We start from the raw sequence: 43,794 nt of genomic DNA, 5'->3' as shown, positions 1-43,794 counted from the left end.
GTTTGGCCCTGTTTCGCGACCGAAACAGGGCCAAACGCCCGCTCACAACGCTCAGGGGGTGCGACGGCGGCGAGCGACGAGCGACGCGACGGCGCGCCAGCCCAGCATCGTCGCGCCGAGGAACAGCGTGGTGACGATCGCGAAGGACACCTCGACGCCGCCGACGCCCGTCAGTGGGCGCAGCAGCAGCCCGAGCGCCACGGTCGCGAACCACACGGCCACGCCGGTGGGCCACACCCGCGCCGGGGCGCGCCACGCGCGGGACGCGAGCCAGCCGACGGCGAGGCCCACGAGGAACGGCAGCCCCACCATCGCGACGTGTCCGAGGTCGCCGGACGTCGCGTGGCTCATCGTGCCCACCACGGTGAACACCACCACGCACACGAGGTCGCAGACGGCGGCGGGCCACGCGGCGCGGCTCGCGGGCACGGCGGGTCCGGCCGGGGCGGGGGTGCTGGGGGCGCTCACGGGCCCGAGGCTACCCGTCACAGCTCGTGCACCCCGCCGGCCACCGCGACCTCGACGGGGCCGTCGTAGGCGGAGCGCGCCTCGGCGACCGCGACGTCCGGCGCGTTCCACACCGGCAGGTGCGTGAGGAGCAGGCGGCGCACGCCTGCGGCCGCCGCGGCCTCCCCGGCGCGCCGGCCGGTGAGGTGGATGCCGCGCTCGACGCCGTCGTCCCGACCCTCCTGGAACGCCGCCTCGACGAGGAACAGGTCCGCGCCGCGCGCGCCGGCGACGAGGCCGTCGCAGGCGTCGGTGTCGCCCGAGTAGGCCAGCGTGACCCGCTCCCCCGGCCGCACGGACGACGGCCCGGTCACCCGGATCCCGTACGCCTCCACGGGGTGGTAGACGGCGAACGGCTCCAGCTCGAACGGACCCACGCGCACCGCGGACCCGGGCCGCCAGGTCCGCACGTCGTACTCGCCGTCCATCGACTCGCCCGGCTGGAGGCCGTACATCGCGGCCGCGCGCTCGGCGGTGCCGGCCGGGCCGAGCACGGGCAGCCGGCGCCCGACGCCCGTGCGCACGCCGCCCCGCTCCGGGTGGTACCGCAGGTACACGTACAGGCCGGACAGGTCGGCGCAGTGGTCGGGGTGCAGGTGCGACAGCGCGACGGCGTCCAGGTCGAGCGGGTCGACGTGCCGCTGCAGCGCGCCCAGGCCCCCGTTGCCGAGGTCGAGCAGCACGTTCCACTCCCGCTCGCCGTCGTGCGCCTGCAGCAGGTAGGTCGACGCCGGCGACCCGGGGCCGGGGAAGGAGCCGGAGACCCCGACGGTCACGAGCCTCATGCGGCCTCCACGAGGGCCACCTCGGGTCCCAGGAAGCGGCGCGCGAGCTTCTCGAACGGCTCGGGGTCGCCGGTGGACAGAAAGCGGTGCACGGGCGGCGGGGCGTCCGGCGAGCGCTCGAGGTCGTGCTGCACGAGGTTGCGGTACACGTCCTTCGCTGTCTCCTCGGCGCTGGAGACGAGCGTGACGTCCTCGCCCATCACGTACGACACGGCGCCCGCCAGCAGCGGGTAGTGCGTGCAGCCCAGCACGAGGGTGTCGACGCCCGCGGCGCGCACGGGGTCGAGGTAGCGGTGGGCGACCTCGAGCACCTCGGGGCCGGACGTCTGCCCGCGCTCCACCAGCGGCACGAAGTCCGGGCACGCCTGGGTGGTGATCTCCAGCCCGGGAGCCACGTGGAACGCGTCCTCGTAGGCGCGCGAGTCGACGGTCGCCTTCGTGCCGATGACGCCGATGCGCCCCGTCTTCGACGCGAGGACCGCGCGCCGGGCCGCGGGGCGGATCACCTCGACGACGGGGATGCCCCGACGCACGGTGTAGCGCTCCCGCGCGTCGGGCAGCGCGACGGCCGTGGCGGAGTTGCAGGCGATGACCAGCATCTTGACGCCCTCGTCGACAAGCCGGTCCATCACGGCGAGCGCCATCGCGCGCACGGCCGCGAGCGGCTTCGGCCCGTAGGGGCTGTTGGCCGTGTCGCCCAGGTAGAGCACCTGCTCGTGGGGCAGCTGGTCGAGGATGGAGCGTGCGACGGTGAGCCCGCCGACGCCGCTGTCGAAGATCCCGATGGGGGCGTCGTTCACGCCTGGCAGCCTAGTCGTGACGGACGGTCAGAACGGCGGGGAGTGAGCGGCGACACGGCGTGGCGCCCGCCACAGCGGCGCCCCGACCTGCGGTCACGCCGTGGGGCGGCCGGCCCGCAGGTCCGCGAGCATCTCCTCCACCAGCGACTCCTGGGCGAAGCCCGCGGCGACGAAGACGCCGCCCCAGTACCGCCGCTCCGCGCCGGACAGTCCGACGCGCTCCCAGCCGGCGACCTCGTCGTCGGCGCTCTCCCCCGCCGCGTCCGCGTCATCGGCGTCCGCCCAGCCCTCGTCGTCGTCCTCGACGCCGGCGAAGACCTCGTCGTGCAGCGACTCGACGTCGTCGTCGTCGACCAGGCCGAGGCGCTCGGCGAGGACGAGGCGCAGGTCGGTCAACGCCCCGGCGAACTCCTGCGCCCCCTCGCGCGGCACGACGATCTCGGCGCCCACCCGCGGGTCGTCCGGCAGCTCCTCCGGGGAGTCGACGGCGTCCGCGAAGGCGACGAGGCGCGCGACCTTCCCCGCGGCGAGGTCGGTCTGGGTGAGGTGCCGGAACTCGGTGGCGACGTCGGCGTCGTCCTCGTGCGCGTCGGGGAGCAGCCGCTGCACGGCCGGGTCCTGCGGCACGCGCGCCACGCCCGTGAACGCGACGCCGTCGCCGACCTCGATCCCCGGCTCCAGACCCGCCTCGGCGCGCAGCAGCTCCGCGACGTCCCGCGCGACCCGCGCGAGCACCTCCCGCTCGACGTCGTCCCAGCGCGCGACGTACCCCGCCGGCGCGGACCGGAACGGCGTCATGCCCCGCCCCCCTCGGCGTCGCCGTCCGACGAGCCCGACCGGCGCAGCGTGGCCCACAGCCCGAACCCGTGCATCGCCTGCACGTCCACCTCCATGCGCTCCCGCGGCCCCGACGACACCACGGCCCGGCCGTCCTGGTGCACCTGCATCATCAGCTTCTGCGCCTGCGCGGCCGGGTAGCCGAAGTAGCTCTCGAAGACGTAGCTCACGTAGGACATGAGGTTGACCGGGTCGTTCCACACGATCGTGATCCAGGGGTCGGCGACGGCCGTCGTGGCGTCCGCCTCCGTCTCGCGCTGCACCTGCGTCGCGACCGCCGCCGCGCGCGTCCTCGTCCGTCCGTCCACCGTCCCACCCTAGGCACAGCCGGGTGGCGGTCGTCGACCGTCCGCCTGGCGGGCCTCACCCTGCCGGACCAGCGCGCGCGCCCTACCGTGTCCCCATGACCGACGAGCCCCGGGGCGGCGCCGCCCCGTCGCTGCAGGCCGTCCCGGCCGCCCCGCTCCCGTCCGTCCGCTCGTCGGTCGCGCTCCTCACGGACCGCTACGAGCTGACGATGCTGCAGGCGGCGCTCGCGGACGGCACCGCGCACCGGCACTGCGTCTTCGAGGTGTTCACGCGGCGCCTGCCGGCCGGCCGCCGCTACGGCGTGCTCGCGGGCACCGGGCGCATCCTCGAGGCCCTCGCCCACTTCCGCTTCGGCGACGCGGACCTCGCATACCTCGAGCGGGCGGGCGTCGTGGACGACCGCACCCTCGACTTCCTGCGCGGCTACCGGTTCACCGGCACCATCCAGGGGTACGCCGAGGGCGAGGTGTTCTTCCCCGGCTCGCCCGTGCTGCAGGTCGAGGGCACCTTCGCCGAGGCCGTGCTGCTGGAGACGCTCGTCCTGTCGATCCTCAACTACGACTCGGCCATCGCGTCCGCCGCGTCGCGCATGACCAGCGCCGCCGTCGACCGGCCCGTGCTGGAGATGGGGTCGCGACGCGCGCACGAGCAGGCCGCGGTCGCGGCCGCGCGGTCCGCCGTCGTGGGCGGGTTCGCCGGCACGTCGAACCTCGAGGCGGGCATGCGGTACGGGCTCGACACGATCGGCACGGCCGCGCACGCGTTCACCCTGCTGCACGACGACGAGCGGTCGGCCTTCGACTCGCAGATCGCCTCGCTGGGCCCGGGCACCACCCTCCTGGTCGACACGTACGACGTGCGACGGGGCGTCGAGAACGCGATCGCCGCCGGCGGCCCGTCCCTGGGTGCGGTGCGCCTCGACTCCGGCGACCTGGGCGTGCTCGCGGTCGAGGTGCGGCGCCAGCTCGACGAGCTCGGCGCCACGGGCACGAAGATCGTGGTGACGTCGGACCTCGACGAGCACGCGATCGCGGGCCTCGCGGCGATGCCGGTCGACGTCTACGGCGTGGGCACGTCGCTGGTGACCGGATCGGGCGCGCCCACCTGCGGCATGGTCTACAAGCTCGTGGCCCGCGCCGACGCGTCGGGCGTGCTGCAGCCGGTGGCGAAGGCCTCCACCCACAAGACCAGCCAGGGCGGCCGCAAGGGCGCCGCCCGGCGCTACGGGCCCGACGGCCGCGCCGTCGAGGAGGTGCTCGTGACCGGGCCCGACGACCTCGTGGTCGCCTGGTCGCCCGAGGACGGCGCGACGGCCGACGCCGGACGGGACGCGGAGGACGGCGCCGGAGACGGCGGGCGCGCCGACCTGCGCAACCTGCTGGTCCCGCTGGTCGTGGACGGCGCCGTCGACTCCCGGTGGGTGGGCGCCTACGGCGTGCAGAACGCCGCCCGGCACCACCTGCAGGCCCGCGCGGAGCTGCCGCGCGGCGGCCGCCGGCTCTCCGCCGGCGACCCCGCCATCCCCACCGTGGACCTCGTCCTGGCCTGACCGGCGGGTCGCCTAGCGCTTCCCCACGAACCAGCCGCGCACCATCTCGACGCGGGCGGTGAGCTGCTCGGCCGTGGCCAGCGGCACCTCGGGGCCGCCGCAGCGGCGCCGGAGCTCGTTGTGCACCGACCCGTGCGGCGTGCTGCTCTTGCGCGCCCAGGCGGACACCAGCTTAGACAGCTCCTTGCGCAGGTCGGCGGCGCGCCGGTGCTCGGCCTCCGACTGCTCCAGCGCCGCCTCGGACGCCGTCGCGCCGCCCCGGCCGCGCACCTGCTGCGCCTGCCGCTGGCGCAGCAGCGTGGTCACCTGGTCGGCCTCGAGCAGGCCCGGCAGCCCGAGGAAGTCGAGCTCCTCCGCGGAGCCGACGTCCGCGCCGGTGCCGAACTCGCCGCCGTCGAACAGCACCCGGTCGAAGGAGGCCTGCGCCTCGAGTGCCTCGAACGAGCCCAGGAGCTCTCCCGACGCCTTCTCCTCCCGGTTGGCCGCCGCGAGCAGCTCCGCCTCGGGGTCGTACTCGATCCCCTGCTCCTCGGCCGTCTTCGGGCGGTCCAGCGCGTGGTCCCGCTCGATCTCCATGCCGTTGGCCAGCTCCAGCAGCAGCGGCACGCTCGGCAGGAACACCGACGCCGTCTCGCCGCGCTTGCGGGCGCGCACGAAGCGGCCGACGGCCTGCGCGAAGAACAGGGGCGTGGAGGTGCTCGTGGCGTAGACGCCGACGGCGAGCCGCGGCACGTCCACCCCCTCGGACACCATCCGCACGGCGACCATCCATCGCGAGGTCCCCTGAGCGAACTCGTCGATGCGGGCGCTCGCGCCGTCGTCGTCCGACAGCACCACCGTGGGGCTCTGCCCCGTGAGGCGCGCGAGGTGACCGGCGTACGCGCGCGCGTCGGTCTGGTCCGTCGCGATGACCAGGCCGCCCGCGTCCGGGACGGCGCGGCGCATCTCGGTGAGCCGCTTGTCCGCCCCCGCGAGGACCGACGGGATCCACTCGCCGTTCGGGTCCAGCGCGGTGCGCCACGCCTGGGCGTGCATGTCCTTGGTCATCGCCTCGCCGAGGCGGGCGCTGACCTCGTCGCCCGCCTTGGTGCGCCAGCGCATGTTGCCCGAGTACGTCATGAACAGCACCGGCCGCACGACGTGGTCGCGCAGCGCGTCGCCGTAGCCGTACGTGTAGTCCGCCTTGGACCGGCGGATGCCGTCCCGGTCCTCCTCGTACGTGACGAACGGGATCGGCGCGGTGTCCGACCGGAACGGCGTGCCCGTCAGCGCGAGGCGCCGCGTGGCGTCCTCGAACGCCTCGCGCACCGCGTCGCCCCAGCTCAGGGCGTCGCCGCCGTGGTGCACCTCGTCGAGGATGACGAGCGTGCGGGCCGCCTCCGTGCGGGCGCGGTGCAGCGCCGGCTTGGCCGCCACCTGCGCGTACGTGAGGGCGACGCCGTCGTAGTGCGAGCCGTGCCGGCCCTGGCTGTTCTTGAACGACGGGTCGATCCGGATGCCGACGCGCGCGGCGGCGTCCGCCCACTGGTGCTTGAGGTGCTCGGTGGGCGCGACGACCGTCACGCGACGCACGAGACCCGCCTCGAGCAGCTCGGTGGCGATGCGCAGCGCGAACGTCGTCTTGCCGGCGCCCGGCGTCGCGACCGCGAGGAAGTCGCGCGGGTCACGCTGCCGGTACAGCTCCAGCGCCTCCGCCTGCCAGGCGCGGAGGTTGGACGCGGTGCCCCACGGGGCGCGGCGCGGGAACGCCGGGCTCAGGTGGGACGCCGCGGCCGACGACGGCGACTGCGGCAGCGGCTTCGCGGCGGGCTCCGCCGCAGCGGCGAACAGGTCGAAGCCGTCGGGGTCGGGGGTGGGCTCGGGCTCGTTCAGCGGCTGCGCGCTCACTTGCCGGAGTCGCCCTCGCCGCCCTCGCCGTCCTGCGGGTCGCGGAGACCGTCGTAGATCTCCTTGCAGACCGGGCAGACCGGGAACTTCGCCGGGTCGCGGCCCGGCACCCACACCTTGCCGCAGAGCGCGATCACAGGCTTGCCCGACAGGGCCGACTCCATGATCTTCTCCTTGCGCACGTAGTGCGCGAAGCGCTCGTGGTCGCCCGGCTCCGCCGCCTGCTCGCGGGTGTCCGGGCGCTCCAGCACGCTGGTGCCGGCCCCGGTGTCCTGCGAGGGGTCGGCGGGCGGGGTGGAGAGGGGATCGCTCATGCCGGGAAGTCTACGACGCACCCCCCGACGCTCCCGGGCCACCCCCGCCCCCGTGCCCCGGATCCGGGTACGGATCACAGACCCTGCCAGTCCGGCTTGGACGCGAAGGTCTGGCGGTAGTAGTCGCCGAGCTGCAGGCGGGAGGCCGCCGCGTCGTCGACCAGCACCGTGGCGTGCGGGTGCATCTGCATGACCGTGCCCGGCCACATCGCGGAGATCGGGCCCTCGACGAGCTGGTGCACCGCCTCGGCCTTGCCGCGCCCCGTGGCCAGCAGCACCAGGTGGCGCGCGGACATGATCGTGCCCAGGCCCTGCGTGAGGCAGTGGGTGGGCACCTGGTCCACGTCGTCGTCGAAGAACCGCGCGTTGTCCACGCGCGTCTGGTGCGTCAGGGTCTTGATCCGCGTGCGCGACGCGAGCGAGGAGCCCGGCTCGTTGAACGCGATGTGCCCGTCCGTGCCGATCCCGAGGATCTGCAGGTCGACGCCGCCGGCGTCGGTGATCGCCTGCTCGTAGGCGGCGCACGCCGCCGGCAGGTCCTCGGCCAGGCCGTCCGGCCCGGACACCTGGTCCGCGGGCCACTCGACCCGCGAGGCGATCTCGGTCTCGATGACGTTGCGGTACCGCTGCGGGTGGTCCGCGGGCAGCCCCACGTACTCGTCGAGCATGAAGCCGCGGGCACGCGCGAACGACAGCCCCTCCTCGCGGTGGCGGCGCGCCAGCTCGTCGTACACCTTCAGCGGGCTCGACCCGGTCGCCAGGCCCAGCACGGTGGCGGGGTCGCGGCGCAGCAGCGTCTCGATCGCGTCGGCCGCGAGCACGGCCAGCTCCTCGGCGGGGGCGATCACGACTTCCATGCGGCTCTCCAAGTATCTCGTGCGGGTCTCTCGTGCGGCCCGGCAGGCGGGCCGTCGTCACGTCCGTGGGCGCCAGGGTCGCCCACGGCATCACATCATGGCGGGCGCCCGGCCGTCGCCGGGCGCCCCTCAGTCCTCGGGCTCGGCGACCGGCGCGTTGAGCATCGGCGTGATGCGGGCGTCGAACTCCCGCGCCAGCGCCTCGACGTCGCCGCCGTCCGCGATCCGGCCGAAGAGGTCCTCGTACACGCCCTCCTCCTCGATCGACGCCCAGCCGGGCGCCGCGGGGGTGAGCTTCGAGGCGAGCGCCGTCCGCACCAGGGCGCGGCCGTACTTGTCGCCCTTCATGGCCTCCTGCGCGTCGGAGTTGGCCGGCCCCAGCCCGCTCTTCGCGAGGCGGGTCTGGAACTCGTCCGAGAAGACGACGCGCAGCACGTCCTCGGCCAGCTCGGGCCGGGGCGACGTCGCGGAGATCGCGATGTTGGACCCGCCGGCGAACACCGGCGCGAGGCCGCCGTCCACCCCGGGCAGGGCGAAGATGTCGAACTTCGACGTGTCCTTCATCCCGTCGCGCACGAGCTTTCCCTCGTCGTTGCGCACCAGGTCGCCGATCGACCACCGCGCCCAGGCGGGCGCCATGATCGTGGCGGCCGCGGGCGGCGTCTCCTCGACGCCGTCGTTGAGGAAGTCCCAGTACGAGACGTCCTTCTCCGTCGACGGCAGGTACGACGCGTTGCGGTACACGTCCTGCCACATCTCGAGGCCCTTGACGGTCTTCGGGTCGGACAGGGTCGAGACCCAGTCGTCGCCCTTCTTGACGGCGAGCTCGCCGCCGGTCGCGAACGCCCAGGAGATGCCGTTGCGCCAGTCCTGGCCGCCCATCGCGAAGCCCGCGTGGTCGTCGTCCGTGAGCGCCTTGACGGTCTCGCCGAACTCGGCGAGCGTCGACGGCTTCTCGAAGCCCGCGGCCTGCCAGACGTCCTTGCGGTAGAACACGTAGCGCGAGCCGAAGTAGTACGGGAGCGCGTAGTGCGTGCCGTCGACCGAGCCGGCGTCGACGAAGGACTGCAGCAGCTTCTCGCCGCCGAGCTCCTCGTACAGGTCCGGCGAGATCTCGCGGAACGCGCCGGACGTGGTGAACGTGGGCGACTGGGTGTTGCCGATCTCGACGACGTCCGGCGTGGTCGCCGGGTCGTCCAGAGCCTCGGTGAGGTCGTCGACGAGCGTCGACCACTCCTGCTGCTCGATCGTCAGCGTGGCCCCGGGGTGCTCGTCCTCGAACGTGGTCACCAGGTACTCGCGCAGCTCCGGCGTGGTGTCCGTGCCGACCAGCCACATCGTGACGTCGGAGTCCGAGGCCTCCGCCTCGGGCTCGCCGCCCAGCGCGGAGCATCCGGCGAGGGCGAGCGTGGCCAGCCCGGCCGCGGCGGCCGTGAGCGCGGTGCGCCTCATGACGCCACCTTTCCCGAGACGGAGGGGGCCGCCACGGACCGGCCCACGACGGCCGCGCCCACGGCGCCCACGGGCACGTGGCTCGGGGCGAGCGTGACTCGGTCGGCGAGCCGGAGCGAGGACAGGAAGCCGGACGCCTGCGACTCGCGGGCGAGGGCGGCGCGCACGACCTCGAGCAACGGCTGGCCGAGCTGGGCCACCCCGCCGCCGAGCACCACCTGCGGCACGTCGACGGTCAGCACGAGCATCCGGACCGCCGCAGCGACCGCCGACGCGTACGCCTCGCGGGCCTCGACGGCCGCGGGGACGCCGCGCTCGGCCGCCTCGAAGAGCTCGACGGGCGCCGGGCGCCCGGTCCGGGCCGGCCACAGCCGGGCCACGGCGGTGCCGGAGGCGTAGAGCTCCAGGCAGCCCCGCTGCCCGCAGGGGCAGACCGGGCCCGCCGGGTCGACGGGCACGTGCCCGATCTCGCCCGCGGCCCCGCCGGCGCCGCGCCGCAGCCGCCCGTCGAGGACGAGCCCCGCCGCGAGCCCGGTGCCGAGCGCGAGGAACGCGAGGTCGATCGTCGAGCGGGACCGCCCGGTCGCGGCGGCCTCGAGGTGGGCGGCGCCGAGGGCCGCCACGTTGAGGTCGTTCTCCAGGCCGACAGGGAGGCCGCCCAGCTCGGCGCCGAGCAGCTGCGCGAGCGCGAGGGGCGCGGCGTCCACGCCGACGTTCACGGCGTGCCGGACGGTGCCCGCGCCGGGGTCGACGAGGCCGGGCATGCCCACGCCCACGCCGACGAGGTCGGCGACGTCGAGCCCGGCCTGCTCCGCGACCTGCCGGGCGGCGCGGGCCGCGCCGGCCACGACGCCGCGCGGGCCGCGCTCGGTGGCCAGGCGCGCCTGCGCCACGGCGTTGCCGTCGGCGTCCAGCAGGACGGCGAGCGTCTTCGTGCCGCCGATGTCGAGCCCGACGGTGGGCCCGCCGATCAGGGTGTTGTCCACGTCAGCCCTTCACCGCCCCGGACACCAGGCCGGACGTCATCCGGCCCTGCACGAAGAGGAAGAAGACGATCACCGGGACCGCGATGAGGGTGGAGGCCGCCATGACCTCGCCCCAGTCGATCCCGCGGTTGGCCGACGCCGACAGGAAGCTGCGCAGCCAGATCGGCAGGGTCTGCGCGCTCTCCGCGGGCAGGATCACCAGCGCCGTCGTGAACTCGTTCCACGCCTGGAGGAACGCGTACACGCCCGACGCGACGAGGCCGGGTGCGAGCAGCGGGAACGTGATCCGCAGGAAGGCCTTGGTGCGGGAGAGCCCGTCGACCATGGCCGCCTCCTCCAGCTCGGCGGGGACGCCGGCGACGAAGCCGCGCAGCATCCAGATCGTGAAGGGCACCAGGGTCGCCGTGTAGAGGATCGAGATGCCGAGCACGGAATTGAGGCCGAACATCGGCGCGCTCTCCCCCACCGACGAGAGCATCTTGTACTGCGCGATGAACAGGCCCTCGGCCGGCAGCATCTGGATGAACAGCACGGCCAGCACGAAGCTGGTGCGCCCACGGAAGCGCCAGCGGCTGATGGCCAGCGCCGCGAGGAACGCGAACGCCAGGACCAGCACGATGGTCACGCCCGTGATCATGAGGCTCATCCGCAGGGCGCCGCCGAACCCGGAGCCCGTCAGGACGCTCGAGAAGTTGGCGAGGGTGAAGTGCGAGGGCAGGAAGCTCGGCGTGCTCGCCTTGAGGCGGGCGGCCGGCGTGACCGCCGACAGCAGCATCCAGTAGACGGGGAACGCCCACACCAGCGACAGCGCGATCCCCAGGACGCCGAGCAGGACCTTGCCCAGGCGCGGACGGGGGCGGCGGGCCACGGGCCGGCTTCCCCGGTCCGCGGCCGCGACGGTGCGCGGGGCGGTCTCGGTCGCGGCGGTCATGCGGCGTCCTCCTTCATGAGGCTGCGCACGTACGGCGCGGCGAGCAGCACCGTGAGCAGCAGGACGAAGATCGAGACGGCGGCGGCGCCGGAGAAGTCCTGGCTGCCGATGCCGAGCTCGTAGATGAAGTTGCCCAGCAGGTTCGTCTCGGAGATCGGGGCACCGGCGTCCTGCAGCAGGCGGATCTGCGCGAAGACGCGCAGGTCCCAGATGATCTGCAGCAGCAGCACGATGGCGAGGACCGGGCGGACCAGCGGCAGCAGGATGTGGCGCAGGATCTGCGCCGGGCGAGCGCCGTCGAGCCGCGCGGCCTCGAGGACCTCCTCGGAGACCTGCGTGAGGCCGGCGTACAGGGACATCGCGACGAACGGCACGGACATCCAGACGATGACCATCGTCGCGACGACGAAGAACGTGCTCGGCTGCGCGAACCAGGCGTACCCCTGGAACTGGTCCATGCCGAGCTGCACCAGCACCCAGTTGACGACGCCCGTGCGGTAGTCGAAGAGCCACCGGAAGACGGTCACCGCGGCCACGAGCGGGGTGGCCCAGGCCAGCAGGAGCACCACCTGCATGATGATGCGCACCGCGCCGTGCACGGCCTTCATCAGCAGCGCGAGGCCGAGGCCGATCGCCACCGTGAGGAACGCGTTCACCAGGCAGAAGAGGACCGAGCGCCACACGACGGTCCAGAGGCGGTCGTCGGTGAAGATGCGGGCGTAGTTGTCGAGGCCCGCGAAGGTCGGGGGCGCGCCGAACTGCTGCATCATCCCGTATTCCTGCAGCGAGGTCACGACCTGCCAGTACACGGGGTACCCGAGGCCGACCAGGAGGATCAGCACGGCGGGGATCAGCAGGAGGTAGGGGGTGGCCGGCTGGCGCCGACGGCGGATCGCGATGGGGGACGCGGGCGGCGTCGTGGTGGTCATGCGGTCCTCCTTCCCGGGGTCGTGGGTGACGGGCGGAGCGGCACCGGTTCGGTGGCACCGCTCCGCCCGTCGGGGGTGGGGGCTGAGGAGGTCAGCCCGCCTGGCCGTTGAGCATCGGCGTGAGCTTCGCGTCGTACTCCTTGGCGATGGCGGTCACGTCGCCGCCCTCGGCGATCTTCTGGAAGATCTCCTCGTAGACGGAGGCGCCCTCGACGGCGGCCCAGCCCGGCGCGGCAGGGGTCAGCTTGGAGGCCTGCGCGGACTCCACGGCGGCCTCGCCGAACTTGTTCGGGTTGCCGTCGGCGTCGACCGTCATGAACTTGTCGAAGTCCGAGTTGGCCGGGCCGAGGCCCGCCTTCGCGAGCATCGTCTGGTACTCGTCCGAGTAGATGATCTTCAGCAGGTTGTCGGCGAGCTCCGGGTGCTGCGACTTCGCCGAGACGGCGAGGTTCGAGCCACCGGCGAAGACGGGGGCGACGCCGCCGTCCACGCCCGGGAGCGTGAAGATGTCGTACGTGGAGTCGTCCGCCATGCCGTCGCGGACCTCCTTGCCGTCGTCACCCTTGGTCATGTCGCCGATGGACCAGCGGGCCCAGCCCGGCGCCATGATCGTCGCGCCCGAGGGGGCCTCGCCGTCGGTGCCGTCGTTGATGAAGTCCCAGTACGCCTCGTCCTTGGCAGTGGCGGGGAGGTTGGACGCGTTCTCGTACACGTCCTGCCACTGCTCCAGGCCCTTGACGGTCTTCGGGTCGGACAGCGTGGAGGTCCACTGGTCGCCGTCCTTGACCGCGAGCTCGCCGCCGTTCGCGAAGACCCAGGAGATGCCGTTGCGCCAGTCCTGGCCGCCGATCGCGAAGCCGGACTGCTTCTTGGTCGTCAGCTCCTTGACGGACTTGTCGAACTCCTCGAGCGTCGTGGGGACCTCGAGCCCGGCCTTCTTCCAGATGTCCTTGCGGTAGAACATGAAGCGCGAGCCGTAGTAGTAGGGCAGCGCGTACTTCGTGTCGTCGATCGAACCGGCGTCGACGAAGGACTGCAGCAGCTTGTCGCCGCCCAGCTCCTCGTACAGCTCGGGGGAGATCTCGCGGAACGCGCCCGCGTACGTGAACGTCGGGGCCTGCGTGTTGCCGATCTCGACGACGTCCGGCGTGTTGGTGGCGTCCGGCAGCGCGGTCGTGAGCTTGGTGACCAGGTCGGTCCAGTCCTGCTCCTCGATCGTCAGCGTCGAGCCGGGGTTCTCCTCGGCGAACGTGTCGACGAGGTACTTGCGCAGGTCGTCGTTCGTGTCCGCGCCGGCGAGCCACAGGGTGATGTTGCCGGCCTCGGGGGTGCCGGCGGCCTCGCCACCGTTGCCCTCCTCGTCGGCGGGCGCGCACGCGGCGAGCGCGAGCGCCAGGGTCAGGCTCGTCGCCACGCCGGTGGCGACGACACGGGTCCTCTTCACTGGGGATTCCTCTCGATCTGTGCAGGACGGCGCCAGGAACGGCGCCTTCGGTGCGGACGTCCGTCGGGGGTCAGGAGACCCCGAGCTGGGCGGCGAGCACCAGGACGGCTGCGCCGGCGAGGACGACGTCCTCGTCGAGGGTGGCCATCCGGAGCCGCAGTCCGGCCGCGGTGGCCGGCATCGTGCGGTCGGTCAGCGTCTGCAGGGCGGCGGTGCGCAGCGCGCCGTCGAGCAGGTCGGCCGGGCCGCTGAGCAGCACCTCGGCCAGGTTCAGGGCGCCCACGACGGGGGCGAGGGCGACGCCGAGCGTGCGCCCGACGCCCGCGAGCGCCTCGTCGGCCTCGGCGGGGTCCAGCCCGGCGACGGCGCGGCGCAGGGCCGGCACGCCGAGCACGGTCTCGAGGCAGCCGCGGCGCCCGCAGGCGCACAGCTCGCCGTCGTCGACGACCGTGACGTGGCCGAGCTCGCCGGCGGCGTCGGCCGAGCCGTGCACGCGGGAGCCGTCGACCATCACGCCGGCACCCACGCCCTGCCCGACCGTGAGGACGAGCATGGAGTCGGCGGCGCCGCCGTAGGTGTACTCCCCCAGCGCGGCGGAGTTGGCGTCGTTGGCGACGTGCACGGGCAGGGCCAGCCGGTCGGTGAGCAGCGCGCCGAGCGGCAGGTCGACCCACTGTCGGTTCGGGGCCTCGACGATCCGGCCCTCGTCGTCGACGACACCGGGAGAGCCGACGCCGACCCCGATGACGGGGCGCGTGGCCGCGGAGATGAGGGTGCGCGCGAAGCGCGTCAGGAGGTCCACGAGCTCGTCGCCCACGTGCCCGGCGACGGGCAGGGAGCGGCGCACCACGGCCTCGCCGGTGAGGGTCATGACGGCGCCGCGCATCACCGCGTCGTCCGACAGGTCGACGGCCACGATCTGGTAGGCGTCCGTGCGCATCCCGACGAGGATCGCGGGCTTGCCGACCCGGCGGCCCGGCTGCACGCCGAGCTCCTCGACGAGCCCCTCGGCGAGGAGCACGTTGACCAGGTCGGAGATCGTCACGCGCGTCAGCGACGTCGCACGGGCGAGGTCGGCGCGGGAGGTGGGCCCCTCGTGGAACAGGTGCTGGAGCACGAGCGAACGGTTGTGCGCCCGGGCGTGCTCGGGGAGCACCTTGGAGGTGGCTCGCAGGCCGGCACCCAGACCTCGTCGTGCTGTGCGCGTCGTCGGCGTGGACATGTTTGTTAGTACAGCGTCTTAACAAGGGTCCTGTCAATCCGCGCCCGCCCCGCCCGTGCGCGCGTTACCGGATCGTGACGGATGCCGCCACCGGGACGCGGTCGGCGGCGGCGAGTCCCGGCGCGCTTACCACGGGCGGGCCCTCGCGTGGCCCGTGGAGCGGGTGAAGATCACGGTCTCGCCACGGTCCGGTCACGATCCCGCGGTCCGGACCAGCGGCGACGCACGCCCGCCCTACGCTCGGAGCCATGCCTGCCTCCCCCCGACCTGCCCGGGGCCGACGCGCGCCCGCCGCCGTCGTCGCCCTGGCGGCGACGCTGCTGCTCCTCGTCGCAGGCTGCTCGTCAGGATCCGGGGGCGACGCCTCCTCCGTGCCCGACCAGGGGGCCGGCTCCGCGGCGGGCTCGGAGGACGGCACGGCGGACGTGTCCGCGGCGGGCGCGAGCGAGAGCCTCGCGGAGGCCGACCCCGCCGCCGCGGCGGACCGCGAGATCGTCACCACCGGCAGCGCCACCGTCGTCGCCGACGACCCCGCCGCCGCGGCGAGCAGGCTCGCCCGGCTCGTGGAGGAGGCCGGCGGGCGGGTGGAGCGGCGCACCGAGACGGCCACGACGGCCGACTCCCCCGGCACCGCCTCGATGACCGTGCGGCTGCCGGCGAACCGGATGACGGGCGCCGTGGAGGCGCTGGACAAGCTCGGTGCGGTCGAGGACGTCGACGTGCAGACCGAGGACGTCACCGGCCAGGGGCAGGACCTGGACGCCCGCATCGCCGCGCTGAGCACCTCGACCGACCGGCTCCGCGACCTCATGAAGACGGCCGGCACCACCGAGGACCTGCTCCAGGTGGAACAGGAGCTGTCCACCCGGCAGGCGGACCTCGACGCGCTCACGGCGCAGCGACAGCGCCTCTCCGACCAGGTCGCGATGTCGACGCTCGACGTGCAGATCGTCCCCGAGCCGCTGACCGCGGCGGCGACGCGGGGCGGCTTCGTCGGCGGGCTGACGTCCGGGTGGCACGCGCTGGTCACGACCCTGCAGACGATCGTCCTCGTGCTCGGGGTCCTGCTCCCCTGGCTCGTCCTCGCGGCGCTCGGCTACCTGGGGTTCCGGTGGCTGCGTCGGCGCACCCGGCCGGCGGCCGACGCGGGCGGCAGCGCGCCGCACGGACCCCACGGCGGCCCCGAGGACGGCCCGCGCGACCCCGGCGCACCCGTCCCCCCGGCTCCGGACGAGGCACCCGACGACGCGCCCGAGCCGGTGCCGGCCGGCCGCTGAGCCGTCGCCGGCCCGCCGGCGACGCGTCCGGCGCCTACGCGTCCGGCTCGGCCCCGCCGCGGCCCTCGACCCAGCCCCCCATCCCGGTCCACCCGGCCGCGGCACGCTCGGTCGCCAGGTCGCGCGGGTAGCCGACCACGCCGGGCCGCTGCTGCCACGGGTGCGGGCCGTCGAGCGGCCGGTACTCGACGCCCGCCGCGTCCAGGCGCGCCAGGTGCGCGCCGCGCAGCCGCTCGTCGAAGCCCTCCGCCGCGGGGTTCCAGACGGCCTCGGCGAAGGCGACGAGGCGCGGGAACGCTGCGTAGTCGACGCGCCGCACGGAGTCGAGGTGCTCGCTCCACACCTGCGCCTGGGCGCCCAGCAGCGTGCCGGGCAGGTCGCCCGCCAGCTCGGGACGCGCGGCCAGCAGGCCGGCCGGGAACGGCTCGAACGCGCGCACGTCGTCGACCGTCCGGACGAAGCCGACCGGCACGGGCTCGTCGTCGCCGGCGCCGGCGCGGTGGTCGAGGTAGACCTCCTGCTCGGGCGCCAGCACGACGTCGTGCCCCGCGGCGAGGGCGTCGGCCGCCACCGCGTGGCCGCGCCAGCAGGTGACCACGACGTCGCGCGGCAGGTCGGGCCCGAACGCCTCGTCCCACACGACGGCGCGGCGGCCCCGGGACCGCAGGTGGTCCGCGAGCCGCGCGAGGAACCAGCCGTGCAGCCGGGCCACGTCCCCCTCGCCGTCGGGCCCGAGGAGGCCGAGGTCGGCGGCGCGCGCCACGATCTCGGGGCGCTCCCGCCACGCCACCACCGGCACCTCGTCGCCGCCCAGCGCGACGAACGGGGAGTCGAAGACCTCGCACACCTCGTCGAGCACGCCGGCGAAGAACTCGACGGCCGCGGGAGACGGGTCGATCACGTCCTCGCTGATGCCCCAGGTGGTGCGCACCTCGTGCGCACCGGGGCGCGCGGCCAACTCCGGGTAGGCGGTCAGCAGGGCCTGCACGTGACCGGGCGAGCCGATCTCGGGCACCACGGTCACGCCGCGCTCGCGCGCGTACACGACGATCTCGCGCAGGTCGTCGCGGGTGTAGAACCCGCCGTGGGGACGACCGTCGTACCGGCCCGCGCGCCAGGTGCCGACGCCCGACTCGCGTCGCCACGACCCGACCTCGGTGAGGCGCGGGTAGCGCTGGACCTCCATCCGCCAGCCCTGGTCGTCCGAGAGGTGCAGCTGCAGCACGTTGAGGTGGTGGGCAGCCGCGAGGTCCACGAAGCGCAGCACGTCCGCCTTCGGCAGGAAATGCCGCGCGACGTCGAGCAGCACCCCGCGCCAGCCGAACCGCGGCCCGTCCTCGATCGTCACGGCGGGCAGGGCGAGCGGCGCGCTCCCGGCGCGGCGGAACGCCTGCGGCCCGGCGAGCTGGCGCAGGGTCTGCGCCGCAGCGTGTGCCCCGGCGAGGTCCGCGGCGGCCACGCGCACGACGGCGCGGCCCGCGTCGTCCTCGACCGTCAGCCGGTAGGCGCCCTCGGCGAGCGTCGGGGCGACGTCGAACACGACGTCGGCCCCGTCCGTGGCCGGGTCGCCGTGCGGGGCGCCCGACGCGCCGGGCACCAGGTCGAGGCCGAACGCGTCCTCGCTCACCCGCCGCCACCACCGGGCGGCCGGGCGGAGGTCGGGGTGGGCGGCGACCCGCGCCCCGTCGCGCAGGGTGGGCATCTCCCCCTCGGCGTGCAGGGACACGGGGGCGGGGACGACGTCGGCGGCGTGCGGCATCCGGCCACCCTAACGAAATGTACGGGGTCCGAAGCAATGGCTCGCACGCCCTCGGGCGCAGGCCCGGGACGCACGACAGGCGGGCCACCGTGAGGGTGGCCCGCCTGTCGCAGGGGTGGAGCTGCCGGGAATCGAACCCGGGTCCGGTGGCGCCTTTCGAGGACTTCTCCGGGCGCAGCCTGCTGTGCTTTTCTCGGCCCCCGCACTCACGCAGACAAGGTGCGGACGGGCCCAGTCACCTAGGTGTCCCCGCCGCCCCGGTGACGAGGGCGGCGAGCAGTGGCTCTCTAGATGACGTGAGCTACCGGGTCGAGAGCGATCCCGGGCTCACGGACTTCGAGGCTCGCTCAGGCGGCGAGGGCGAAGTCGGTGCGCTTGTTATCGGCACCTATAGGTTTGCAGGCAAAGCGTTAACGAGATGAGCCTGCATCCTCGGCCCGCTTCTCCACGAAGCACGACCACCGTCGAAACCGATCAGCCCCTATGCATTTTTCAACCGGGTCTGCCGACCCTGCCGGCCACGGGGAGCCCCGCACCGACGTCCTCCAGTCTAGAGGAAGAACCGCACCGGCCGCGCCGTTATTTCCGCGCCCCGGGTGACTGCGTCCCGCTCAGCCGACCCGCTCAGCCCAGGAGCTCCTGGTGCCGGATCGCGCGCTGCGCCTCGCGCATGTCCTGCTTCTCGCGGAGCGTCTGCCGCTTGTCGTACTCCTTCTTGCCGCGCGCCAGCGCGATCTCGACCTTGGCGCGCCCGTCGAGGAAGTACAGGCTCAGCGGGATGAGGGTGTGGCCCTTCTCCCGCGACTTCACGCCCAGCCGGTCGATCTCCTCGCGGTGCAGCAGGAGCTTGCGCTTGCGGCGCGGCGCGTGGTTGTTCCAGGTGCCCTGGAAGTACTCCGGGATGTGCACGTTCTCGAGCCAGGCCTCGCCGTGGTCGATGGCGGCGTACCCGTCGAGGAGCGACGCCCGCCCCATGCGCAGCGCCTTGACCTCGGTGCCGGACAGGACGATCCCTGCCTCGACGACGTCCTCGATCACGTAGTCGTGGCGTGCCTTCTTGTTGTTCGCCACGATCGTGCGCGGGTCGCCCTGCTTCTTCTTGGCCCCGCCGTTGGCCCTCGACATGGTTCCCTCCTCCCGGGGTCGCGGTCTCGCGACGACCCAGGATACGGGAGCCGCCGGGGGTGGCCAGGGCTTTTCCGCGGTCCGCGGACGGGCGTCAGTTGAGCCAGCCGCCCATCGGATCCGTGGTGCTGCCGTTGACGTACACCTCGAAGTGCAGGTGGCACGCCTCCGCGGTGCCCGTCGAGCCGGAGTAGCCGATGACCTGCCCCTTGTCGACGTACTGACCCACCCGCACGGTGTCGTAGGTCATGTGCAGGTAGCGCGTCATGACGTTGTTGCCCTTGTAGGTGCCGTGGTTGATGAGCACGTTGTTGCCCGGCCCGCTGCCGTAGTACGCCTGCTCCACGTAGCCGCTCTGCGCCGCGTAGATCGGGGTGCCGCAGTAGGTGCGGATGTCCGTGCCGGCGTGCAGGCGCCAGTAGTGCAGGATCGGGTGGAACCGCATCCCGTACGAGCTGGTCACGACGTGGTAGTTCGTCGGCCAGCCGAGGAACGAGCCCGACGAGGACGACGAGCCGCCCCCGCCACCTCCGCCGCCGGAGCTCGACCCCCCGCCGGAGCTGGAGCCGCCGCCCCCGCCGCCGCTGCTGCTGGACTTGCGCTCGGCGGCGGCCTTGCGTCGGGCCTCCTCCTCGGCCTTGCGCCGCTGCTCCTCCAGGCGGGCGTCGCGGGCCTTCTGCTTCTGGATGATGACCTTGAGCTCGGACTCGAGGCTCTGCTGCGCCTTCTCGTTCTGCTTGAGCTCCGCGAGCGCGTTCGCCTTCTGCGACTCGATCGACGCCTTGAGCTTGCGCTGCTTGGCGATGAGCCGCTCGACCTCGGCCTTGCGGTCCGCGGCCTCGCGCTGCGCCTTCTCCGCCGCGGCCACGTTGGCGTCGGCCTCGCGCTTGAGGTCGGCGATCGCCGCGCGGATCGCGTCGAGGCGGGCCTGCTGGTTGCGGGCCACCGCCTCGGCGTCCTGCAGGTCGGTGAGGGTGCGCGCCTGACTGCGGGCCGCCGACGACGAGACGGCGAACTCCGCCAGGAAGTCCTCCGTCGACTGCGCGCCGGTGACGAGGCCGAGCGTGGTGGTGTCGTCACCGTTGCGGTACGCCTGGCGGGCCATCTGCACGACGTCCGCCCGCGCCGCCTCGACCTTGCCCTTGCCGGCGTCGATCCGGCCCGACACGGCGGCCTCCTCGGCCTCCGCGTCCGCGAGGCGCTGCGCGAGGATCGCGGCCTTGCGGCGCGCCTCCTCGAGCCTGGCCTCGGCCGCGTCGAGCGCCGCCTGCGCCACCGGGAGCCGCCCCTCGACCTCGTTGAGGTCGAGCACCGCCTGCCGGAACTTGGCGTTGGTGTCCTCGAGCTCCTCCTGGAGGCTGTCGCGCTCGCGCTCCTTCGCGCGCTGCTTCGCCTCCGCCGCCGCCCGCTGGTCGTCGATGGGGTCGGCCGCAGCCGGCGCCGCCTGGACGCCCGCCGTCACCGTGGCCGACGTCGTCGCCCCGCCCAGCACCAGCACCGCGGCCACGAGGCCGCCCACCGCGCGTCGTCCGACGCCCCGGGACGCGCCCGGGGTCGTGCCTGGGGTCGTCATCTGCGATCTCACACCCTCGTGTACCGGTTGAGCGTCACCACGGACGACACCACCGCCAGGAGCACGGCGATGCCGATGAGCAGCGGCGCGATGAGCAGGACGTCACCCACGTCCACGTACGCCACCCAGTCGACGGAGTCCTGCAACCAGTCCGTCACCAGGTACTGCACCGCGAGCCACAGCCCCCCGACGGCGAGCAGGGCCCCCACCAGGGCGGCGATCGCGCCCTCGAGCATGAACGGCAGCTGCACGAACAGGTTGGACGCGCCGACGAGCCGCATGATGCCCGTCTCGCGGCGCCGCGACACCGCGGACAGCCTGATGGTCGTGGTGATCAGCAGCACCGCGGCCAGGAGCATCACCCCCGCCAGGCCCGCCGCCAGGAGCGAGGCGCGACCCAGCGCGAGGAAGAGCGGTTCGAACACCTCGCGCTGGTCCTCCACGACCTCGACGCCGGTGCGGCCCTCGAGGACGTCGTCGACCACCTGGTACTGCTCGGGGTCGACCAGCTTCAGCCGGAACGAGGCCTGCATGTCGTCCTCGGTGAGCTGCGTGCCCTGGTACCCGTCCGGGTACATCGTGGTGAACGCCTTGAACGCGTCCGCCTTGCTCTCGAAGTACGTGGTGGCCACGACGTCCGACAGCTCGGTGTCGATGACCTCCCGCAGGGCGTCGATCTGCTCCGGCGTGGCCTCGCCGTCGGCGCAGGTCGGCGCGGTGGACCCGTCCGGGCAGAGGAAGACGGAGACCTCGACCAGGTCGTACCAGTCCCCCTTGAGCTTGGTCACCTGCGTCTGCAGGAGCGCGGCGGCGCCGACGAAGGTGAGCGACACGAACGTCACCAGGACGACGGACACCACCATGGTCAGGTTGCGCCGCAGGCCGCCGAGGACCTCGGTGAGGACGAACTGGAGCCGCACCCTCAGGCCTCCCGTCCCGCGCGCACGCGCTCGTGCTCGCGCAGCACCTGCTGCACCACCTCGTCGGCCGACGAGCCCGCCTCCTCCGCCGGCGGCGGGGCGGCCGCGCGAGCCGCCGCGGCCTCGGCGGCACGGTCGGCCTCGAGGTCGGCGGGCTCGGGCGAGATCTGCACGCGCGGCGCGACGGCCCGCGCGCCCCGGCTCGGGGCGTCGAGGACCGGCGTCTGGCCCACCTGCGGCAGGATCGACTCGCGCTCGCCGTAGACGGCGTCCACCTCGTCGCGCACGACCGACCCGGTCGACAGCTCGACCACGCGCTTGCGCATCTCGTTGACGATCTCGTCGTCGTGCGTGGCCATGACCACCGTGGTCCCGGTGCGGTTGATGCGGTCGAGCAGGCGCATGATCCCCAGCGAGGTGGTCGGGTCGAGGTTGCCCGTCGGCTCGTCCGCGAGCAGGATCTGCGGCCGGTTCACGAACGCGCGCGCGATGGCCACGCGCTGCTGCTCGCCGCCGGAGAGCTCGTGCGGCAGCCGCTTCTCCTTGCCGTCCAGCCCCACCATCTCGAGCACCTCGGGCACGGTGGTGCGGATCGTGTGGCGCGGCTTGCCGATCACCTGCAGCGCGAAGGCCACGTTCTCGTACACGGTCTTGCCCGGCAGCAGGCGGAAGTCCTGGAAGACGACGCCGATGCTGCGCCGCAGGGACGGCACCTTCCAGCTCGACAGCCGCGACAGGTCGCGGCCCGCCACGTACACGTTGCCGCCCGTGGGGCGCTCCTCGCGCAGCACCAGCCGCAGGAACGTGCTCTTGCCCGAGCCGGACGCGCCGACGAGGAACACGAACTCCCCGCGCGAGACGTCGACCGAGACGTCGTCGAGCGCGGGCCGTGCCCCTCGGGCGTAGACCTTCGAGACGTTCTCGAACCGGATCACGACGTGCCTCTTCCCTGCCTGGTGGACCGTGCAGCACCGGCCCACGTCACGTCAGGACCGGGCTGCCCGATTTCCGAGAGTCGCACCCGGCAGGGAGGGTGGCAGGAAGGACACGCCGGTGTGTCGCGGGTCCGGGCGGCCGCCCGGGGGGCGGCCGAGGTCGGGCCGAGGTCGGGCCGAGGTCAGGCTGCGTCGGCGCCGCCGGAGCGACGCCAGCGGATCCCCGCCTCGATGAAGTCGTCGATCGCGCCGTCGAACACGGCCTGCGTGTTGCCCGACTCGTGCTCGGTGCGCAGGTCCTTGACCATCTGGTACGGCTGCAGCACGTAGGAGCGCATCTGGTCGCCCCAGCTGGCCTTGATGTCGCCCGCGAGCTCCTTCTTCTTCGCGGCCTCCTCCTGCTGGCGGATGAGCAGCAGGCGGGACTGCATGACGCGCAGGGCGGCGGCGCGGTTCTGGATCTGCGACTTCTCGTTCTGCATCGACACGACGGTGCCCGTGGGCAGGTGGGTCATGCGCACGGCGGAGTCGGTGGTGTTGACCGACTGTCCGCCGGGGCCCGAGGAGCGGAAGACGTCGATCTTCAGCTCGGACTCGGGGATCTCGATGGAGTCCGTCTGCTCGATCAGCGGGACCACCTCGACCGCGGCGAACGACGTCTGACGGCGGCCCTGGTTGTCGAACGGCGAGATGCGCACCAGGCGGTGCGTGCCGGCCTCGACGGACAGGTTGCCGAAGGCGTACGGCGCGTTCACCTCGAACGTCGCCGACTTCAGGCCGGCCTCCTCTGCGTACGAGGTGTCCATGACCTTGGTGGGGTAGCCGTGGCGCTCCGCCCAGCGCAGGTACATGCGCAGGAGCATCTCGGCGAAGTCGGCGGCGTCGACGCCGCCGGCGCCCGCGCGGATCGTGACGACGGCCTCGCGGGCGTCGTACTCGCCGCTGAGGAGGGTGCGGACCTCCAGCACGTCGAGGTCCTTGCGGATGGCGCCGATCTCGCCCTCCGCCTCGACGAGCGAGTCCTCGTCCTCCATCTCCTGGCCCAGCTCCACGAGCGTCTCGACGTCGTCGATGCGCCGGCCGAGCCGGGAGACCCGGTCGAGCTCCGCCTGGGCGGAGGACAGGGCGGAGGTCACCTTCTGCGCCGAGTCGGGGTCGTCCCACAGGTCCGGGGCGGCCGCCTGCTCGGAGAGGTCCGCGATCTTCGCCTGCAGGACGGTGGGGTCGCTCACGGCCTCGATGGACTCGAGGGTGGCGCGCAGCGCCTTGATCTCTGCGGGGAAGTCGATGGTGGCCACGATCCTCAAGGTTACCCGTCCGTGGCCGGCGTCAGTCCCGGGCCGGCGGCTCCGGCAGCGTGCGGCCGAACATCTGCGCCGTGTCGCGGGCACTGGGCGCCCCGGCGTCCGGGTCGGCCCCGGCGTCGAGCAGCGCCGCCACGACGTCGTCGGCGCCCTTGAAGACCGCCCCCGCGAGGGGCGACTGCCCGCGCGCGTTGACGCGGTCGACGTCCGCCCCGCGGCCCGCCAGGCCGCGGACGAGGCCGGCGTGCCCGTGGTAGGCGGCCAGCATGAGCAGCGTGTTGCCCTGCGCGTCCGCGTGGTCGGCCGGGACCCCGGCGTCGACGAACTCCAGCAGCAGGTCGGCCCCCGCCCGGGCGAGGTCGAACATCTGGTCCAGGTCGACGGGAAGCTTGTCGTCGGTCACCCGGCGAATCTACCCGGCGCATCGGCGCGGCACGCTGCCCGGCAAGGGCGCCGTTCCCGTCCGATGCTGGACCCCTGGGGCCACGGCGGACACAGGGAGGTGCCCCATGACGACCTACCGGTGGCGCGGGCTCGCGGCGGGCAGCGTCGAGCACCTCGACCTGGACCTGCGCGAGGGCGTGCTGCGCGCCCGGTCCCTCGTGGACCTCGGGCCCGAGCGGATCGAGTACGCGATGGAGCTCACGCCGGCGTGGGAGTTCCGGGGCCTGCGGCTGTGGTCGTCCGCGGGCCGCCAGCTCGACCTGGACCGGGACGAAGCGGGCGCCTGGCGGGCGGACGGCACGGAGCGGCCCGACCTGGCCGGCGCCGTCGACGTCGACCTCTCGTTCTCCCCGTTCACCAACACGCTGCCGGTGCGCCGCCTCGGCCTGGAGGTCGAGGCGGCGGCCGACATCGTCACCGCGTACGTCGACGGCGCGACGTTCGAGGTCACGCCCGACCGGCAGCGGTACACCCGGCCGTCCGCCGACCGCTACGTCTACGAGTCCCGCGACAGCGACTTCCTGCGCGAGATCACGGTGGACGCCGACGGGTTCGTCGTCGACTACCCCGGCCTGTTCGTCCGCCTGCCCGGCGACGGCTGAGGCCGGCGGGCCGACGTTCGGTCCGGGGCCGCGGGTCAGGCCGCGGCGGTCTCCTGGCCGATCTCCTGGCCGATCTCCTGGCCGATCTCCTGGCCCGGGCCGAACACCTCGTGGTGGATCCGGTCGGCCGTGACGCCCCGGCCCAGGAGCGCGGACTGGACGAGCGTCATGAACGGCGCCGGGCCGCAGAGGTACGCGTCCGCGTCGTGCGGCACGTCGACGCCGTCCAGGTCGAGGTAGCCGGAGCGCAACCGGTCCTGCGTGGGGCGGGCCCCGAGGTCCTCGTACCAGCGGTGCAGCTCGGCGGTGGGGATCGCGTCGACGAGCTCGCGCAGCTCGGCCCGGTGCGCGTGCCGGGCGGGCGACCGGTCCGCGTGCAGCACCACCACGCGCCGGGGGGTGCCGGCGTCGCGCAGGTGGTGCAGGAAGCCGATCATCGGCGTGATCCCGATGCCCGCCGAGACGAGCACCAGCGGGTTCTCACCCTCGACCAGCGTCAGCTCGCCGAAGGGCGCCGAGACCTCCAGTCCGTCGCCCTCGAACGCGTTGGCGTGCAGGTGGTTGGAGACCTCGCCGGCTGGGGCGAGGCCCGCCGGGCCCGCGCCGGCGAGGATGGCCTTGACCGAGATCGCCCACGCCCCCGGCTCTCCCCCGCCCGTGAGGCTGTACTGCCGGATCTGGCGGGTGCCGTCGGGCAGGTGCACGGCCACCGAGACGTACTGCCCGGGGCGGGCGGCGGGCAGCGCGGAACCGTCCGGGGCGACGAGCTCGAGCGAGATCGTGTCGGGCGACTCCTGGCTCCGGCGTGAGACCGTCACCGTGCGCCAGACGTCGCCGGGGGCCACACCCGTCTCGGCGTACAGGCCCAGCTCGATCTCGACGAGGGCGTCGGCCATGTCCCAGTAGACCTCGTCCCACGCGGCGGCGACCTCGGGCGTGACGGCCTCGCCGAGCACCTCCACGATGGCGGCGAACAGGTGCTCGTGCACGGTCGGGTACTGCTCCGGGAGGATCCCGAGCGAGGCGTGCTTGTGCGCGATGCGCGCCAGCACCGTGCGGGGGTCCGGCCCGTCGTCCACGAGAAGCGTCGCGTACGCCGCGATGGCCCCCGCGAGGGCGCGCTGCTGGTCGCCGCGGGCCTGGTTGCCGCGGTTGAACAGGTCGCGCTCGAGCTCGGGGTGGGCGGCGAACATGCGGCGGTAGAACACCGGCGTGATGTCGCCGATCGCGCCGCCGATCACGGGCAGCGTGGCGCGGACGACGGCGGCGGACTCGGGGGTGAGCATGGGTGACTCCTGTCTGTTCTACGGGTTCCGTCGTGGGCGCCCGGCGGCGTCGCGCGGGCGTCGGCGCCGGAGGTCTCAGCCGGGCGGGCGGGTGCCGATCTGCAGCAGCAGGTCCCGGGTGGGCTCCGCGGCGACGTCGGAGATCGTCACCGGGTCGAGCGCGGCGAAGAACGCCTCGCGGGCGCGGGCGAGCGCGCCGCGCAGGCGACACCCGCCCCGCAGCGGGCACGGGTTCGCGCCCTCGCACTCGACGACCTCCCCGTCGCCCTCTAGCGAGCGGGCGACGAACCCGACGGACACCGCCCGGGCGCCGTCGGCCAGCCTCAGGCCGCCCGCGCGGCCCCGGCGCGCGTCGACGACGCCGAGCCGGCCGAGCCGCGTGACGACCTTGGCCGCGTGCGCCGCGGGCACGTTCAGCTCCGCGGCGAGGGCGCGGGTGGTCGCGGACTCCTCGGCGTCGAGCACGGCCAGGCGCATGACGATGCGCAGGCCGAGGTCGGTGAACGCGGTGAGCTGCACACCCGCAGGCTAGCCAAATCGGAATCTCAGATGCGTCTTTTCGCGGTGTGGGAAGTTCCACACTCGGCCGGTGACTCGGCAGGCGACTCGGCCGACGACTCAGCCGGCACGCGCGGACGACGTCGCCGCGACCGTGAACCCTCCCCCGACGGCGTCGGTGAACCAGCGCAGCAGCGGCGGGTGGGACGTCGCCGTGAGCCCCACCTGCGCCGTCCGGCCGTCCGGGGCCGACGCCTCCACGACCCGCAGCCCGTCCAGCCCCGCCGCCTGGTCGGGGTGCGCGGCGAGGTAGGCGCGCGCGGACGCCTCGACGTCCGCCGCGGTGAGCCGGAGCACCGCCTCCCCCTCGGGAGCCGGCGCCCCGCCGGCGAGGAGCCGCTCGCGCGGCACCGCGTCCGCGGCGTCGGCGGCGACCGCGTCCGCGAGGTCGAACAGGTGCTTGCGGTCCAGGTGCACAGCCGTCGCCGAGGCCACCATGCCGACGATCATCAACGCCAGGGCCACTATCCCCGCCGTGAGCAGCATGATGCGGCCGTCCTCGTCCGAGCCCCGGGCCGCACGGTCCCGCGCGGTCACGGGCGCGCCTGCCCGTACTCGTCGACCGTCGCGACGTGCGTCGACGTGACGGGGATCTCGAGCGGCACCCAGCCGCGCAACGCCTCGGGCACGAACGGCAGCGGGACCTCGAGCCGGGTGCGCACGCCGACGGTCGCGCCCGGCGTCAGGCACGGGTCCGCCGAGCACTCGAGCGACACCGCGCCGTCGCCGACGTCGAAGCCCTGGTCCGTGAGAGCGATGCCCGCGGCGGCCTGCGCCCGCTCGGCGCCCGCGGCCGACGAGTCGGCCGTGACCATGGCGCGGCCCGCCTCCCGGGCCGCGCCCTCCACCGCGAACGCGCCCGCCTGCACCTGCGCGACCGTGAGCACCAGGTACACCAGCGGCACCAGCAGCAGCACCGCCGTGCCCAGGAACTCGACCAGCGCAGCCCCGGACTCGGGGTCGACCTCGCGGCCGGACGCCGCGGCGGCGCCGAGCTCGTCCGCGTTGGTGGCGTGCAGGTCGGTGCCGCGACCTCCCGGGGCGCGGGCGCTCACGCCTCCTCCAGGGCGTGGCCGCGCAGGGTGAGGACGCCCGACGGGCCGAGCAGCCCGACGACGGGCAGCGGCACCTGCACGGTGACCTCCACGACGTCGAGCCCGTCCTGCACCGTGCTGCGCACCGACACGTCGTCGGCGTACCGGCTGCCGAGCGCCGCGGTGAGGAGGTCGCGAGTCCGGGTGGCGCCGCTCGCGAGGTCCCGGTCCGCGCGCGCCGCCACGCGCGCGCCCTCCGCCGCCGCGTCGATCGACAGGGCCCGCACGTGCATCGCCAGCGCCACCTGCACGACGCCGAGGAACAGCGCGAGCACCAGGGCCGAGACCATGACGAACTCGGCCACGGCCGAGCCCGCCTCGCCGTCCGTCACCTCCGCCCGCGGCTCCCGGCGCCTGTCCCGGTCGCGGGTCACGAGCGCTCGTCGGCGACCGGCGGCGCCCACCCGGGGCGCGGGACCAGGCAGAACGGATGACCGGCCGGGTCGGCGTACACGTCACCCTCGCCCGCGCCCGGCGCGGCGCCCGTGAGGCGGCGCGCCCCGAGGGCGAGGACCCGCTCGTGGGCCTCGGCCACGTCGTCGACCATGACGTCGAGGTGCATCTGCTGCGGGCGGTCCGGGTCGCCCCAGTCCGGCGGCCGGTGGTCGGGCGCGCGCTGGAACGCCAGGCCGGAGTGCCGGTCGTTGCGCGCGACCACGACGAAGTCGTCGTCCGCGTACGTGACGTCCTGGCCCAGCACCGCCGACCAGAACTCCGCGAGCGCCCTCGGGTCGGGGCAGTCGACGACCAGGTGGTGCAGCCGGCCGATCGCCACGTCAGCGACCCGTGACGCTCGAGATCGCCTGGGTGAACGCGCCCTCCAGCAGCGGCCCGGCGATCGCCCAGAGCGCGACGACCAAGCCCGCCGTCATGAGGGTGACGAGCACCCACCCCGGCACGTCGCCCCGCTCCGGGTCGTCCGCGGCCGGGCGGTCGTGGGGCCGGTTCTCGGTCTCGTGCTGCTGCATGGTCGGTCCTTTCGGTGGCACCGCGCGGCGGCGGTTGGGTCGGTGGTCGGCGAGCACGGTCACAGGCCGATCCGGAGGGTGGCGAGGGAGGGGAACACGGCGAAGACGACGGTGATGGGCAGGATGAGGAAGACGACCGGGACGAGCATCGCGACCTCCTTCTTGCCCCCTGCCTCCATGAGGGCGCGCCTGCCGGACTCCCGCACGTCCTGGGCCTGCGCGCGGAGCACGTCCGCGAGCGGGGTGCCGCGCTCCAGGGCGACGGCGACACCCTCGGCGAACCGGGTGAGCGAGGGCAGGCCCGTCCGGTCGGCCATGGTGGTGAGCGCTCCCGCGATCGGCGCGCCGGCCCGGACGTCCGCGAGCATGGCGGAGATCTCGCCCGACAGCTCGCCGCGTGCCGTGGACGCGACCCGCTCCAGGGCGGGCACGGGGCCTTCGCCGGCGGTGACGGCCAGGGCGAGCAGCTCGGCGATCGTGGGGAACTCGGCCAGCATCCGCTCCTCGCGGCGGCGCACGGCACGGCTGAGCCACTGGTCGCACAGGACGAAGCCGACCGCCCCGCACAGCAGGACGAGGGCCGAGAGCGGCACCACGGAGGACCCCCGCACCGCGGCGAGCAGCAGCGCCAGCACGAGCCCGGCCGCCAGGCCGAGCGCGACCGAGACGACCTGCCGGGCGCGGAACGCCTCGACCGTCTCCGCCCGACCGGCACGGTCGAGGCGGCGGCGCACGTCCGCCCGCGTGGACCCGAGCTTGTCGAACCAGTGCGCGGCGTCCGCGACCCAGGGTGCCAGCAGCCGCTCGAGGGCCGGGAACGGCGTGTGCACCGGCTGCTCGCGCAGCAGGCCGGACGTGGCGTCGCGCGGGCGCAGGGCCGGGGCGAGGCGCTGGTCGAGCGTCACGCGGCGGGCGCGCAGCCGCGCGACCACGAGGAGGACGCCGAGCCCGCCGAGCAGGCCCACGAGCGCGCCCGTGAGGGAGAACCACCGGTCGATCACCGCAGCACCCGCCCCTCCTCGGGCAGCCGCCCGATGCGGCGCATCAGCCAGTACGCGACGGCGGAGGTGGCGGCGCCCGCGGCCAGCACCGCCACGCCGGCCGCCGAGTTGTACGCCTGCGCCGTCTCCGGCCGTGACGCGAGGAACGCCAGCACGACCCACGGCCCCGCGGCGGCGAGGCGCGCGCCGTTGACGGTCCACGACTGCCGCGCCTCGAGCTCGCCGCGGGTGCGGGCGTCCTCGCGCAGGAACGACGACAGCGTCCGCAGCAGGCGGCCGAGGTCCGTGCCACCGACCTCGCGCGTCAGCCGCAGCGCCTCGATGATGCGGTCGGCGACCGGGTCGGCGAGGCGCGCCTTGAGCAGGTCCAGGCACTCACCGAAGCGACCCGTGGCGCGGTAGTCTGCCGCGAACCGGGCGAACGCCTCGCGCAGCTCGGCCGGGCCGCGCTCCCCGAGCTGCGCCACGGCCTCGGGCAGGGACAGGCCGGCTCGCACGCCGGACGCGAGGTGGTCGACCACCTCGGGCCAGACCTCGCGCAGGTCCCGACGGCGCCGGCGGGCGCGCACCCGAACGAGCGCCTCGGGCGCGACGACGGCCATCAGCGCGAAGCAGGCCGAGATCGCCGGCGACCGGGTGAGCGCCAGCCCCGCGAGCAGGACGACGACGCCGGCCATACCGCTGAGCCACCACAGGGCCGCCGGGGTCACCGACGGCGCCCCCGCCTGCACCAGCAGGTCCTGCACGACGGCGCCCCGGCCGCCGCGGCGCCGCGACTTCTCGGCCGGCTCCCACCACGACAGCCACACGCACACCAGGCCCGCGCCGAGCAGCAGCCCGACGACGACCCCCATCAGCGGCCTCCCGCGAGCATCGACCGCACGTCCACGCCGACGCGCGCGAACCGCTCCTCGCCGGGCGGGAAGCCGTCGCCGCGCACGAGGTCGCCGCCCAGGTCCGCGGGTCGCCGGTGGAAGATCCCGGCGGTCTCGACGCGGTCGCCCTCGACCCGGCCCGTCACGGCCACCACCTCCCGCACCTGCCGCGACCCGTCGGCGGCGACGTCGAGGTGCACCACGAGGTCGATCGCCGACGCCACGGTCGGCACCACGAAGCGGTCCGAGACGTTCTCCCCCGCCAGCAGCGGCAGCGTGCACATCTTCGTGACCGCCCCACGGGCCGAGTTGGCGTGCACGGTGCACATGCCGGGGATCCCGGCGTTGAGCGCGACGAGCAGGTCGAAGCTCTCCGCCTCGCGCACCTCGCCGATGACGATACGGTCCGGCCGCATCCGCAGCGCCTCCTTCACGAGGCGTCGCAGCGGGATCTCGCCGGTGCCCTCGAGGCTCGGCTGGCGGCACTGCATCGCGACGTGGTCGCGCGCGGCGAACCGCACCTCGAAGACCTCCTCGCAGGAGATCACCCGCTGACCGGTCGGGATCGAGCCCGCGAGCGCGTTGAGCATCGTGGTCTTGCCCGCCTGCGTCGCGCCGGAGACCAGGACGTTCAGCCCGGCCCGCACGGCCGCATCGAGGAATGCCGCCGCGTGCGGCGTGAGCGAGCCCAGGCGCACCAGGTGGTCGAGGTGGTCAGCGCGCACCAGGTGCTTGCGGATGTTCACGGCCATGTGGCTGCGGGTGACGTCGGGGATCACGACATGAAGTCGCTCGCCGCCCGGCAGCGACGCGTCGACGAACGGGCTGCTGAGGTCGAGGCGGCGGCCGGACGCCTTGAGCATCCGCTCCACCAGGTCGCGCACCTGTACGGCGGTGAGGATCGTGGTGGTCAGCTCCGGCACGCCGCGCCGCGCGACGAACACCTTGGCCGGCTCATTGATCCAGATCTCCTCGACCTCGGGGTCGTCGAGGTAGCGCTGCAGCGGCCCGAGGCCGCCGAGGGCGTCGACGACGGCCCGCGTCGCGCCCTGCGGGTCGGCGAGGGCGGGCACGAGCCCGCGGGCGGCACGGTCCGAGTAGTCGGCGGCGGCCTCCGCGGCCAGTCGCTCGAGGCCCGCGCGGTCGCGGACGGGGTCGAGCGCCCGACGTCGGACGAGCTCGCGGACCTCGTGCTCGAGGATCGCTGCGGCGCCGGTCGGCGCAAGCGTGTCGATCGACACTGATCGGTGACCTCTCGTCGAGTCCGGCGGTGCGCCGGGCGGCAAGGAGGGACCAGGATAGGGGTCTCGGGCAACTGCCTGAGGACGCCCTGTGGAGAACCTCGCCCGCGGCGGGCCCCCGCCGGTCCGTCGATCCCCGTGACCAGGCGCGACGCCCCGTCCGACGCCCGTCGGAACCCCGCCCCGGCCGTCTCAGATGCTGGGCCCCGCGGTGGCGGGGACCCGTCGCCGCGGGGCTAGGGTCGGCCCATGCCGACCTCTCCTCCGACCGGCCGCTGGACCGACGTCGCGCGCGCGACGGGGCTGCTCGGCGCCGACGGCGCCGTGGCCCAGACGATCTTCGCGGAGATGACGGCGCTCGCCGCCCGCGCGGGCGCGATCAACCTGGGCCAGGGGTTCCCCGACGTCGACGGCCCGGAGTTCGTCCGCCAGGCCGCCAAGGACGCGATCGACGCCGGCCGCAACCAGTACTCCCCCGGCGACGGTGTGCCCGAGCTGCGGCGCGCGATCGCCGACCACCAGCACCGCCACTACGGTCTCGACGTCGACCCGGACACGCAGGTGCTGGTCACGACCGGCGCGACCGAGGCGCTGGCCGCGTCGATCCTCGCGCTCGCCGGCCCGGGCGACGAGGTCATCACGCTCGAGCCGTTCTACGACTCGCACGCGGCGGGCATCGCGCTGGCCGGTGCGACGCACGTGCCCGTGCCGCTCACCGCCGACGGGTTCCGGCTCGACGCCGCCGCCCTGCGCGCGGCGGCCGGCCCGCGCACGCGCCTCATCGTGCTCAACACGCCGCACAACCCCACGGGCACCGTCCTCACGCGCGCCGAGCTGGAGCAGGTCGCGGCCGTCGCGCGCGACGTCGACGCCCTCGTGCTCACGGACGAGGTGTACGAGCGCCTCACCTTCGACGACGCCGTGCACGTCCCGATCGCCACGCTGCCCGGCATGGCGGGCCGCACCCTCACCGTCTCCTCCAGCGGCAAGACGTTCAGCCTCACCGGCTGGAAGGTCGGCTGGGTGCACGGGCCGGCGGAGCTCGTCACCGCCGTGCGCACGGTGAAGCAGTTCCTCACCTACACCTCGGGTGCGCCGTTCCAGCCCGCCATCGCCCGCGCCCTGGCAGACGACGAGGCGCCGCGGGCGCTCGCGGCGTCGCTCGCCTCCCGCCGCGACCTGCTGTGCGAGGGGCTGACCGCCGCCGGGTTCGACGTCGTCGTGCCGCAGGGCACCTACTTCGTCGTGGCGGACGGCGCACCTCTGGGGCAGCCGGACGGCCACGAGCTGTGCCGCCGCCTGCCGGACCTCGCGGGCGTGGTCGGCGTGCCGGTGTCGGCGTTCTGCCTCCCGGGCTCAACGACGGCGGCGGCGCTCGCGTCACGCGTGCGGTTCACGTTCGTCAAGCGCGAGGACGTGCTGCGCGACGCCACCCGCCGCCTGCACCGCCTCGCGTCGTAGGGCTACGCCGCGAGCGCGGGCAGCACCAGGCTCACGGCGACGACCAGCATGATCGCGGCGACGACGCCGTCGACGACCCGCCATGCCCCCGGCCGGGCGAGCACCGGGGCGAGCAGCCGCGCGCCGTACCCGAGGCCGGCGAACCACAGCACGCTCGCGACGACGGCCCCGGCGGTGAAGAGCCAGCGCGCGTCGCCGTACGACGCGGCGAGCGACCCCTGCAGGACCACGGTGTCCAGGTACACGTGCGGGTTGAGCCAGGTGAGCGCGAGCGCCGTGAGCAGCACCGGGCGCGCGCGGCGCCCCGCGTCCGGGACGGCGCCGTCCGACGCGGCGGCCAGTCCCGCCTCGTCGCCCCGCCAGGCCCGCCGCGCGGCGAGCGCCCCGTACCCGAGGACGACGACGGCGCCCGCCCAGCGTGCGACCTCCACCACGACGGGGTGACTCACGACCAGCGCGCCCAGCCCGGCGGTCCCCGCGGCGTAGAGCACGACGTCCGAGGCGGCGCAGACGGCGACGACGAGGCCGACGTGCTCGCGGCGCACGCCCTGACGCAGCACGAACGCGTTCTGGGCGCCGATGGCGACGATGAGGGACAGGCCGAAGCCGAGGCCGGCGAGGACGGTGAGCACGGCACGACGCTAGGCAGGTCGGACGATGAAGTCCATCTACGGTTCCTTCATCTGATCAAGCGTTGCTTCATCTACGGTAGGGGCCATGCGTTGGGACTCCCGCCAGCTCGAGGCACTGGCCGCCGTCGTCACGGAGGGCTCGTTCGAGGGCGCCGCCCGCGCGCTGCACGTGACGCCGTCGGCGGTGAGCCAGCGCGTGCGCGCACTGGAGAACGCCGCGGGGTCGGTGCTGGTGCGCCGCAGCCGGCCGGTCACGCCGACCGCGACGGGCGGCACGCTGCTGCGCCTGGCGCGGCAGGTGGAGCTGCTCGGCGCGGAGGCGAGCCACGCCCTCGGACCGGGTGCGGCCGGCACCGACGAGGCCGACGCGTCCCGACCTGTCACCGTGCCGCTGGCCGTGAACGCGGACTCGCTGGCCACGTGGGTGCTGCCCGCCCTCGCCGGGGTGGAGGGGGTCTGCTTCGACCTCCACCGCGAGGACCAGGACCGCACCGTGGACCTGCTGCCCGCGGGCGTGGTCATGGCCGCCGTCACGTCCCAGCGGGAGCCGGTGCAGGGCTGCAGCTCCGCCCTGCTCGGGATCACGCGCTACCGGCCGGCGGCGACGCCCGCCGTCATCGAGCGGTGGTTCCCCGACGGCGCCACGCCCGAGGCCCTCGACCGCGCCCCGATGGTCGTCTTCGACCGCGCCGACGACCTGCAGGACGCCTGGCTGCGCGAGGTCGCCGCCGCGGCCGGCTCCCCCGTGCCCGACCCGCCGCGCCACCACGTGCCGAGCACGGCGGAGTTCCTCGACGCCGTCCGCCGCGGCCTCGGCTGGGGCATGTGGGGCCCGTTGCCCGGACCGGGCGCCCGGTTCCCCGTGCTCGGCGACGCCCTCGAGCGGGGCGAGGTGCGCGCCCTCGCCGCCGACGCCGTCGTCGAGGTGCCCGTCTACCTGCAGCAGTGGAAGCTGCGCTCCCAGGTGCTCGACCGCGTGACGGACGCCCTGCGCACGGAGGCACGACGGGTCCTCCCCCAGCGCTGACCTCCCAGGGGCGTCAGGCGCAGACGCCGGGCAGCAGCGACGGGCTGGGCGACGGCGTGGACGACGGCCCGGAAGACTCCCCGGAAGAGCTCGACCCGTCGTCGGGCGACAGGACGTCGTCGTCGACGCGGGTGGCGTCGGGCGTCGAGCCGCCGGGCGTCGAACTGCCGGGCGTCGAACTGCCGGGCGTCGACGAGGACGACGCCGGGGAGCCCTTCTTCTTCCCGGCGCCGGGCATGCCGGGCGGGGCCTTGTCGGCGCGGATGCGCGCCCAGATCTCGTCGGCGGCGGAGGTCCACTCCACCCGCCCGGGCTGGCTCACCGAGTCGACGACGGGCACGGACGTGAAGACGATCCGCGCCGGGTCGATGTCGCGGATGCTCCACGCGAGGCCGGCGAGCGCCGTCGGGCTGGCGAGGTCGGGGTCCGTGGAGATGGAGCCGAGGATCTCCCGCACCATGCGGTAGAGCCGGGGCGAGTCGGTGATGACGTTCTGCGACAGGATCTGGCGCATCGTCGCGTCGAAGAACGCCTGCTGCCGCTCGATGCGCTTGAGGTCGCTGCCGATCTCGAGCCCCATGCCCTCGCCCTTGCGGGCGCGCAGGAAGTTGATCGCGGTGGTGCCGTCCAGCGTCTGGCGGCCCGCCTTGAGGTCGAGGTCCACCCGCTTGCCCTTGACCGCCTCGGGCAGGCACATGGTGACGCCGCCGATCGCGTCGACGACCCCGATCACGCCCGTCATCTGCACGACGACGTGGTCCTCGATGCGCACGCCGGTGAGCTTCTCGACGGTGTGGATGGTGCAGGCCGCCGCGCCGGTGACGTCCTTGCCCGGCCCGCCGCCGAGGGCGAACGCGGTGTTGAACATGGCGTTCGTGTGCGGCGCGGTCTGGCCGCCGCCGGGGAGCCTGCACGACGGGATGTCGACAAGCGAGTCGCGCGGGATCGACACGGCCTCGATGCGGCTGCGGTCGCCGGAGATGTGCACGAGCAGCGTGGTGTCGGAGTGGAACTCGTCGCCCGCGCCCGCGATCTTGGCGTTGGCCTCGTCGCGGAAGTCGGTGCCCATCACCAGGATGTTGAGGTCCTTGCCGGCGAACGGGTCGCTCGGGTCCTGCTCGGTGGCGACCGCGGGCGGGCGGTCGTCCTCGGCGAGGAGGCCGTCGACGTCGGACACCCCGATCTGGGAGCGCAGGTCGACGAACGACGCGACCGCCGCCGCCGACCCGAACGCCACCACCGCGGTGACGACGAGGGCGATCGAGCGGACGACCCGGTGCGAGGCGAGGGAGGTCGCGTGCCGCGGCAGTGTCCGCACAGCGCGATCCTAGGGCCTGAGCAGCGCGGACGCGCGAGGGACAGCGGTTTCACCCGGTGTCCCTCGCGCGCCCGCCGGACGGTGGACGGAGCGTCAGCGCCGCGCCGCGACCGCGGCGACGGCGAGCCCGGGCTGGTCGGAGAAGACGCCGTCGAGGCCGGTGCCGAGGAAGGTGTCGAGCTCGGCGGCCAGGTCGCCGTGGGCGGTCGGGTCCGCCGACGAGCGCAGCTCGGCAGGCAGGAACTGGTTCTCGGCGCGGAAGGTCCAGGAGTACGCCTCGAGCCCGGCCCGGTGCGCGTCGCGCACCACGGGGGTGGGCCGCCCGAGCGTGCCGGCCGCGGTGCGCGGCACGACGACGTTCTTCTCCAGGCTCACGATGTCGGCGTACCGGGCGACGCCGCGCAGCCCGGCCGGCGTCACCAGGTCGGCGTACGTGCGCGGGTCGCCGGCGGCGACCAGGTCGTACGGGGCGCCGCTCGCCGAGACGTTGAGGGCGAGCCGCACGTCGGTCCGCCGGTCCAGCTCGCGCAGGTTCCCGGTCTCGAACGACTGCACCACCACCGGCGCGCGGCGCGAGTCGAGCCCGTTCGCGCGCAGCGCGGCCACGAGCGGCGCCTCCAGCGACAGGCCGACGGAGTCGAAGTAGGTCGGGTGCTTCGTCTCGGGGGCCACGCCGACCGGCCGGCCGTCACAGGTCTCGGAGTGCCGCGCGAGGTCGAGCACCTCGTCGAGGGTGGGCACCTGGTACAGCCCGTCGAAGGCCGTGTTCTCCGGCCGCACCTTCGGCAGGCGTTCGACGGCGCGCAGGGTGCGCAGCTCCCCGAGGGTGAAGTCCTCGGTGAACCATCCGGTCACCGTCGAGCCGTCGATGGTCTTCGTGGTGCGTCGGTCGGCGAACTCGGGGTGCTGGGCGACGTCGGTGGTGCCGCCGATCTCGTTCTCGTGCCGGGCGACGAGCACGCCGTCCTTGGTGGCCACGACGTCGGGCTCGATGACGTCCGCGCACTGCAGGATCGCCTGCTCGTAGGAGGCCAGGGTGTGCTCCGGCCGGTCGCCGGACGCGCCGCGGTGCCCGATGACGGTCACGCCGTCGTCCCGGGTGCGCGTCTTCTTCAGGTCGATGACGACCATCTCGGTGTCGTCCGGCGTGCCCGGGTTCCGCGCGGCGTTGCCCGGGTAGTTGTTGTCGTTGGCGAGGAGGATGCGGCCGTCGCGCAGGCGCAGCACCGTCTCGAAGGACTGCACGGGCAGGGCGTACGTCTCGCCGAGGCCGTAGCCCTCCCCCGCGTCGATGCCGCGCGGGTTGTCCACCCGCAGCGCGTCCAGGACGAGCTCCTTGCGGACGTAGCGGCCGCCGTCGCCGTCGGGCTCGGTGCGCGTGAGGTCGATCTCGTAGACGCGCTTGCTCACCGACGCCGGGCCCTCGAAGTCGTCGCGCTCGACCACCCAGAGCCGGTTCCTGCCGACCGTGAACGCGTCGCCGACGACGTTCGCCTCCTGGTCGGCCTGGTAGGCCCAGGTGCGGCCCGTGTACTGCCCGCGGCGCGTGTCGAACTCGTGGATCACGCGGCGGCGCTGGTCGGTGTCCGTGGTCAGCGCGCCCTCGAGCACCGGGTACAGGTAGCGGCCGGAGCGGGCCATCGCCTCGAAGCCACGGCTGGCGCGCACGGTGGGCGTCTCGCCGTCCGCGAGGTAGGGGTTCTGCGGCGACTTGCGACCGCCCGGCAGCGGGAACGGCTTCTCCAGGAGCGTGCCGCCCGAGTCGAAGTGCAGCAGGAAGGGCCCGAACTCGTCGCCCACCCACAGCGTGCCGTCGTCGGCGCGCGCCACGGACTCGATGTCGAGGTCCGCGCCGGTCAGCAGCCGCTCCGGGGTGTCGCCGTTGACGATGTCGAAGTCGAGGAGGCCGTTCGCGTCGTTGTAGGAGAGGTGGTCGAGCACCTCGATCTCGCCCGAACCGCCCTGCGCCCCCTCCCGCCCCGTGTCCCAGTCGGGCTTCACGAGGTAGCTGCGCAGGAGGAAGTCGGCGGAGTTCCCCTTCGCGCCGAAGCCGTTGTCCGGCTGGGCCCAGAACGTGCCGTCCCCGTTGTCGACCATCGCGGAGAAGCCGGGGATCACCTGGCCGTCCCACGGGCCCTGCCGGCCGTTGCCCGGCGACGCCGCGGCGCCCGACGGCGGGCCGTCGGCGAGGTGGTCGGCGGAGAGGGTGGCGCGCCCCTCCAGCGTCGGGACCAGGTGCGTCGTGACCTGGTGCGTCGTGACCTGGTGCGTCGTGACCTGGTGGTTCGTGCCGGGCCGGCCGTGGCCGTCGCCGCCGGCACCGCCGGGATGGGGGCCGGCGGCGGCCGCGGAGCTCGCGGCCGTGAGCGCGACGACGGCGGCGGTCCCCGCGGCGACGGCGCGGAGCGTGCGGGCGTGCCTCAGTGAACGAGTCATGGACCGATGACACCGACGCCCCGCGACGTCACCCCCAACCCCGGATGAACCCTGAAGGTCCGCTGGATGACGATCCCGTGGCCCGGTACCCCTGCCCGCTCACCCCTAGATCTGTTAGGTTACGAATGCCTAGCAGTACTAGACATAGCAGCTCAAGACAATCGCAGCTCAAGACATCGGGAGGCGCCGTGCGCTTCGACAAGGACCTGGTGGCGGCGTCGGCCACCCCGCTCGTGCTCGGCATCCTGGCCGAGGGCGAGTCGTACGGGTACGCCATCCTCAAGCGCGTCACCGAGCTCTCGGGCGGCCGCATGCAATGGACCGACGGGATGCTCTACCCCCTGCTCCACCGCCTCGAGCGGCTGGGGCTCGTCGTCGCCTCCTGGGGCACGTCCGAGGCCGGCCGCCGCCGCAAGCACTACGCGATCACCTCGGCCGGGCGGCAGGCGCTCGCCGAGCGGCAACAGCAGTGGTCCGTCGTCGCCGACGTGCTGCAGCACGTCTGGCACGCCGCGCAGGCGTCCGCCCCGCGTCCCGCGACCGCCGACGGGTGGGCCTGATGGCCGGGCCGCACGAGCGCCTGGAGGCGCAGATCGACCAGTGGCGCTCGTACGTCCAGCGGCGCCGCGCCATCTCCGCCGCCGACGTGGACGAGATGGAGGACCACCTGCGCGGGCGGGTCGCCGACCTCGTCGCCACGGGGCTCGACGACGACGAGGCGTTCCTCGTCGCCGTGCGCCGGATGGGCAACCTGGACGCCGTCTCGCGCGAGTTCGCCCGGGAGCACTCCGAGCGGCTCTGGAAGCAGCTCGTGCTGGTGCCCGAGGCGCCCGAGCACGACGCCGCCGGCCCGACGTGGCGCGAGCTCGCCGTCGTGCTCGCGCTGGCCGTGGGCGCGGGCGTCGCCGCGAAGGTCGGGCTCACCGCGATCCACGAGGACACCGCGCTGCTGCGCAACCTGCCGCTGCTCACGGCGCCGTTCATGGCCGCGTACTTCGCGTGGAAGCGCCGCGTGTCGTGGCGCGTGCTGCTCGCGCTGCTGGTGCCGTACGCCGTCCTGGCCGTGGTGCTCAACGTCTACCCCTACGCCCCGGGCGGCTCCACGGTGCTGCTGGCGGCGATCCACGCCCCGGTGGTGCTGTGGGCGCTCGTGGGCGTCACCTACGTGGGCGGCCGGTGGCGGGCGCAGGAGCCGCGGATGGACTTCGCCCGGTTCACCGGGGAGCTGGTCGTGTACGTGACGCTCCTGGCCATCGGCGGCGGGGTGCTGCTCGGCCTCACCGGCGCCACCCTCAGCCTGGTCGGCGTCGACATCGAGCCCGCGATGGAGGGCTGGATCCTGCCGTTCGCCGTGCCCGGCGCCGTCGTCGTGGCCGCCTGGCTGGTCGAGGCGAAGCAGGACGTGGTGGAGAACATCGCGCCGGTGCTCACGCGCGTCTTCACGCCGCTGACCCTCGTGATGCTGCTGGTGACGCTCGTCGTGCTGCTCACGGCCGGCGACCTCGCGGGCGCGGACCGCGAGCTGCTCATCCTCATGGACGCGATCCTCGTGCTGGTGCTGTGCCTGCTGCTGTACTCGGTGTCGGCGCGCGACTCGCTCGCCCGCGCGGGGTGGTTCGACGCCCTGCAGCTGGCCCTCGTCGTCGCGGCGCTCGCCGTCGACGCCGTCGCGCTCACCGCCATGCTCACCCGCATCGCCGAGTTCGGCGTCAGCCCCAACAAGGCGGCCGCCCTCGGGCTGAACCTGCTGCTGCTGGTGCACCTGGGCCGCTCGGGCTGGCTGCTGCTCGGGTTCGTCCGCGAGCGCGCTCCGTTCGGCGCGCTGACCCGGTGGCAGACGCGCTTCCTGCCCCTCTACGCGGTGTGGGCGGCGCTGGTCGTGGTGGCGTTCGGCCCGCTGTTCGCCTTCGCGTAGCGCCCCCGGCCGGGGGCCGGCACGGGGGGGGGCGGGGGCGGGGGGGGTGAGCAGGCCGCCGCCGGGGGGTCGGGGCGGGCCCGGCGCGCCCGGCGGGGGGGGGCCCGGGGGGGGGGCGTCCCGGGGGCCCCCCCTCCGCGTGCGGCTTCCCCGGCCCCCCCACCGCCTGTTCGGCGGAGCGGTGGCCGGTCAGGCCAGCTTGACCCAGCCGTCCTTGCGGTAGGCGGGGGTGGCGAACGCGAGGACGGCGATGGCGCACGCGAGCGCGGCGAGCATCACCCAGGACATGGCGACGGCGTCGCCGCCGAGCACGCCGACCAGCGGGGAGACCAGGCCGGCGATGCCGGACTGCACCGCGCCGATGACGGCCGCGGCGGTGCCCGCGCGCTCGCCGTGGCGCGACAGCGCGATGGCCGACGCGTTGGCGGGCACGAGTCCCTGGAAGGCGAGCACCAGCCACAGCATGGCGAGCAGCCCGACGAGGCCGCCCGCGCCGGTCAGCGCGACCACCAGCAGGCCGACGCCGACGACGCCCTGGATCGCCAGCGCCGCCCGCAGCAGCCGGATCGGCGCGACCCGGCGCACCAGGGCGGCGTTCACCTGCGCGGACAGCACCAGCCCGAGCCCGTTGACCGCGAACAACAGGGAGAACTGCCCGTGGGTGAGGCCGTAGCCCTCCTGGAAGATGAACGGCGAGCCCACGACGTAGCTCATCAGCACGGCCTGCCCGAGCCCGGGGATCACCGCGAGCGCCATGAACTGCTTGTCCTTGACGAGGGTCCGGTAGCCCGCGAACACGCTGCGCGTGCCGCCGGTCTGGCGCCGCACGGCGGGCAGCGTCTCCGGCATGAAGCGCCACACGACGACCGCCATCGCGACGCCCGCGAGCGCCAGGACGCCGAAGACCCAGCGCCAGCCGGCCGCGGACGCGACGGCGGAGCCGAACGTGGGCGCGAGCATCGGCGCGACGCCGATGACCAGCATGAGGCGGGACAGGATGCGCGCGGCCTCGGCCCCGACGAAGCGGTCCCGCACGACGGCCATGGCGGCGACGCCGCAGGCGGCGTTGAAGAAGCCCTGCAGGAGGCGCAGGCCCACCAGCACGGTCATGTTGGGCGCGACGGCGCACAGCAGCGACGTCACGACGTGCAGCGCGAGGCCCCACATGAGCGGCGCGCGCCGCCCGTACCGGTCGGACAGCGGGCCGATGGTGAGCTGGCCGAGCGCGCCGCCGAGGAGCATGACGGACACCGAGAGCTGCGCGAAGGAGGCGGAGGACCCGAGGTCGGCCGCCACCTGGGGCAGGGACGGCAGGTACATGTCGACGGTGAACGCCGGCAGCGCCGCGAGGGCGCCGAGCATGAGGACCCAACGGAACGGAGAGCGGGCGCGCGGGAGTCTCGCGGAGTCGTCGGGCATGGCCGCCATCCTATCGAAACGATACGAGCGTGCCCAGGGGATTCCCCGTCCCCGTCGCCGGGGCTGTCGGTGGGATGCGTCACGATGGACCCATGTGCGGCCGCTACGCGTCCTTCCGCGACGCCCAGGACCTCTCCGACGACCTCGCGCTCGCCGAGATCGCCGAGGACGCGCGCCTCCTCCCGCCGTCGTGGAACGTGGCGCCGACCGACGCCGTGCGGATCGTCGTCGAGCGCCCGCGCCGGCTCGAAGGCGGCAGCACCGGCGAGATCACCCGCACGATGCAGCTCGCCCGCTGGGGTCTCGTGCCGTCCTGGGCGAAGGACCCGTCGGTGGGCGCGCGCATGATCAACGCCCGCTCCGAGACGCTCCTCGACAAGCCGGCTTTCGCCAAGCCTCTGGCCGTGCGCCGCTGCCTGCTCCCGGCGGACGGCTACTACGAGTGGCGCAAGCTGGACCTGCCCCCGGGAGCGCCCGCGAGGGCGGGGTCGAGGAGCAAGGCGCCCAAGCAGCCCTACTGGATCCACCCGGACGACGGCGGCGTCGCCGCGCTCGCCGGCCTCTACGAGTTCTGGCGCGACCGGACGAAGGCGGACGACGACCCGGACCGCTGGCTCGTGTCCGCGACGGTCGTCACGACCGCGGCGTCCCCCGACCTCGAGCGGATCCACGACCGCATGCCGGTGATCCTCCCCCGCGGCGCGTGGGACGCGTGGCTCGACCCGGCCGTCGGCGCCGAGCAGGCGATGGGGATCGTCACCGGCCCGCAGGTCGCGATGGCGACGCGGCCGGTGGGCGACGCCGTCGGGTCGGTGCAGAACAACCGCCCGTCGCTCATCGAGGCCGACCCCGACCCGCGGGACCCGGACGTGGTCACCGCGGGCGGGGCCTGAGAGCCGTCCGTCAGGCCCCGCCGGTCACCGCGACCTCCTGGCCGGTGATCCCCGTGTTCGCGGCCGACCCCAGGTAGACGATCGCGGTCGCCACCTCGCGCGCCTCGAGCAGGCGACCGAGCGGGGCGCGCGCCGCCGTGGCCTCGCCGAACGCCTCGACGATCCCCGCGTTGCGCACCGTCCGGGTGAGGCCCGGCAGCACCACGTTCGACAGGATGTCGCCCTCGCGCCCGAGCGCGAACGCGACCGACCGGCTGAACCCGTGCAGCGCGGACTTGGCGGTGGCGTAGTACGCCGTGCCCTCGTCGCCGTCGCGCACCAGGCTGGACGACAGGTGCACCAGCCGACCCCAGCGCTGCGCGCGCATCGTCGGCGCGACCGCGCGGGTCAGGCGCACAGCCCCCTCGACGTTCGCCCGCACGGTCTCGAGCCAGGCGTCGTCGGGCACGTGCTCGAAGCCGCGCGGGCCGCCCGGACCCGGCGGGCTCCAGGTCACCGCGTTGTTGACGAGCACGTCGACCCGCCCCGTCCAGGCGAGGACGGCGTCACGCAGCCCTTCCGCCGCGCCGTCCTCGGTCTGGTCGTAGCGCACGACGAGCGCGCGCCCGCCGATCTCCTCCGCGACACGCGCGGCGTCGTCCTTCGACTCCCGGTACGTGACGACGACGTCGGCGCCCTCCGCGCCGAACTGCGCGGCGACGTGCCGCCCGATCCCCCCGGACGCCCCCGTGACGACGACGGTGCGCCCCTGCAGACCCAGGTCCATGACGAACTCCTCAGAAGGTGGGACGTCGGGCACCGGCCGGTGCCCGACGTCCCCCACCCACCGCGCGCCCGCCGGCCCCCGGGGGGCCGCCCGGGGGGGGGCCCCCCCCCGGGCACCCACCGGGGGGGGGGCGCGCCCGCGCGGGCCCCCAGACCC

Annotated in this window: 44 protein-coding genes and 1 other RNA gene; 8 read left to right on the top strand and 37 right to left on the bottom strand. The window is 74.4% G+C overall.

All coding sequences use genetic code 11. From position 1 onward, the window contains the following. Positions 1 to 51: 51 nt before the first annotated feature. The 5 genes from ACFWDO_RS00810 to clpS all read right to left on the bottom strand — a co-directional run bounded on the left by ACFWDO_RS00810 (position 52) and on the right by clpS (position 3,192). Positions 52 to 468 carry a DUF3054 domain-containing protein gene (locus ACFWDO_RS00810; protein WP_380325733.1) on the bottom strand — a complete coding sequence of 139 codons (417 nt, stop codon included), beginning with the start codon at positions 466 to 468 and terminating at the stop codon, positions 52 to 54. A gap of 17 nt (positions 469 to 485) precedes the next feature. After that, complete coding sequence (locus ACFWDO_RS00805) at positions 486 to 1,292, bottom strand: MBL fold metallo-hydrolase (protein ID WP_380325730.1); 807 nt, start codon at positions 1,290 to 1,292, stop codon at positions 486 to 488. Continuing rightward, a complete protein-coding gene (murI, locus tag ACFWDO_RS00800; protein WP_380325727.1) occupies positions 1,289 to 2,092 on the bottom strand; it encodes a glutamate racemase in 804 nt (267 codons plus the stop codon). The genes ACFWDO_RS00805 and murI overlap by 4 nt, the downstream gene beginning before the upstream one ends. 93 nt (positions 2,093 to 2,185) lie before the next feature. Next, positions 2,186 to 2,890, bottom strand: a complete 705-nt coding sequence (locus ACFWDO_RS00795; protein WP_380325724.1) for a DUF2017 family protein — start codon at positions 2,888 to 2,890, stop codon at positions 2,186 to 2,188. After that, entirely contained in the window at positions 2,887 to 3,192 is a 306-nt protein-coding gene (clpS, locus tag ACFWDO_RS00790; protein WP_380325739.1) for an ATP-dependent Clp protease adapter ClpS, read from the bottom strand. Before clpS ends, ACFWDO_RS00795 begins: the two co-directional genes overlap by 4 nt. Positions 3,193 to 3,332: 140 nt before the next feature. Between clpS and ACFWDO_RS00785 the strand changes: the two genes are divergently transcribed. Then, positions 3,333 to 4,787, top strand: coding sequence for a nicotinate phosphoribosyltransferase (locus ACFWDO_RS00785; RefSeq protein ID WP_380325721.1), 1,455 nt, complete (start codon positions 3,333 to 3,335; stop codon positions 4,785 to 4,787). Positions 4,788 to 4,799: 12 nt separating this feature from the next. Here the strand turns inward: ACFWDO_RS00785 and ACFWDO_RS00780 are convergent, their stop codons facing one another. The 9 genes from ACFWDO_RS00780 to ACFWDO_RS00740 form a co-directional block, all read right to left on the bottom strand. Next, positions 4,800 to 6,617: a DEAD/DEAH box helicase gene (locus ACFWDO_RS00780; RefSeq protein ID WP_380325736.1), complete on the bottom strand. Its 1,818-nt coding sequence runs from the start codon at positions 6,615 to 6,617 to the stop codon at positions 4,800 to 4,802. Between the two features lie 53 nt (positions 6,618 to 6,670). Further along, positions 6,671 to 6,988, bottom strand: a complete 318-nt coding sequence (locus ACFWDO_RS00775; protein ID WP_079576050.1) for a DUF3039 domain-containing protein — start codon at positions 6,986 to 6,988, stop codon at positions 6,671 to 6,673. Positions 6,989 to 7,062: 74 nt separating this feature from the next. Continuing rightward, entirely contained in the window at positions 7,063 to 7,845 is a 783-nt protein-coding gene (gene nagB, locus ACFWDO_RS00770; protein WP_380325717.1) for a glucosamine-6-phosphate deaminase, read from the bottom strand. Positions 7,846 to 7,974: 129 nt separating this feature from the next. Further along, a complete protein-coding gene (locus tag ACFWDO_RS00765) occupies positions 7,975 to 9,297 on the bottom strand; it encodes an extracellular solute-binding protein (protein WP_380318129.1) in 1,323 nt (440 codons plus the stop codon). Continuing rightward, positions 9,294 to 10,283, bottom strand: coding sequence for an ROK family protein (locus ACFWDO_RS00760; protein ID WP_380318132.1), 990 nt, complete (start codon positions 10,281 to 10,283; stop codon positions 9,294 to 9,296). Before ACFWDO_RS00760 ends, ACFWDO_RS00765 begins: the two co-directional genes overlap by 4 nt. A 1-nt stretch (position 10,284) precedes the next feature. After that, positions 10,285 to 11,214: a carbohydrate ABC transporter permease gene (locus ACFWDO_RS00755; RefSeq protein ID WP_380318135.1), complete on the bottom strand. Its 930-nt coding sequence runs from the start codon at positions 11,212 to 11,214 to the stop codon at positions 10,285 to 10,287. Further along, positions 11,211 to 12,143, bottom strand: a complete 933-nt coding sequence (locus tag ACFWDO_RS00750; RefSeq protein ID WP_380318138.1) for a carbohydrate ABC transporter permease — start codon at positions 12,141 to 12,143, stop codon at positions 11,211 to 11,213. The genes ACFWDO_RS00755 and ACFWDO_RS00750 overlap by 4 nt, the downstream gene beginning before the upstream one ends. A gap of 91 nt (positions 12,144 to 12,234) precedes the next feature. After that, positions 12,235 to 13,587 (bottom strand): extracellular solute-binding protein, encoded by a 1,353-nt coding sequence (locus tag ACFWDO_RS00745; protein WP_380318141.1) that lies wholly within the window; start codon positions 13,585 to 13,587, stop codon positions 12,235 to 12,237. Positions 13,588 to 13,657: 70 nt separating this feature from the next. Beyond that, complete coding sequence (locus tag ACFWDO_RS00740) at positions 13,658 to 14,809, bottom strand: ROK family protein (RefSeq protein WP_380318144.1); 1,152 nt, start codon at positions 14,807 to 14,809, stop codon at positions 13,658 to 13,660. A gap of 248 nt (positions 14,810 to 15,057) precedes the next feature. Here ACFWDO_RS00740 and ACFWDO_RS00735 point away from each other — a divergent pair, with 248 nt between their 5' ends. After that, complete coding sequence (locus tag ACFWDO_RS00735; protein ID WP_380318147.1) at positions 15,058 to 16,086, top strand: DUF4349 domain-containing protein; 1,029 nt, start codon at positions 15,058 to 15,060, stop codon at positions 16,084 to 16,086. 34 nt (positions 16,087 to 16,120) lie between these two features. Here the strand turns inward: ACFWDO_RS00735 and ACFWDO_RS00730 are convergent, their stop codons facing one another. The 8 genes from ACFWDO_RS00730 to ACFWDO_RS00695 form a co-directional block, all read right to left on the bottom strand. Continuing rightward, positions 16,121 to 17,845, bottom strand: coding sequence for a beta-N-acetylhexosaminidase (locus ACFWDO_RS00730; RefSeq protein WP_380318150.1), 1,725 nt, complete (start codon positions 17,843 to 17,845; stop codon positions 16,121 to 16,123). Positions 17,846 to 17,958: 113 nt separating this feature from the next. Continuing rightward, positions 17,959 to 18,327, bottom strand: a transfer-messenger RNA (tmRNA) gene (gene ssrA, locus ACFWDO_RS00725). 142 nt (positions 18,328 to 18,469) lie between these two features. Next, on the bottom strand, positions 18,470 to 18,970 hold the full coding sequence (smpB, locus tag ACFWDO_RS00720; RefSeq protein WP_380243402.1) for an SsrA-binding protein SmpB: 501 nt from the start codon (positions 18,968 to 18,970) through the stop codon (positions 18,470 to 18,472). Between the two features lie 94 nt (positions 18,971 to 19,064). Beyond that, positions 19,065 to 20,543 carry a peptidoglycan DD-metalloendopeptidase family protein gene (locus tag ACFWDO_RS00715; protein ID WP_380318153.1) on the bottom strand — a complete coding sequence of 493 codons (1,479 nt, stop codon included), beginning with the start codon at positions 20,541 to 20,543 and terminating at the stop codon, positions 19,065 to 19,067. A gap of 8 nt (positions 20,544 to 20,551) precedes the next feature. Beyond that, entirely contained in the window at positions 20,552 to 21,463 is a 912-nt protein-coding gene (gene ftsX, locus ACFWDO_RS00710; RefSeq protein WP_380318156.1) for a permease-like cell division protein FtsX, read from the bottom strand. A 2-nt stretch (positions 21,464 to 21,465) separates the two neighbouring features. Next, entirely contained in the window at positions 21,466 to 22,398 is a 933-nt protein-coding gene (gene ftsE / locus ACFWDO_RS00705; RefSeq protein ID WP_380318159.1) for a cell division ATP-binding protein FtsE, read from the bottom strand. 182 nt (positions 22,399 to 22,580) lie between these two features. Beyond that, the gene (gene prfB / locus ACFWDO_RS00700; protein ID WP_380318162.1) at positions 22,581 to 23,696 is read right to left on the bottom strand and encodes a peptide chain release factor 2; all 1,116 of its coding nucleotides are present in this window, start codon (positions 23,694 to 23,696) and stop codon (positions 22,581 to 22,583) included. Between the two features lie 31 nt (positions 23,697 to 23,727). Next, complete coding sequence (locus tag ACFWDO_RS00695; protein WP_380318165.1) at positions 23,728 to 24,105, bottom strand: ankyrin repeat domain-containing protein; 378 nt, start codon at positions 24,103 to 24,105, stop codon at positions 23,728 to 23,730. A 106-nt stretch (positions 24,106 to 24,211) separates the two neighbouring features. Here ACFWDO_RS00695 and ACFWDO_RS00690 point away from each other — a divergent pair, with 106 nt between their 5' ends. Further along, entirely contained in the window at positions 24,212 to 24,748 is a 537-nt protein-coding gene (locus tag ACFWDO_RS00690) for a putative glycolipid-binding domain-containing protein (protein WP_380318168.1), read from the top strand. A 35-nt stretch (positions 24,749 to 24,783) separates the two neighbouring features. Here ACFWDO_RS00690 and ACFWDO_RS00685 read toward each other — a convergent pair whose 3' ends face one another. From ACFWDO_RS00685 to ACFWDO_RS00640, 10 genes are all read right to left on the bottom strand, one after another. After that, on the bottom strand, positions 24,784 to 26,034 hold the full coding sequence (locus ACFWDO_RS00685; RefSeq protein ID WP_380318171.1) for a globin domain-containing protein: 1,251 nt from the start codon (positions 26,032 to 26,034) through the stop codon (positions 24,784 to 24,786). 75 nt (positions 26,035 to 26,109) lie between these two features. Next, a complete protein-coding gene (locus tag ACFWDO_RS00680; RefSeq protein ID WP_380318174.1) occupies positions 26,110 to 26,553 on the bottom strand; it encodes an RrF2 family transcriptional regulator in 444 nt (147 codons plus the stop codon). 99 nt (positions 26,554 to 26,652) lie between these two features. Further along, entirely contained in the window at positions 26,653 to 27,129 is a 477-nt protein-coding gene (locus ACFWDO_RS00675) for a hypothetical protein (RefSeq protein WP_380318177.1), read from the bottom strand. Continuing rightward, the gene (locus ACFWDO_RS00670) at positions 27,126 to 27,647 is read right to left on the bottom strand and encodes a pilus assembly protein (protein WP_380318180.1); all 522 of its coding nucleotides are present in this window, start codon (positions 27,645 to 27,647) and stop codon (positions 27,126 to 27,128) included. The genes ACFWDO_RS00675 and ACFWDO_RS00670 overlap by 4 nt, the downstream gene beginning before the upstream one ends. Beyond that, positions 27,644 to 28,060: a TadE family protein gene (locus tag ACFWDO_RS00665; RefSeq protein ID WP_380318183.1), complete on the bottom strand. Its 417-nt coding sequence runs from the start codon at positions 28,058 to 28,060 to the stop codon at positions 27,644 to 27,646. The genes ACFWDO_RS00670 and ACFWDO_RS00665 overlap by 4 nt, the downstream gene beginning before the upstream one ends. Then, positions 28,057 to 28,461, bottom strand: coding sequence for a VOC family protein (locus tag ACFWDO_RS00660; RefSeq protein ID WP_380318185.1), 405 nt, complete (start codon positions 28,459 to 28,461; stop codon positions 28,057 to 28,059). Before ACFWDO_RS00660 ends, ACFWDO_RS00665 begins: the two co-directional genes overlap by 4 nt. 1 nt (position 28,462) lies before the next feature. Then, complete coding sequence (locus ACFWDO_RS00655; protein WP_380318188.1) at positions 28,463 to 28,654, bottom strand: hypothetical protein; 192 nt, start codon at positions 28,652 to 28,654, stop codon at positions 28,463 to 28,465. A gap of 59 nt (positions 28,655 to 28,713) precedes the next feature. Next, complete coding sequence (locus ACFWDO_RS00650; protein WP_380318191.1) at positions 28,714 to 29,655, bottom strand: type II secretion system F family protein; 942 nt, start codon at positions 29,653 to 29,655, stop codon at positions 28,714 to 28,716. Then, on the bottom strand, positions 29,652 to 30,509 hold the full coding sequence (locus tag ACFWDO_RS00645; protein WP_380318194.1) for a type II secretion system F family protein: 858 nt from the start codon (positions 30,507 to 30,509) through the stop codon (positions 29,652 to 29,654). The genes ACFWDO_RS00650 and ACFWDO_RS00645 overlap by 4 nt, the downstream gene beginning before the upstream one ends. Further along, the gene (locus ACFWDO_RS00640) at positions 30,509 to 31,771 is read right to left on the bottom strand and encodes a CpaF family protein (protein ID WP_380318197.1); all 1,263 of its coding nucleotides are present in this window, start codon (positions 31,769 to 31,771) and stop codon (positions 30,509 to 30,511) included. Before ACFWDO_RS00640 ends, ACFWDO_RS00645 begins: the two co-directional genes overlap by 1 nt. 249 nt (positions 31,772 to 32,020) lie before the next feature. Here ACFWDO_RS00640 and ACFWDO_RS00635 point away from each other — a divergent pair, with 249 nt between their 5' ends. Continuing rightward, positions 32,021 to 33,232: a pyridoxal phosphate-dependent aminotransferase gene (locus ACFWDO_RS00635; RefSeq protein ID WP_380318200.1), complete on the top strand. Its 1,212-nt coding sequence runs from the start codon at positions 32,021 to 32,023 to the stop codon at positions 33,230 to 33,232. 2 nt (positions 33,233 to 33,234) lie between these two features. Here ACFWDO_RS00635 and ACFWDO_RS00630 read toward each other — a convergent pair whose 3' ends face one another. Next, positions 33,235 to 33,864: a LysE/ArgO family amino acid transporter gene (locus tag ACFWDO_RS00630; protein WP_380318204.1), complete on the bottom strand. Its 630-nt coding sequence runs from the start codon at positions 33,862 to 33,864 to the stop codon at positions 33,235 to 33,237. Positions 33,865 to 33,949: 85 nt separating this feature from the next. Here ACFWDO_RS00630 and ACFWDO_RS00625 point away from each other — a divergent pair, with 85 nt between their 5' ends. Then, positions 33,950 to 34,891 carry a LysR family transcriptional regulator ArgP gene (locus ACFWDO_RS00625; protein ID WP_380318207.1) on the top strand — a complete coding sequence of 314 codons (942 nt, stop codon included), beginning with the start codon at positions 33,950 to 33,952 and terminating at the stop codon, positions 34,889 to 34,891. A gap of 13 nt (positions 34,892 to 34,904) precedes the next feature. On the opposite strand, the gene ACFWDO_RS00620 is transcribed toward ACFWDO_RS00625, so the two are convergent. Beyond that, complete coding sequence (locus tag ACFWDO_RS00620) at positions 34,905 to 36,209, bottom strand: LCP family protein (protein WP_380318210.1); 1,305 nt, start codon at positions 36,207 to 36,209, stop codon at positions 34,905 to 34,907. Positions 36,210 to 36,302: 93 nt separating this feature from the next. Next, positions 36,303 to 38,645, bottom strand: a complete 2,343-nt coding sequence (locus tag ACFWDO_RS00615; RefSeq protein WP_380318213.1) for an esterase-like activity of phytase family protein — start codon at positions 38,643 to 38,645, stop codon at positions 36,303 to 36,305. Positions 38,646 to 38,833: 188 nt separating this feature from the next. On the opposite strand from ACFWDO_RS00615, the gene ACFWDO_RS00610 reads away from it, so the two are divergent. Together ACFWDO_RS00610 and ACFWDO_RS00605 are read left to right on the top strand one after the other, a co-directional pair. Further along, complete coding sequence (locus tag ACFWDO_RS00610) at positions 38,834 to 39,205, top strand: PadR family transcriptional regulator (RefSeq protein ID WP_380318216.1); 372 nt, start codon at positions 38,834 to 38,836, stop codon at positions 39,203 to 39,205. Continuing rightward, complete coding sequence (locus tag ACFWDO_RS00605; RefSeq protein ID WP_380318219.1) at positions 39,205 to 40,560, top strand: permease prefix domain 1-containing protein; 1,356 nt, start codon at positions 39,205 to 39,207, stop codon at positions 40,558 to 40,560. The genes ACFWDO_RS00610 and ACFWDO_RS00605 overlap by 1 nt, the downstream gene beginning before the upstream one ends. A 189-nt stretch (positions 40,561 to 40,749) precedes the next feature. Here the strand turns inward: ACFWDO_RS00605 and ACFWDO_RS00600 are convergent, their stop codons facing one another. Next, positions 40,750 to 41,979, bottom strand: a complete 1,230-nt coding sequence (locus ACFWDO_RS00600; protein WP_380318405.1) for a multidrug effflux MFS transporter — start codon at positions 41,977 to 41,979, stop codon at positions 40,750 to 40,752. A gap of 92 nt (positions 41,980 to 42,071) precedes the next feature. Between ACFWDO_RS00600 and ACFWDO_RS00595 the strand changes: the two genes are divergently transcribed. Beyond that, a complete protein-coding gene (locus tag ACFWDO_RS00595; protein ID WP_380318402.1) occupies positions 42,072 to 42,872 on the top strand; it encodes an SOS response-associated peptidase in 801 nt (266 codons plus the stop codon). A 10-nt stretch (positions 42,873 to 42,882) separates the two neighbouring features. Here ACFWDO_RS00595 and ACFWDO_RS00590 read toward each other — a convergent pair whose 3' ends face one another. After that, positions 42,883 to 43,638 (bottom strand): SDR family NAD(P)-dependent oxidoreductase, encoded by a 756-nt coding sequence (locus ACFWDO_RS00590; protein ID WP_380318399.1) that lies wholly within the window; start codon positions 43,636 to 43,638, stop codon positions 42,883 to 42,885. Positions 43,639 to 43,794 lie beyond the last annotated feature (156 nt).

The sequence above is a fragment of the Isoptericola sp. NPDC060185 genome, assembly GCF_042728595.1.
GTDB lineage: Bacteria > Actinomycetota > Actinomycetes > Actinomycetales > Cellulomonadaceae > Isoptericola.
The sequence above is the reverse complement of the archived record's forward strand: the minus strand, read 5'-3'. Positions and strand labels throughout refer to the sequence as shown.

What these genes read in the sequence shown, in the direction of transcription:
- nagB (WP_380325717.1), bottom strand. Translation starts at nt 7,845, where the DNA reads ATGGAAGTCGTGATCGCCCCCGCCGAGGAGCTGGCCGTGCTCGCGGCC.
- ACFWDO_RS00735 (WP_380318147.1), top strand. Translation starts at nt 15,058, where the DNA reads ATGCCTGCCTCCCCCCGACCTGCCCGGGGCCGACGCGCGCCCGCCGCC.
- ACFWDO_RS00685 (WP_380318171.1), bottom strand. Translation starts at nt 26,034, where the DNA reads ATGCTCACCCCCGAGTCCGCCGCCGTCGTCCGCGCCACGCTGCCCGTG.
- ACFWDO_RS00775 (WP_079576050.1), bottom strand. Translation starts at nt 6,988, where the DNA reads ATGAGCGATCCCCTCTCCACCCCGCCCGCCGACCCCTCGCAGGACACC.
- ACFWDO_RS00750 (WP_380318138.1), bottom strand. Translation starts at nt 12,143, where the DNA reads ATGACCACCACGACGCCGCCCGCGTCCCCCATCGCGATCCGCCGTCGG.
- ACFWDO_RS00635 (WP_380318200.1), top strand. Translation starts at nt 32,021, where the DNA reads ATGCCGACCTCTCCTCCGACCGGCCGCTGGACCGACGTCGCGCGCGCG.
- ACFWDO_RS00590 (WP_380318399.1), bottom strand. Translation starts at nt 43,638, where the DNA reads ATGGACCTGGGTCTGCAGGGGCGCACCGTCGTCGTCACGGGGGCGTCC.
- ACFWDO_RS00795 (WP_380325724.1), bottom strand. Translation starts at nt 2,890, where the DNA reads ATGACGCCGTTCCGGTCCGCGCCGGCGGGGTACGTCGCGCGCTGGGAC.
- ACFWDO_RS00690 (WP_380318168.1), top strand. Translation starts at nt 24,212, where the DNA reads ATGACGACCTACCGGTGGCGCGGGCTCGCGGCGGGCAGCGTCGAGCAC.
- ACFWDO_RS00730 (WP_380318150.1), bottom strand. Translation starts at nt 17,845, where the DNA reads ATGCCGCACGCCGCCGACGTCGTCCCCGCCCCCGTGTCCCTGCACGCC.
- ACFWDO_RS00785 (WP_380325721.1), top strand. Translation starts at nt 3,333, where the DNA reads ATGACCGACGAGCCCCGGGGCGGCGCCGCCCCGTCGCTGCAGGCCGTC.
- ACFWDO_RS00615 (WP_380318213.1), bottom strand. Translation starts at nt 38,645, where the DNA reads ATGACTCGTTCACTGAGGCACGCCCGCACGCTCCGCGCCGTCGCCGCG.
- ACFWDO_RS00655 (WP_380318188.1), bottom strand. Translation starts at nt 28,654, where the DNA reads ATGCAGCAGCACGAGACCGAGAACCGGCCCCACGACCGCCCGGCCGCG.
- ACFWDO_RS00645 (WP_380318194.1), bottom strand. Translation starts at nt 30,509, where the DNA reads ATGGGGGTCGTCGTCGGGCTGCTGCTCGGCGCGGGCCTGGTGTGCGTG.
- ACFWDO_RS00765 (WP_380318129.1), bottom strand. Translation starts at nt 9,297, where the DNA reads ATGAGGCGCACCGCGCTCACGGCCGCCGCGGCCGGGCTGGCCACGCTC.
- ACFWDO_RS00605 (WP_380318219.1), top strand. Translation starts at nt 39,205, where the DNA reads ATGGCCGGGCCGCACGAGCGCCTGGAGGCGCAGATCGACCAGTGGCGC.
- ACFWDO_RS00740 (WP_380318144.1), bottom strand. Translation starts at nt 14,809, where the DNA reads ATGTCCACGCCGACGACGCGCACAGCACGACGAGGTCTGGGTGCCGGC.
- ACFWDO_RS00625 (WP_380318207.1), top strand. Translation starts at nt 33,950, where the DNA reads ATGCGTTGGGACTCCCGCCAGCTCGAGGCACTGGCCGCCGTCGTCACG.
- ACFWDO_RS00755 (WP_380318135.1), bottom strand. Translation starts at nt 11,214, where the DNA reads ATGACCGCCGCGACCGAGACCGCCCCGCGCACCGTCGCGGCCGCGGAC.
- ACFWDO_RS00595 (WP_380318402.1), top strand. Translation starts at nt 42,072, where the DNA reads ATGTGCGGCCGCTACGCGTCCTTCCGCGACGCCCAGGACCTCTCCGAC.
- ACFWDO_RS00805 (WP_380325730.1), bottom strand. Translation starts at nt 1,292, where the DNA reads ATGAGGCTCGTGACCGTCGGGGTCTCCGGCTCCTTCCCCGGCCCCGGG.
- smpB (WP_380243402.1), bottom strand. Translation starts at nt 18,970, where the DNA reads ATGTCGAGGGCCAACGGCGGGGCCAAGAAGAAGCAGGGCGACCCGCGC.
- ACFWDO_RS00600 (WP_380318405.1), bottom strand. Translation starts at nt 41,979, where the DNA reads ATGCCCGACGACTCCGCGAGACTCCCGCGCGCCCGCTCTCCGTTCCGT.
- ACFWDO_RS00715 (WP_380318153.1), bottom strand. Translation starts at nt 20,543, where the DNA reads ATGACGACCCCAGGCACGACCCCGGGCGCGTCCCGGGGCGTCGGACGA.